Annotated in this window: 43 protein-coding genes and 1 pseudogene (2 of these 44 running past the window's edge); 23 read left to right on the top strand and 21 right to left on the bottom strand. The window is 63.4% G+C overall.

The features are described 5' to 3' along the window. Nucleotides 1-787 carry the 3' portion of a transglycosylase SLT domain-containing protein gene (locus I5R65_RS17180; RefSeq protein ID WP_180669050.1) on the top strand. Its footprint begins 746 nt before the window's first position, so 787 of the gene's 1,533 nt are visible here — the last part of the coding sequence; its start codon lies off the left edge, out of view; the stop codon is at nt 785-787. A gap of 158 nt (nt 788-945) precedes the next feature. Here I5R65_RS17180 and I5R65_RS17175 read toward each other — a convergent pair whose 3' ends face one another. The 4 genes from I5R65_RS17175 to I5R65_RS17160 are packed head-to-tail and all read right to left on the bottom strand — an operon-like array spanning nt 946 to nt 6,530. Further along, nucleotides 946-2,535, bottom strand: a complete 1,590-nt coding sequence (locus I5R65_RS17175; protein WP_180669049.1) for an ABC transporter ATP-binding protein — start codon at nt 2,533-2,535, stop codon at nt 946-948. Further along, nucleotides 2,532-3,578, bottom strand: coding sequence for an ABC transporter permease (locus I5R65_RS17170; RefSeq protein ID WP_180669048.1), 1,047 nt, complete (start codon nt 3,576-3,578; stop codon nt 2,532-2,534). The genes I5R65_RS17175 and I5R65_RS17170 overlap by 4 nt, the downstream gene beginning before the upstream one ends. Further along, nucleotides 3,575-4,645 carry a microcin C ABC transporter permease YejB gene (locus tag I5R65_RS17165; protein ID WP_180669047.1) on the bottom strand — a complete coding sequence of 357 codons (1,071 nt, stop codon included), beginning with the start codon at nt 4,643-4,645 and terminating at the stop codon, nt 3,575-3,577. Before I5R65_RS17165 ends, I5R65_RS17170 begins: the two co-directional genes overlap by 4 nt. A gap of 58 nt (nt 4,646-4,703) precedes the next feature. Beyond that, a complete protein-coding gene (locus I5R65_RS17160) occupies nt 4,704-6,530 on the bottom strand; it encodes an extracellular solute-binding protein (protein ID WP_180669046.1) in 1,827 nt (608 codons plus the stop codon). Nucleotides 6,531-6,854: 324 nt separating this feature from the next. Between I5R65_RS17160 and fabI the strand changes: the two genes are divergently transcribed. Further along, complete coding sequence (fabI, locus tag I5R65_RS17155) at nt 6,855-7,637, top strand: enoyl-ACP reductase FabI (RefSeq protein ID WP_180669045.1); 783 nt, start codon at nt 6,855-6,857, stop codon at nt 7,635-7,637. A 387-nt stretch (nt 7,638-8,024) separates the two neighbouring features. Then, on the top strand, nt 8,025-9,527 hold the full coding sequence (locus I5R65_RS17150; protein ID WP_180669044.1) for a DEAD/DEAH box helicase: 1,503 nt from the start codon (nt 8,025-8,027) through the stop codon (nt 9,525-9,527). A 91-nt stretch (nt 9,528-9,618) separates the two neighbouring features. Here I5R65_RS17150 and I5R65_RS17145 read toward each other — a convergent pair whose 3' ends face one another. The 4 genes from I5R65_RS17145 to I5R65_RS17130 are packed head-to-tail and all read right to left on the bottom strand — an operon-like array spanning nt 9,619 to nt 13,215. Beyond that, nucleotides 9,619-10,254 carry a membrane integrity-associated transporter subunit PqiC gene (locus I5R65_RS17145; RefSeq protein ID WP_370460964.1) on the bottom strand — a complete coding sequence of 212 codons (636 nt, stop codon included), beginning with the start codon at nt 10,252-10,254 and terminating at the stop codon, nt 9,619-9,621. Next, nucleotides 10,254-11,882 (bottom strand): intermembrane transport protein PqiB, encoded by a 1,629-nt coding sequence (locus I5R65_RS17140; protein ID WP_180669042.1) that lies wholly within the window; start codon nt 11,880-11,882, stop codon nt 10,254-10,256. The genes I5R65_RS17145 and I5R65_RS17140 overlap by 1 nt, the downstream gene beginning before the upstream one ends. Beyond that, entirely contained in the window at nt 11,879-12,577 is a 699-nt protein-coding gene (locus I5R65_RS17135) for a paraquat-inducible protein A (protein ID WP_180669041.1), read from the bottom strand. Before I5R65_RS17135 ends, I5R65_RS17140 begins: the two co-directional genes overlap by 4 nt. Then, a complete protein-coding gene (locus I5R65_RS17130) occupies nt 12,574-13,215 on the bottom strand; it encodes a paraquat-inducible protein A (RefSeq protein ID WP_180669040.1) in 642 nt (213 codons plus the stop codon). The genes I5R65_RS17135 and I5R65_RS17130 overlap by 4 nt, the downstream gene beginning before the upstream one ends. Before the next feature lie 721 nt (nt 13,216-13,936). On the opposite strand from I5R65_RS17130, the gene leuA reads away from it, so the two are divergent. The 3 genes from leuA (at nt 13,937) to I5R65_RS17115 (ending at nt 19,091) form a co-directional block, all read left to right on the top strand. Next, nucleotides 13,937-15,640: a 2-isopropylmalate synthase gene (gene leuA / locus I5R65_RS17125; protein ID WP_180669039.1), complete on the top strand. Its 1,704-nt coding sequence runs from the start codon at nt 13,937-13,939 to the stop codon at nt 15,638-15,640. A gap of 269 nt (nt 15,641-15,909) precedes the next feature. Then, the gene (locus I5R65_RS17120) at nt 15,910-17,118 is read left to right on the top strand and encodes an NnrS family protein (protein WP_180669038.1); all 1,209 of its coding nucleotides are present in this window, start codon (nt 15,910-15,912) and stop codon (nt 17,116-17,118) included. 224 nt (nt 17,119-17,342) lie between these two features. Continuing rightward, nucleotides 17,343-19,091: a methyl-accepting chemotaxis protein gene (locus I5R65_RS17115; RefSeq protein ID WP_180669037.1), complete on the top strand. Its 1,749-nt coding sequence runs from the start codon at nt 17,343-17,345 to the stop codon at nt 19,089-19,091. A 17-nt stretch (nt 19,092-19,108) separates the two neighbouring features. Here I5R65_RS17115 and egtB read toward each other — a convergent pair whose 3' ends face one another. Together egtB and egtD are read right to left on the bottom strand one after the other, a co-directional pair. Further along, nucleotides 19,109-20,434 (bottom strand): ergothioneine biosynthesis protein EgtB, encoded by a 1,326-nt coding sequence (gene egtB / locus I5R65_RS17110; RefSeq protein ID WP_180669104.1) that lies wholly within the window; start codon nt 20,432-20,434, stop codon nt 19,109-19,111. Between the two features lie 88 nt (nt 20,435-20,522). After that, the gene (gene egtD / locus I5R65_RS17105; protein ID WP_180669036.1) at nt 20,523-21,542 is read right to left on the bottom strand and encodes an L-histidine N(alpha)-methyltransferase; all 1,020 of its coding nucleotides are present in this window, start codon (nt 21,540-21,542) and stop codon (nt 20,523-20,525) included. A 335-nt stretch (nt 21,543-21,877) separates the two neighbouring features. Here egtD and I5R65_RS17100 point away from each other — a divergent pair, with 335 nt between their 5' ends. Beyond that, the gene (locus I5R65_RS17100; RefSeq protein ID WP_180669035.1) at nt 21,878-23,767 is read left to right on the top strand and encodes an ABC transporter transmembrane domain-containing protein; all 1,890 of its coding nucleotides are present in this window, start codon (nt 21,878-21,880) and stop codon (nt 23,765-23,767) included. A 79-nt stretch (nt 23,768-23,846) separates the two neighbouring features. After that, the gene (locus I5R65_RS17095; RefSeq protein WP_180669034.1) at nt 23,847-24,965 is read left to right on the top strand and encodes an NADH:flavin oxidoreductase/NADH oxidase; all 1,119 of its coding nucleotides are present in this window, start codon (nt 23,847-23,849) and stop codon (nt 24,963-24,965) included. A 96-nt stretch (nt 24,966-25,061) separates the two neighbouring features. On the opposite strand, the gene I5R65_RS17090 is transcribed toward I5R65_RS17095, so the two are convergent. Further along, on the bottom strand, nt 25,062-25,703 hold the full coding sequence (locus I5R65_RS17090; RefSeq protein ID WP_039876006.1) for a DedA family protein: 642 nt from the start codon (nt 25,701-25,703) through the stop codon (nt 25,062-25,064). Nucleotides 25,704-25,827: 124 nt separating this feature from the next. Then, nucleotides 25,828-26,532, bottom strand: a complete 705-nt coding sequence (locus I5R65_RS17085; RefSeq protein ID WP_180669033.1) for a GntR family transcriptional regulator — start codon at nt 26,530-26,532, stop codon at nt 25,828-25,830. Nucleotides 26,533-27,132: 600 nt separating this feature from the next. Here I5R65_RS17085 and I5R65_RS17080 point away from each other — a divergent pair. The 8 genes from I5R65_RS17080 (at nt 27,133) to I5R65_RS17045 (ending at nt 37,345) form a co-directional block, all read left to right on the top strand. Further along, nucleotides 27,133-28,434 (top strand): ABC transporter substrate-binding protein, encoded by a 1,302-nt coding sequence (locus I5R65_RS17080; protein WP_180669032.1) that lies wholly within the window; start codon nt 27,133-27,135, stop codon nt 28,432-28,434. A gap of 100 nt (nt 28,435-28,534) precedes the next feature. Next, a complete protein-coding gene (locus tag I5R65_RS17075; protein WP_180669031.1) occupies nt 28,535-29,410 on the top strand; it encodes a branched-chain amino acid ABC transporter permease in 876 nt (291 codons plus the stop codon). 28 nt (nt 29,411-29,438) lie between these two features. Then, a complete protein-coding gene (locus I5R65_RS17070; RefSeq protein ID WP_180669030.1) occupies nt 29,439-31,961 on the top strand; it encodes a branched-chain amino acid ABC transporter ATP-binding protein/permease in 2,523 nt (840 codons plus the stop codon). A 39-nt stretch (nt 31,962-32,000) separates the two neighbouring features. Continuing rightward, nucleotides 32,001-32,786, top strand: coding sequence for an SDR family oxidoreductase (locus I5R65_RS17065; RefSeq protein WP_180669029.1), 786 nt, complete (start codon nt 32,001-32,003; stop codon nt 32,784-32,786). Between the two features lie 9 nt (nt 32,787-32,795). Next, complete coding sequence (locus I5R65_RS17060) at nt 32,796-33,725, top strand: 3-hydroxyacyl-CoA dehydrogenase (protein ID WP_180669028.1); 930 nt, start codon at nt 32,796-32,798, stop codon at nt 33,723-33,725. A 454-nt stretch (nt 33,726-34,179) separates the two neighbouring features. Next, a complete protein-coding gene (locus tag I5R65_RS17055; protein WP_180669027.1) occupies nt 34,180-35,112 on the top strand; it encodes a 3-keto-5-aminohexanoate cleavage protein in 933 nt (310 codons plus the stop codon). A 139-nt stretch (nt 35,113-35,251) separates the two neighbouring features. Continuing rightward, complete coding sequence (locus I5R65_RS17050; RefSeq protein ID WP_180669026.1) at nt 35,252-36,223, top strand: thymidylate synthase; 972 nt, start codon at nt 35,252-35,254, stop codon at nt 36,221-36,223. 60 nt (nt 36,224-36,283) lie between these two features. Beyond that, the gene (locus I5R65_RS17045; protein WP_180669025.1) at nt 36,284-37,345 is read left to right on the top strand and encodes a nitronate monooxygenase family protein; all 1,062 of its coding nucleotides are present in this window, start codon (nt 36,284-36,286) and stop codon (nt 37,343-37,345) included. 10 nt (nt 37,346-37,355) lie between these two features. Here the strand turns inward: I5R65_RS17045 and I5R65_RS17040 are convergent, their stop codons facing one another. The 4 genes from I5R65_RS17040 to I5R65_RS17025 all read right to left on the bottom strand — a co-directional run bounded on the left by I5R65_RS17040 (nt 37,356) and on the right by I5R65_RS17025 (nt 44,434). Then, nucleotides 37,356-38,834 carry an efflux transporter outer membrane subunit gene (locus I5R65_RS17040; RefSeq protein ID WP_231395217.1) on the bottom strand — a complete coding sequence of 493 codons (1,479 nt, stop codon included), beginning with the start codon at nt 38,832-38,834 and terminating at the stop codon, nt 37,356-37,358. A 75-nt stretch (nt 38,835-38,909) separates the two neighbouring features. Beyond that, nucleotides 38,910-40,121, bottom strand: coding sequence for an efflux RND transporter periplasmic adaptor subunit (locus tag I5R65_RS17035; RefSeq protein WP_180669024.1), 1,212 nt, complete (start codon nt 40,119-40,121; stop codon nt 38,910-38,912). A gap of 84 nt (nt 40,122-40,205) precedes the next feature. Further along, nucleotides 40,206-42,836, bottom strand: a complete 2,631-nt coding sequence (gene mdoH, locus I5R65_RS17030; protein ID WP_180669023.1) for a glucans biosynthesis glucosyltransferase MdoH — start codon at nt 42,834-42,836, stop codon at nt 40,206-40,208. Next, on the bottom strand, nt 42,809-44,434 hold the full coding sequence (locus I5R65_RS17025) for a glucan biosynthesis protein G (protein WP_231395216.1): 1,626 nt from the start codon (nt 44,432-44,434) through the stop codon (nt 42,809-42,811). Before I5R65_RS17025 ends, mdoH begins: the two co-directional genes overlap by 28 nt. A 414-nt stretch (nt 44,435-44,848) precedes the next feature. Here I5R65_RS17025 and I5R65_RS17020 point away from each other — a divergent pair, with 414 nt between their 5' ends. Continuing rightward, complete coding sequence (locus I5R65_RS17020; RefSeq protein ID WP_180669022.1) at nt 44,849-45,343, top strand: dihydrofolate reductase; 495 nt, start codon at nt 44,849-44,851, stop codon at nt 45,341-45,343. 192 nt (nt 45,344-45,535) lie between these two features. Continuing rightward, nucleotides 45,536-47,788 (top strand): arginine/lysine/ornithine decarboxylase, encoded by a 2,253-nt coding sequence (locus I5R65_RS17015; protein ID WP_180669021.1) that lies wholly within the window; start codon nt 45,536-45,538, stop codon nt 47,786-47,788. Between the two features lie 147 nt (nt 47,789-47,935). On the opposite strand, the gene I5R65_RS17010 is transcribed toward I5R65_RS17015, so the two are convergent. Together I5R65_RS17010 and I5R65_RS17005 are read right to left on the bottom strand one after the other, a co-directional pair. Continuing rightward, nucleotides 47,936-48,466 (bottom strand): chromate transporter, encoded by a 531-nt coding sequence (locus I5R65_RS17010; protein ID WP_006464377.1) that lies wholly within the window; start codon nt 48,464-48,466, stop codon nt 47,936-47,938. Then, complete coding sequence (locus I5R65_RS17005) at nt 48,463-49,101, bottom strand: chromate transporter (protein ID WP_180669020.1); 639 nt, start codon at nt 49,099-49,101, stop codon at nt 48,463-48,465. The genes I5R65_RS17010 and I5R65_RS17005 overlap by 4 nt, the downstream gene beginning before the upstream one ends. 106 nt (nt 49,102-49,207) lie before the next feature. Here I5R65_RS17005 and I5R65_RS17000 point away from each other — a divergent pair, with 106 nt between their 5' ends. Next, nucleotides 49,208-50,134 (top strand): LysR family transcriptional regulator, encoded by a 927-nt coding sequence (locus tag I5R65_RS17000; protein WP_180669019.1) that lies wholly within the window; start codon nt 49,208-49,210, stop codon nt 50,132-50,134. A gap of 99 nt (nt 50,135-50,233) precedes the next feature. Here the strand turns inward: I5R65_RS17000 and dcd are convergent, their stop codons facing one another. Together dcd and I5R65_RS16990 are read right to left on the bottom strand one after the other, a co-directional pair. Continuing rightward, a complete protein-coding gene (dcd, locus tag I5R65_RS16995) occupies nt 50,234-50,803 on the bottom strand; it encodes a dCTP deaminase (RefSeq protein WP_180669018.1) in 570 nt (189 codons plus the stop codon). A 120-nt stretch (nt 50,804-50,923) separates the two neighbouring features. After that, nucleotides 50,924-51,544 (bottom strand): annotated as a pseudogene (locus tag I5R65_RS16990) (DUF3418 domain-containing protein); the annotation flags it as partial. Here I5R65_RS16990 and I5R65_RS16985 point away from each other — a divergent pair. The 4 genes from I5R65_RS16985 to I5R65_RS16970 are packed head-to-tail and all read left to right on the top strand — an operon-like array spanning nt 51,492 to nt 54,233. Beyond that, nucleotides 51,492-52,709 carry a hypothetical protein gene (locus tag I5R65_RS16985; protein WP_370546761.1) on the top strand — a complete coding sequence of 406 codons (1,218 nt, stop codon included), beginning with the start codon at nt 51,492-51,494 and terminating at the stop codon, nt 52,707-52,709. The pseudogene I5R65_RS16990 and the gene I5R65_RS16985 overlap by 53 nt on opposite strands. Before the next feature lie 48 nt (nt 52,710-52,757). Further along, nucleotides 52,758-53,201, top strand: a complete 444-nt coding sequence (locus I5R65_RS16980; RefSeq protein WP_180669016.1) for a hypothetical protein — start codon at nt 52,758-52,760, stop codon at nt 53,199-53,201. Nucleotides 53,202-53,254: 53 nt separating this feature from the next. Next, the gene (locus I5R65_RS16975; protein WP_180669015.1) at nt 53,255-53,509 is read left to right on the top strand and encodes a hypothetical protein; all 255 of its coding nucleotides are present in this window, start codon (nt 53,255-53,257) and stop codon (nt 53,507-53,509) included. After that, nucleotides 53,490-54,233, top strand: a complete 744-nt coding sequence (locus I5R65_RS16970) for a C39 family peptidase (protein WP_180669014.1) — start codon at nt 53,490-53,492, stop codon at nt 54,231-54,233. Before I5R65_RS16975 ends, I5R65_RS16970 begins: the two co-directional genes overlap by 20 nt. 36 nt (nt 54,234-54,269) lie before the next feature. Here the strand turns inward: I5R65_RS16970 and hrpA are convergent, their stop codons facing one another. Beyond that, nucleotides 54,270-57,671, bottom strand: the 3' portion of a protein-coding gene (gene hrpA, locus I5R65_RS16965; protein ID WP_180669013.1) for an ATP-dependent RNA helicase HrpA. The gene runs 714 nt beyond the window's last position; 3,402 of the gene's 4,116 nt are visible here — the last part of the coding sequence; its start codon lies beyond the right edge, outside the window; it ends in the stop codon at nt 54,270-54,272.

Genomic DNA, 57,671 nt, shown 5'->3' with positions numbered 1-57,671 from the left:
GGTCGACAACCAGCCCTACTTCGTCACCATCGGCAAGACCCGCAACATCGACGTCAAGGTTGCAGCGCAACTGGCCGAACTGTCGCTGGATGAATTCAAGGCGCTCAATCCGCAGTTCAACCGCCCGGTGATCATCGGCGGCGAAGACACCAAGATCCTGCTGCCCGAAAACAATGCCGAGAAGTTCAAGGCCAACATGTCCAAGTGGACACAGGCCTTCTCGACCTGGACCGCCCACACCGTCTCCAGCGCCCGCGAGCGTATCGAGACCATCGCCAGCAAGTTCGGCACGACCCCCGAAGTGATCCGCAGCGTCAACCAGATTCCGCCGCGCATGGTCCTGAAGGCTGGCTCCACCATCCTGGTGCCCAAGACCGAGGAAACCGCCGCGCTCGATACCGACCTGACCCCTGAAATCGCCGACAACGCCCGCCTGGCCATTGCCCCGGACGCGCCGGAAACCCGCCGCATCTACGTCAAGGCCGGCAAGCGCGACACCCTGGCCGGCATCGCCGGTCGCTATCGTGTGAGCGTGGCGCAGATCAAGGAATGGAATGGGCTGAAGCGCGATACGCTGGCCGCCGGCCAGAGCCTGCAGTTGCAGGTTCCCAATGCGGCCGCGCATGCTGCGCCTGCACGTGTGGCCGCCAATCATCGCGCCGCACCGGCGCGGCGTCAGGTGGCAGCCGCCAAGGCGCCAGTCCGTAAGGTAGCGCCAGCGCCGGCCCGCAAGGTGGCCGGCAAGCCACTGACCCTGGCCTCGGGCAACGGCGCACGCAAGCAATGATCCGGAAGATGCCGGAGGAGACCCGGGTGGCTTGACCACCCATTACAAAAAAATCGCGCCTCAAGCACGAGAAAAGAAAAACAACTGCAGTCTGCATGGACCCGAAGCCCCGGAGCTGATCCGGACTTCGGGTTTTCTTTTTTGGCGTTGCCGCCGCGTCAGCCCGCCGTTTCGGCGTAGGTGGCCGCCGCCACCAGGCGACGCGTGTATTCCTGTTGCGGTTGCTGCAGGACCTGCGCCGTGGCGCCGCTTTCGACGACTTTGCCGTCCTTCATCACAATCACCTGATGCGCCATCGCCTGCACCACCGCCAGGTCGTGGGTGATGAAGAGATAGGCCAGGCCATGCCGGCGCTGCAGGTCGGCAAGCAGCTGCAGTACCTGCTGCTGCACGGTCACGTCCAGCGCCGAGGTCGGCTCGTCCAGCAGCAGCAGTTCCGGCTGCAGCACCAGTGCGCGGGCAATGGCGATGCGCTGGCGCTGGCCACCGGAGAATTCGTGGGGATACCGTTCCAGCACGGCCGCCGTCAGCCCTACCTCTTCCAGCGCGGCGACGATCGCCTGGCGCTGCTGTTCGAGGCTCTGACCGGGATGGTGCAGGGCCAGGCCTTCGCCGACGATCTGCTCCACCGTACGACGTGGCGAGAGTGAAGCGAACGGGTCCTGGAACACCACCTGCATGCGCGCGCGCAGAGGCCGCAGGTCGCGACTGCTTCGCTCCGAAATCGGCACGCCGTCAAAGCGGATGCTGCCCGCCACGCTGGCCGACGACAGTCGCAGCAGGGCCATGCCCAGCGTGGACTTGCCGGAACCCGATTCGCCGACGATGCCGAGGGTCTCGCCGCGCCGCAATTGCAGGTCAATGCCATCGACCGCATGGAAGGCGCGCTTGGCGAACCAGCCCTGCTTGATCTGGTAGGTGCAGCGCAATTTCTCGGCCTGCAACACCACCGGCGCGTCCCCGGGGACATCGGCGGCATTGCGCTGCGGCCGGCTTTGCAGCAGCTTGCGCGTGTACGGTTGCTGGGGGTTGGCGAACAGTTCGGGCACGCTGGCACTTTCCACCAGCTTGCCTTTCTCCATCACGCCCACGCGGTCGGCGAAATGGCGTACCAGGTTCAGGTCGTGCGAGATGATGAGCACGGCCATGTTCTCCTCACGCTGCAACTGGTTCAGCAAGGCCAGGATCTGCACCTGGATGGTCACGTCCAGGGCCGTGGTCGGCTCATCGGCAATGAGCAGCTTGGGCTTGCAGGCCAGGGCCATGGCGATCATGGCGCGCTGACGCTGGCCACCTGACAGCTCATGCGGGTAGGACAGCGCCCGGCGCGCCGGCTCGGGGATGCCGGTCTTTTCCAGCAAGGCTACGGCACGCCGGGCGGCCTCGCGGGCGTCGATGGCTTCGTGATGCATCAACACCTCGGCGATCTGGTTGCCAATGGTGAAGAGCGGGTTCAGGGCCGTCATCGGCTCCTGGAAGATCATCGCCACGTCGTTGCCACGCACCTGCTGCATCTGGCGCTCGCTCTTCTGCAGCACGTCCTGGCCGTCGAGCAGGATGCTGCCCTCATAGCGCGCGTCCTGGTTCAGTTGCAGCACCGCCAGCGAGGAGACGGTCTTGCCCGACCCGGACTCCCCCACCAGCGCGAACTTCTCGCCAGGGGCAATGGAAAAACTGACGCGGTCCACCACCACGGTGTCGCCGAAGCGCACCGTCAGGTCCTTCACTTCCAGCAGGGGGCCGCTCATGCCTTCCTCCGCACATCCAGGGCATTGCGCAGGGCATTGCCGATATTGGTCAGCAGCAGCAGGGTCACGGTCAGCACCACGAAGGTGGACAGCGCGATCCACCACGCATCGAGATTGTTCTTGCCCTGCGCCAGCAGCTCGCCCAGGCTGGGTGTGGAGGGCGGCACGCCCAGGCCGAGGAAGTCCAGGCTGGTCAGCGCCAGGATGGCCGCACTCATGCGGAAGGGCAGGAAGGTCACCACCGTGGTCATGCTATTGGGCAGGACGTGCCGCCAGATGATCAAGCGGTCCGGCAAGCCCAGGGCGCGGGCAGCTTGCACGTATTCGAGATTGCGGTTGCGCAGGAAATCGGCGCGCACGTAATCCGACAGGCTCATCCAGCCAAACAGCGACAGCAACACCAGCAGCAGTCCCAGGCTGGGCTGGAAGATCGAGGAAAAGATGATCAGCAGGTAGAGCTCCGGCATGGAGCCCCAGATTTCCAGCAGGCGCTGGGTGACCAGGTCGGTGCGGCCGGCGAAGTAGCCCTGCACGGCACCTGCGGCCACGCCCAGCACCACGCCGATGAAGGTCAGTGCCATGCCGAACAATACCGAGACACGGAAGCCGTAGAGCAGTCGGGCAAACACATCGCGACCGCGATCATCGGTGCCCAGCCAGTTCTCGCCCGAAGGCTCGGCCGGGTTGGGCTGCTTTGCGAAGTAGTTCAGCGTGTTGTAGCTGTAGCGGTTGGGCGGGTAGATGACCCAATTGCCGTCCTTGTGGAATTGCTGCTCGATGAAGGGATCGAGATAGTCGGCCGGTGAATCGAAATCGCCCCCGAAGCTTTTGTCCGAATAATCCTGCAGCATCGGGAACATCAGCTTGCCCTGGTAGCTGGCTAGCAGCGGCTTGTCGTTGGAGATCAGCTCCGCGCCCAGGCTCAGCACGAACAGGATGGAAAACAGCACCAGGCTCCAGTAACCGGTACGGTCGGCGCAAAAGCGCAGCCAGATGCGACGGCTGGGCGAGATGGACGGGGCCAAGGATGGGGTCATGCTCATTTCGCCAGGCTTTCGAATTGGACGCGCGGGTCGGCCCACACATAGCAGAGGTCACCCAGCAACTTCACCACAAGACCGATGAGGGTGAAAAGATAGAGCGTGCCCATCACCACCGGATAGTCGCGCCGGATCGCCGATTCATAGGCCAGCAGACCCATGCCGTCCAGCGAGAACAGGGTCTCGATCAACAGGCTGCCGGCGAAGAAGGACGCAATGAAGGCCGAGGGAAAACCGGTCACCAGCGGGATCAGGGCATTGCGGAAGACGTGCTTGTAGAGCACCTTGCGCTCGGACAGCCCCTTGGCGCGCGCGGTCAGGACGTACTGCTTGCGGATTTCTTCGAGGAAGGTGTTGCGGGTCAGCATGGTGATGATCGCAAAGGCGCCGATCACCGAGGCCGCTACCGGCAGCGTGATATGCCAGAGATAGTCGGTGATCTTGCCCACCAGCGACAGGCTGGCCCAGTTGTCCGAGGTCAGCCCCCGCAGCGGGAACCATTGCACGAAGCTACCACCGGCGAACACCACCAGCAGGAACACCCCCAGCACGAAACCGGGGATGGAATAGCCGACCAGCACCAGGCCGGTGGTGGCGACATCGAACCGGCTACCCTCGCGCACCGCCTTGGCGATGCCCAGCGGCACCGAGATCAGGTAGCTCAGGAAGAAGGTCCACAGGCCGATGCTGATGGACACCGGCAGTTTGGATTTGACCAAGGTCCAGACATCGCCATGGTGGTAGAAGCTCTTGCCCAGGTCGAAGGTGAGGAAGCCCTTGAGCATGCTCCAGAAGCGCTCCACCGGGGGCTTGTCGAAGCCGTAGAGTTTCTTGATTTCCTCGATGCGTTGTTCGTCGATGCCCTGCCGGCCGCGATAGGCCGAGGCCCCGCTGGCGGCGCCACCGCCGGAGGCTTCACCGCCGCCGCCGCGCCCTTTCATCTCCAGCATGGCCTGTTCCACCGGGCCGCCCGGTACGAACTGGATCACGGCAAAGGTGATGGCGACCACGCCGAAGAGCGTAGGGATCATCAACAGCACCCGCTTCAAAATGTAGGACCAGATATTCATGACTGCAGGCATCCTCGTTCAAGACCGGCCTGGCCGGACATCGTTGCGTGCTTCATCTTCAACGCCCCTTCTCTTCCCACCAGGTGCTGATCACATAGGGATCGGCCTGGTAATACAGCGGTGCTACCTGCGGGATGCCGAAGCGGTTCTGGTAGGCGATACGGTGGGTGGACGAATACCAGTGCGGCACCACGATGTACTTGTGCAGCAGCACCCGGTCCAGCGCCCGCGCTGCAGCGGTCAGCCGGACCCGGGTATCGGCCGCCACCACGGCCTGCACCAGCTGGTCCACCACCGGGTCCTTCAGGCCCCAGGCGTTGTTGGAACCTTTTTCATCAGCGGCCTTGGAGCCGAACATGTCGAACAGTTCATTGCCCGGACTGCTGGTATCGGGAAAGCGAATGCTGGTCATGTCGAAGTCGAAATCTTCCATGCGCTTGGCCACCAGCGCGTAGTCGGCGCTGCGCTGGACCACATCGATGCCCAGCGTGCGCAGGTTGCGCGCAAACACGCTGATGACGCGCGACATGGAACTCTGGTCATCCAGGATCTCGAAGGACAGCGCCACGCCCTGGGCATTGCGTACCGCGCCATCGCGATAGACCCAGCCGGCCTGGGCCAGCAGTTCGCGGGCCTGGCGCAGGTTGGCGCGCAGCGAGGCGGGCGGATTGGTCGAGGGCGGGATGGGTGCCGGGCCGAACACCGCCGGATCGATCTTCAGGCCCTTGGCCTGCAGCGACCTCAGCAAGGCCAGCTCGTCGCCCTGCGGCTCGCCGGTCGCGGCCAGCTGGCTGTTGTTGAAGAAGGAGTAGATGCGGGTGTACTGGCCGTAGAACAGCTGGCGGTTCATCCATTCATAGTCCAGCGCCAGCCCGATGGCCTGGCGCACGCGCACATCCTTGAACTGGTCGCGCCGCAGGTTCATCACGAAACCCTGCATGCCGGCACCATTGGAATGCTTGAACTCCTTCTTGATGATGCGACCGTCGCGGAACTGCGGGCCGGTATAGCTGCGCGCCCAGTTCTTGGCGCTGTATTCCACCACCACGTCGAACTCGCCGGCCTTGAAGGCTTCCAGGCGTGCCAGGTCATCCTTGTAGAAACGGTAGACGATGCGCTCGAAGTTGAACATGCCGCGCCGGGCCGGCACCTCCTTGCCCCAGTAGTCGGGATTGCGGCGGTAGGTGATGCTGCGGCCGGTGTCGTAGCTCTCGATCACGTAAGGGCCGGTGCTGATGGGCGGGGTCAGCTGGATCTGGTCGAAGGGGGTGCCCTGCGCCCATTTTTTGGAGAACACCGGCACGCTGCCCACGATCAACGGCAATTCATGGTTGCTGCTGGCGAAGTCGAAGCGCACCGTCGCCGCATCGACCACTACACAATCCTTCACATCGGCAAAGACCGATTTGAATTGCGGCGCCCCCTTGGCCAGGATGGTGTCGTAGGAATACTTCACATCCTCGGCCGTGACCTTGTCGCCATTGTTGAAGCGCGCCTTGGGATTCAAGTGGAAGGTCATGGACATGCGGTCCGGCGCCAGCTTCATGTCGTCGGCCAGCAAGCCGTAGACGGTCGCGACCTCGTCGGCGGAGGACACGGCCAGGGTCTCGAACATCAGTTGGTCCAGCCCGGCGGCGGCCACACCCTTCAGGGACAAGGGATTGAACTTGTCGAAGCTGGTGCGGCGGTCGGGGTTGGCCAGATAGAGCGTGCCGCGGCGTGGCGCGTCTGCATTGACGTAGTCGAAATGGGTGAAGCCGGCCGGATACTTGGGCGTGTCGTACAGCGAAAAGGCATGCTCGGCGTGGGCTGGAGCGGCGTAAGCCAGCGTGGCGGCCAGCAGGGAGGAAAGGAAAATCCGGGATGTCTTCAGGGGCTTGACCATGCGGTTGTCTGTCTGCGCTGTCGCGGGCGTTGATATCTGGGGGCAGGCAAGTCCCGTGCCCACCGGCCTGGAAACGATTTTGTTCCGGGGCATTGTAAATAGAGGAACGATTACAGGGAAGCAATTAAAACGACTAAGCTCAGCAGACTCCTGCGCTCCTGGCCAGTGGGCAGAGGTTGCCGCGCCTGCCGCAAGCCCCTACAATCCGGGTCTGTTCCAGCGCGGTGGCCGCACGATGCGACCGTCGCCATCACCATCGGCCGCCCCGCGCGCCCGCCTGCCAGGCGGCCCTACGCAGGACGCGGCGGACCATACGGAGTCATCATGGCATTTCTGCAAGGCAAAAAAATTCTGATCACCGGCTTGCTGTCCAACCGTTCCATCGCCTACGGCATCGCCCAGGCGTGCAAGCGCGAAGGCGCCGAACTGGCCTTCACCTACGTCGGTGAGCGCTTCAAGGACCGCATCACCAAGTTCGCCGAAGAGTTCGACAGCAAGCTGATCTTCGATTGCGACGTCGGCAGCGATGAGCAGATCAATGCCTTGTTCGCCGACCTGGGCAAGTCCTGGAGCCAGCTCGACGGTTTGGTGCATGCCATCGGCTTCGCCCCGGCCGACGCCATTGCCGGCGACTTCCTGGAAGGCTTCTCGCGCGAAGGCTTCAAGATCGCCCACGACATTTCGGCGTACAGCTTCCCGGCCATGGCCAAGGCCGCCATGCCGCTGCTCTCGCCCAACGCCGCCCTGCTGACCCTGACCTACCTGGGTTCGGAGCGCGTGGTCCCCAACTACAACACCATGGGCCTGGCCAAGGCCTCGCTGGAAGCGTCGGTGCGCTACCTGGCCGAATCGCTCGGCCCCAAGGGCGTGCGCGTCAACGGCGTCTCGGCCGGCCCGATCAAGACCCTGGCCGCCAGCGGCATCAAGGGCTTCGGCAAGATCCTGGGCGCCGTCGCCGCCACGGCCCCGCTGCGCCGCAACGTGACCATCGAAGATGTCGGCAATGCCTCGGCCTTCCTGCTCTCCGACCTGGCCTCGGGCATTACCGGTGAAATCACCTACGTGGACGGCGGCTTTTCCCGCGTAGTTGGCGGAATGGCGGAATAAGCAAGCCACCTCCGCAAATAAAAGACAGTTATCGAAATCCTTTGGTGCTAATTTCGATGTTTTACTGTATGATTCGCTTGTGCATCGCAATAACCGATGTACAGGCGAATCGGACGTGAACCCTGGCCTCCAGGATTTCCAGCCAGATTCGCCCAAGCAGCTTCGCAAGCCTTACCTGTCATAACGACAAGTTCCCCGTAAAAGCCCCCCGCCCCTGGCATCCCTTGATGATGCCGTCCCGGCGCAAAGCTTTTGTGCCGAAATTTCTTTGTATTTTTCATAGTCATTTCGTCGGTTGGCGTTGCTTTTTTTCGTTCAGGCACTCGATGCCCGGCGCGCTTGCGTGCGCCCGTCTCGTGCTTGGCGTTCACTTTCACGAAAGAGATTATGACTTTTGAAGCACTCGGCCTGAACCCTTCGATCATCAAAGCCCTGACCGAAGCAGGCTACACCACCCCGACCCCGGTCCAGGAAAAAGCCATCCCCGCCGCCATCAGCGGCCAGGATCTGCTGGTGTCCTCGCAGACCGGTTCGGGCAAGACCGCCGCTTTCATGCTGCCTTCGCTGCACCAGCTGGCAGACCTGCCGCAGGCGCCGCAAGCCGCCCGTACCCCTAACCAGGACCGCCAGGCCACCCGTGCTCGTGGCGAGCGTCCGCGTTTCCAGCCGGCACAGCCGAAGATGCTGGTGCTGACCCCCACCCGCGAACTGGCCCTGCAAGTGACCACCGCCACCGACAAGTACGGCTCCTACATGCGCCGTGTGCGCGTGGTGTCGATCCTGGGTGGCATGCCCTACCCGAAGCAGATGCAACTGCTGTCGCGCAATCCTGAAATCCTGGTCGCCACCCCGGGTCGTCTGATCGACCACATGGAATCCGGCAAGATCGATTTCTCGCAACTGCAGATCCTGGTGCTGGACGAAGCCGACCGCATGCTGGACATGGGCTTCATCGACGACATCGAAAAGATCGTCGCCGCCACCCCGGCCACGCGCCAGACCATGCTGTTCTCGGCCACGCTGGACGGCGTCGTCGGCAACATGGCCAAGCGCATCACCAACAACCCGCTGACCATCCAGATCGCCAGCTCGTCGACCCGTCATGAAAACATCATGCAGCGCGTGCACTTCGTGGATGACCTGTCGCACAAGAATCGCCTGCTGGACCACCTGCTGCGTGACACCAGCATCGACCAGGCCGTGATCTTCACCGCCACCAAGCGTGACGCCGACACCATCGCCGACCGCCTGAACATCGCCGGTTTCGCTGCCGCCGCACTGCATGGCGACATGCACCAGGGCGCTCGCAACCGCACCCTGAACAGCCTGCGTCGCGGTCAGGTGCGCATGCTGGTGGCCACCGACGTGGCCGCCCGCGGCATCGACGTGCCGGCCATCACCCACGTCTTCAACTACGACCTGCCCAAGTTCGCCGAAGACTACGTGCACCGCATTGGCCGTACCGGCCGTGCCGGCCGCAACGGTGTGGCCATCTCGCTGGTGAACCATGCCGAAGGCATGCAGGTCAAGCGTATCGAGCGCTTCACCAAGCAGACCATTCCGGTCGACGTGGTCGAAGGTTTCGAACCGAAGAAGTCGGCTGCTCCGCGCAGCCCGCGCAAGCCGGGTGGCTGGCGTCCGGGCGATGGCCGCAGCAACAGCGGCCCGCGCTTCGGCGCTGGCAACCGTGAAGGCGGTGGCCAACGCGAAGGTGGTTTCGGCGGCAATCGTGAAGGCGGCTTCGGTGGCAATCGCGAAGGTCGCAGCTTCGGCGGCGCCAAGCCGGCCGGCGGTCCGCGTCGCGAAGGCGGTGCTGGCGGCGGCTACAAGGGCAACAACGGTGGCGGCTTCCGCGCCGACGGCCCGCGTCGCTCCTACGGTGATCGTTGATCGCTACTGATCGCTGACCGGTCTTGAGATGTTGAAAAGCCGCTTCCGAGGAAGCGGCTTTTTCTTGGGCGCTCGATTGATCCGGGCGATCTCACCCCGAACACTGCCCACCCTGCCCCGACTGCAAAGCGCGTACGCCATCGGCAATCGCCTGCGCTGCCTGCGCGACGGCCTTCTGGGTGGCGGCGACCACGTCGGCATTGGCGCCACCGCTGACCGGCTCCACGACCGTCAGCCGACAGGCGCTGCTGCGGCGGTCGTCGGAGCGGGTGATGGTCCAGCCGAAGGCGGCCTGGACGCGTCCACCGCGGGCGGCATCGAAGTCGCGTAGCTCGACATTGATCCGATAGCTGGCCTGGTCAGCCGGGCGACCGCCCCGCGAGACGTCGATGGCGCCCAGGCGCGCGGCCACGCCGGCGGCCAGGGCATCGCGCAACTCATTGTTGAAGGGCGAGGACCAGCGGTCCTGCTCCAGCACCTCCAGTCGGGTAGCATCGCTGCGCACCACCAGTTGCGGACGGGCCAGGCGGTCGGGTACCGCCACCGGCATCACCTCAATAAATGTCTGTGACCCCTGGCTGGCGGTGTGCGCCGCCGGCTCGGTATCGGCCGAGCTGGCCAGGGTGTAGAACGTCGTTGACGGCGAACTGCCGCAAGCGGCCAGCAATGACGCCGCCAGGGCGACGGCGGCCAGGGTCTTGGGAGAGAAGCTGTTCCTGTTGTGCATCATGGCTCCTGTTTGCCCCGGATCAGCGATTCCGGATGCTGTTGCAGGTAATCGGTCAATACGCGGATCGAAGCTGCGGCCTTGGACAGTTCCTGCATGGTCTGGCGGATGTCCTGCTGCAGGGGTGCATCGTCGGACAAGGTGCGCTCGGCCGCATTGAGGGTCTTGCGGGCATCCTTCATCGCCGCCTGCATCTCGGGCGCGATGTCGTTGTTGATGCGCGCAGCGGTCTGCTCGGCCGTGGACAAGGTCTTGTTCAAGGTCTTCAAGGTGGTCTGCAGATCGCGACCGATCTCGTCGAACGGTACCTTGGAAAGCTTGCCGGCGATATCCGAGAGCTGCTGCTGCAATGCGTCCAGGCTGCCCGGGATGGTCGGCAATTCCAGCGGCACCTTGTCCGGATCGATCTGCGCCGGCTTGGCCTTGGGGAAGAAGTCGATCGCCACGTACAGCTGGCCGGTCAGGAGGTTGCCGTTGCGCAGCTGGGCGCGCAGGCCACGCTTGACCAGCAGGCGCAGCAGTTGCGCATTGGAGCGACGCTCCTCGCCGGTCTCTTCGTGGAAGCGACGACCGAGGCGATCCGGATAGATCTGCACCAGCACCGGCATGCGGAATTCGCGGCGCTCACGGTCGTACTCGACCCCGATGCTCTTGACCTCGCCCAGCACCACGCCACGGAAGTCGACGGTCGCACCCGGCTGCAGGCCACGCAGGGACTGGTCGAAATACAGCAGCGCCGTCTGCGGCACGCCATCCGGCTCCTTCATGGCGGCGCTTTCGTCTTCCACCAGCGGATATTCGGAACCCTCCTTGGCCGGCGCGCTGACGTGATCTTCATCCCGGTCGCGGAAGGCAATTCCCCCCAGCACTACCGTCGACAGCGCCTGGGTATGCAGCTTGAAGCCGCTGGCATTGAGTTCCATGTTGAAACCGCTGGCATGCCAGAAGCGCGACGCCTGGGTGACGAACTTGTCGTAGGGAGCATTGACGAAGATGCGCAGGGTCACGCCACGTCCATCGGAATCGAGGTCATAGGCCACCACCTGGCCGACCTTGATGCGCCGGTAGAAGATGGGCGAACCGATATCGAGCGAGCCCAGGTCGTCCGTATGCAGGACGAACTGGCGGCCCGAGGCATCCCGCGTAACGATAGGCGGCTGCTCCAGCCCGACGAATTCCTTCTTGGTCTCTTCCGAGACGCCGGCATCGGCACCGATATAGGCGCCCGAGAGCAAGGTACCCAGGCCCGAGATGCCCGAGGCGGCGATGCGCGGGCGCACCACCCAGAAACGCGTGTCTTCGGCATTGAAGCCGGAGGCTTCCTGATTGAGCTGGATGCCCACCAGCACGTGCGAGCGGTCAGCAGCCAGCTTCAGGGTCTGCACCTGGCCGATTTCCACGTCCTTGTACTTGACCTTGGTCTTGCCGGCCTCGAGGCCCTCGGCCGAACGGAAGCTGACCGTGACCACCGGGCCACGTTCGACCAGGATCTTGGCTACCAGCGTGAGCCCGACGATGGCCGCGATGATGGGAATGAGCCAGACCAGCGAGGGCAGCCAGTTGCGCTGGCGCGTGCGCCGGGGTTGCAGCAGCGCCGGTTTGTCCTGGGGGGTGTCAGGTGGGGTCATGCGGGTTCCTGTTTCTTGTTGACAGTTGAAATCGGGGTGGCATCGTCCCAGATCAGGCGCGGATCGAAGGAGAGCGAGGCCAGCATGGTCAGCACCACCACCGCACCAAAGGCGGCAATGCCGATGCCGGCATGGACGTTGGCGAAACCGTGGATCTTGACCAGCCCGGTCAGCACCGAGACCACGAATACGTCCAGCATGGACCAGCGTCCGATGGCTTCGACCAGGCGATACAGCTTGGCCCGTTGCAGCCGCTGCCAGCGGCTGCGGCGGCGCGCCGAGATGACCAGGATGCCCAGCGCCACCAGCTTGAACAGCGGCACCAGGAAGCTGGCCACGAAGACCACCAGCGCCAGCCCCCATTCACCCGAGGTCCAGAAATAGATGACGCCGGAGAGGATGGTGTCGCGCTGTTCATCCAGCAGGGTGCTGGTGACCATCACCGGCATCAGGTTGGCCGGGATGTACATGATGCAGGCCGCGATCAGCAGCGCCCAGGTACGCGTGAGACTGTCGATCTTGCGCACGTGCAGCGGCGCGTGACACACGCCGCAAGACTCGTGCTCGGTAGCGCCTTGCCACACCGTGCCGCAGTGGTGGCAGCCGATCACGCCCTGCGAAGCGGCGTCCGCCACCTGCAGGTCTTCATCTTCCTCCAGGGCGGCGCTGGCTGGTTGATGGGCGACGCGGCTCATGCACCTGCTCCGTGGTCACCGAACTGCTCGGCCTGCTGCTGCTCCCACAGATGCCACAGATAGCGCGGATTGAACGACACCACCACCGTCAGTAAAACCGTCAGGCCACCGAAGGACCACAACGCCGGGCCGGGAATCACCTCGGCCATGTTGGACAGCTTGATCAGCGCCACCAGGATGCCCAGCATGAAGACCTCGATCATGCCCCAGGGCCGCGCCGCCTGCATCAACCGCAGCAGCAGCACGAAACCGGGCGGCCGGGTAGCACGCGCCGCCGGCAGCAACAGGTAAAGCAGCACCCCCAGCTGGATCAGTGGAAACAGCAGGGTCGTGGCCAGCACCAGCAGCGCCACCTCCGACATGCCATCGCGGGTGAGCGCAAGCACCGCGCCGATCAGGGTAGTCTGGCTGGACAACCCCTGCAGCTCGATGGTCACGATGGGAAAGACATTGGCGATCACGAACAGGATCAGCGCACCCAGCGTCAGCGGCAGCAGGTGCTGCAGGCGCTTGCCGGTATCGCGCTCAAGCTCGGCGCCGCAGCGCAGGCAACGGGCGATCTCGCCCTCATCCAGCGGCGTGCGCTGGTAGACGGCGTCGCATTCTTCGCAAACGATCAGGTCCGGGCGTTTCTGCATGGATGAGCAATATCCCGCGGGCGGGTGCTGTTGTTATGGTTTCTGCAAAGACAACTGAAGGACATAGTGGCGCCATTGCAGGGCTTGCGTTGGAGCGCAATCAGGCAGCGGCGTTCCATCCGCGCCACGGTTTGCGACCTCCGTGCGAAAAATAAATGACCCAAAAGTTATTTACCAGACGATTGTAGCAACAAACTTATTGCAGTCCGGCAGTGTTTTACTCGGCTTTTCTTCATCCCAGACAGATAGCGCTTGACAAGCCTGCGGCCAATCTTCTACATTGCTCGGATGACTTCCGCAGCAATCTTCTTCCTACGCCACAACAGCGCCAGCGCCCCGCTAGCGTTGCTACCGGTGTCGCTACTACTAGCCTCGCGCTAAAATCCGCAGTTCCTGCCGCTCCCGCTGATTCCACGCGATCCGGCAAACCAATCAAACCCAGCAACACCGGCAGTAAAACCAGGCAGTGACGCGCAAGCTGTACCGCGCCGACGTCACAGCCGCATCAGGCGAAGCGATCATGCATTCGAACACCAGGACCATCCACACTCCGCGCCGGCAAGCATGCCAGCCGACCTGCGCGCGGCGGGAGATGCCGCCTCTGGCTCTATGACGGGTTGCCTGGCCACGCGCCCGTGGCAGCCAGGCAACCCGATCCGCCACATCTGACGCATTGAAGCATTTCCGCATTCCACGCATTCTTCAGACTTAGAGGTCCATCATGATGTTGAACAACCCCGCCGCCAAATACCGCCCCTTCCCCGCCATCGACCTGCCGGATCGCACCTGGCCCAGCAAGGTGATCGACACCCCGCCGATCTGGATGAGCACCGACCTGCGCGATGGCAACCAGGCCCTGATCGAACCGATGAACGCCGAGCGCAAGCTGCGCTTCTTCGAACTGCTGTTGAAGACTGGCCTGAAGGAAATCGAAGTGGGCTTCCCCTCGGCCTCGCAGACCGATTTCGATTTCGTGCGCAAGCTGATCGAAGAAAACCGCATCCCCGACGACGTCACCATCATCGTGCTGACCCAGTCGCGTGAAGAACTGATCCGCCGCACCGTGGAATCGCTGGAAGGTGCCAAGAAGGCCATCGTCCACCTGTACAACTCGGTGGCACCGGCCTTCCGCAAGATCGTCTTCAACATGTCGCGTGACGAGATCAAGAACATCGCCGTCACCGGCACCAGGCTGGTCAAGGAACTGACCGATGCGCGTCCCGGTACCGAATGGCGCTTCGAGTATTCGCCGGAATCCTTCAGCACCACCGAACTGGACTTCTCCAAGGACATCTGCGACGCCGTCTGCGAAACCTGGGGCGCCACGCCCGAGCGCAAGATCATCCTGAACCTGCCCTCCACCGTCGAGTGCGCCACGCCCAACGTCTACGCCGACCAGATCGAATGGATGTGCCGCAACCTGAAGGATCGTGCCAGCACCATCATCTCGGTGCACCCGCACAATGATCGCGGCACCGCCGTGGCCTCGGCCGAGCTGGCCGTGATGGCCGGCGCCGATCGCGTCGAAGGCTGCCTGTTCGGCAACGGCGAGCGCACCGGCAACGTCGACCTGGTCACGTTGGCACTGAATCTGTATACGCAGGGCGTCAACCCGGGCCTGGACTTCTCCGACATCGACGTGGTGCGCCAGGTGGTAGAAGAATGCAACCAGATCCCGGTGCACCCGCGTCACCCGTATGTGGGCGACCTGGTCTTCACCGCTTTCTCCGGCTCGCACCAGGATGCGATCAAGAAGGGCTTCGCCAAGCAACAACCCGACGCCATCTGGGAAGTGCCCTACCTGCCGATCGACCCGGCCGACCTGGGTCGCAGCTACGACGCGGTCATCCGCGTCAACAGCCAGTCCGGCAAGGGTGGCATGGCCTACCTGCTGGAACAGGAATACGGCCTGGCCCTGCCGCGCCGCCTGCAGATCGAGTTCTCGCGCGCCATCCAGCGCGAGGCCGATGCCACCGGCAAGGAAATCAACGCCGCCGACATCCATGCCATCTTCCAGCGTGAATACCTGGAACGCGTCGAGCCCTATGTCTATCGTGCGCATCGCATGTCGGAAGATACTTCCCGGGCCGAGTCGATCAACATCGAAGTCGACATCGTGCGCAATGGCCAGCCGGTCACCGTACGTGGCAGCGGCAACGGTCCCATCGATGCCTTCGTGCATGCCCTGGGCCTGGACATCAAGCTGATGGACTTCCATGAACACGCCATCGGCGCCGGTGCCGACGCCAAGGCAGCCAGCTACATCGAGCTGCGCCTGAATGAAGCCCCGACCGGCTTCGGCGTTGGCATCGATGCCAACATCGTCACCGCTTCCTTCAAGGCCGTGCTGTCTGCCGTGAACCGCCAGATCGCCATCAGCGAGAGCGCCAACCAGGCCGGCTCCTCGCAAGCCAAGGCTGCCTGAAAACGGAACAGCGCCGGCGATCCCGGCCTGTTTCCGCGAGCGTAACGCTTCCAGCGCCGACCTACAGGTCGGCGTTGTTTCGTCTGGCCTCCCTGTTCAGGCATCTCTTTCTCCATCCCACCGCGAGTTCTCTCCGCATGCGGCACATTGCCGTGGCAAAGCATCCCGCCTTTGTTTCATCGCAAAGGCAAGTCTGACCTGCCGTCCTAGAATGTTCCGCTCATGCCGACGCACATCCACGCCGTCGGCCTCCACCCTTGGAACACTCCATGATCCAGATCAGCGTCCGCTCATCGACCTCCACATCGTCCAAGCCTGGTCCCGCAGACACGCCGCCCGCGCTGTTCTCACTGGGATTCCGGCCCTTCTTCCTGGCCGGCAGCCTGTGGGCGGCGCTGTGCATGGTGCTGTGGATCGGCATCCTGCACGGTCATCTGGTCCTGCCCACCCATTTCGACGCCCTGAACTGGCACATCCACGAGATGCTGTTCGGCTGGATCATGGCCGCCATTGCCGGCTTCCTGCTCACTGCCATCCCCAACTGGACCGGCCGCGCTCCGTTACGTGGCGGCGTGCTCGCGATACTGGCAGGCCTGTGGTTGCTGGGCCGGGTGGTGGGGACCGTTTCCGCGCTGCTGCCACTGTGGCTGGCAGCACTGGCCGAACTGCTGTTTCCGCTGGCCCTGTGCACCGTGGCCTGGCGCGACATCATCGCCGCCCGTAACCGTCGCAACCTGCCCATGCCGATGCCGGTGGCGCTACTGGCCGTGGCCGATCTGCTGATGTACCTGCGTGCCGGCGGCGTGGACCTGCCCCCAGGCCTGGACTGGCGCCTGGCACTGGTGGCGGTCTGCATCCTGATGTCGGTGATCGGCGCGCGTATCATTCCCGCCTTTACGCGCAACTGGCTGACGGCACGTCGCAGCCCGGTACAAGTGAACAGCGATCGCTGGCTCGACATTGCCGCCACCGCCAGCCTGCATGCAACCCTGCTGGCCTGGGCCTGCCTGCCGCGAGCTAGCGCCGTCGGTGGACTGCTGCTGGTGGCGGCGACGCTGAACCTGGCACGCCTCGCTCGCTGGCGCGGCGACGCCACCCTGGCCGAACCCTTGCTGGCCGTGCTGCATCTGGGCTATCTCTGGCTGATCGCTGGTGTATCCCTGCTGGGTCTGAGCCTGCTCGGCCTGCCGATGCTGGAAATCGGCGCCATCCATGCGCTCACCGCCGGTGCCATGGGCAGCATGGTGCTGGGGGTGATGACGCGGGTGTCGCTGGGTCACACCGGTCGCGCCCTGCGCGCCGACCGCAGCACAGTCGCCATCTATGCCAGCATCAGTGCAGCGGCCGGCTGTCGCATTGCGGCAACGTTCTTCTCCAGCAACTGGCTGCTGAGCCTGTCCGCCCTCTGCTGGACGCTGGCCTTCCTGCTGTTCGTGCTACGCTACGCGGCTGTCCTGAGTCAGCCCCGCGTTGCCTGAGGTCAGCAGCACCGACCCGCTGCAAGACCGCGTCCCCCCGCACGGACTTGCAGCATGACTGACCAGCGAGCCAATGTTGCCGCGAGGACAGATATTCCCTCATGAATTTACGTGATGGGAAGGTTCTCGTTTCACGTAACTGGCTTATTATCTTCCACTAGTCGTCACACCAGTTCTTTTGCATTAGCAAACAAGTCGCAATCACATTTTTCGGGGGGAAAATAATGCGCTTCAGCAACCTCAGCATTACCACACGCTTGGCCTTCGCCTTTTCAATCCTGATCCTGGTGATCGCCGCCATCGTCACCCTGGGTCTGATACGGCTGGGAGACATCAACAAGGCACTCGATCTGGTGGTCAACGACCGCTACAAGAAGATCGCCCTCATCAACACCATCTCCGGCAAGATCGACGACGTCGCCATCGCCGTGCGCAACCAGTTGCTGACCAGCAGTCCGGAGCAGGCAGCGCGGGAACAGAAGGTCGTGAACGATCTCTCGTTGCAGGTCACGGCACACCTGAAGGAACTCGACGGGGTGCTGATCAACCCCGCGGCCCGCGCACAGCTTGCCAATGTCATGAAGGCGCGTGACGAATATGCAGCCCAGCGCAGGGAAGTCGAAGCGCTGAACGCCAAGGGCCAGCGTGACGCCGCCATCGAACTGCTCATCACCAAGGTCGGCGCATTGCAGAAGGCCTACTTCGGCGAACTGGACAACCTGGCCGATACCCAGCAGAAGATGATGGACCAGTCAGTCATCGATGCCGAATCCGCCTACAACACCACACGGTTGATCATGCTGGTCTCCGGCCTGGTGTCGGCGCTGTTCGCCGCTTCCATCGCCTGGACCATTTCGCGCAGCATCACCCGACCGCTCAACCGTGCCGTCGAAGTGGCCGAGACCGTCGCCGCCGGCGACCTGACCGCCGTCATCGCCGCGCACTCCACCGACGAAACCGGCCGCCTGCTACAAGCGCTGGCGGCGATGAACCAGAAACTCAAGGCCATCGTGCTCGAAGTGCGACGCGGCACCGACTCCATGGTCACCGCCTCGACCCAGATCGCCACCGGCAACCTGGACCTCTCATCGCGCACCGAGGAGCAGGCCAGCGCCCTGGAAGAAACCGCCTCTTCGCTGGAACAACTGACCTCCAGCGTCAAGCAGAACGCCGATCACACCCGCAAATCCAGCGACCTCGCCAGCAACGCCACGCAAGTGGCCAACCAGGGCGGCCAGGCCGTCAAGCAGGTGGTGCAGACCATGGGCGCCATCAACGATTCCTCGCGCAAGATCGTCGACATCATCTCCGTCATCGACGGCATCGCCTTCCAGACCAACATCCTGGCGCTCAATGCCGCCGTGGAAGCGGCCCGTGCCGGCGAGCAGGGCCGTGGCTTCGCCGTGGTGGCCTCCGAAGTGCGCGGACTGGCCCAGCGCTCGGCCACCGCCGCCAAGGAAATCAAGGAACTGATCAACGATTCGGTCAGCCAGGTCACGTCGGGGACCGAACTGGTAGCGCAGGCTGGCAGCACCATGGATGAGGTGGTCCACAGCATCGAGCAGGTCAGCCACATCGTCGGGGAAATCTCGGCCGCCACACGCGAACAGAGCGACGGCATCGAACAGGTCAACCAGGCCATCATGCAGATGGACAACACCACCCAGCAGAATGCCGCCCTGGTGGAAGAGGCGGCCGCCGCCTCGCAGGCGCTGCAGGATCAGGCCCAGCGTCTGCTGGACCTGGTCAGCGTGTTCCGTCTTGATGAGAAGGGCGCAGCGCCGGAAATGCGCAGTGTCCAGGCAACTGCGATGCGCAAGACGCCGCCGATGGCCGTGGCACCCGCTGCAAGCCCCGCCAAGGCCCTGCCGGCCCGCCCTGCCACAGCAGCAGCACCTGCCGCCTCAGCCACCCGACCGGCCTTGCCCGCCAGCCGCAAGGAAGAAAAATCGGACGAGTGGGAGACCTTCTAAGCGCGTCTCCAGCGGCCTCAGGCCTGGCGCGCCAGCCTGATGCCGCTGACCTGCCAGCGTGCCGTGGCGGGGAAGAAATTGCGGTAGGTCAGCCGCGCATGATTGAGCGGCGTGGCCGATGACGACCCGCGCAACACGTACTGGTTGACCATGAACTTGCCGTTGTACTCGCCTACCGCGCCGGGTGCCGCCGCAAAGCCGGGATAGGGGGCATAGCTGCTGCTGGTCCACTGCCAGGCCACACCGAAGAACTCGCGCCCCTGGCCCTGCAGGCAGGCCGCCGCGTGCTCCCACTCGGCTTCCGTGAGCAGTCGCGCGCCGGCCCAGCGGGCATAGGCGTCGGCTTCGTAGTACGACAGGTGCACGGCCGCACGATGCGGTTGCAGCGGTTGCAGCCCATACTCGGTGAACTCACGCCATCGCCCGTCTCCGGCGGGACGCCAATAGAGCGGATGACTCAGGCCCTGCTGCTTCTTCCACTCCCATCCCTCGGACAACCACAAGCTCGCGTCCTCATAGCCGCCTGCCTCGACAAAGGCCAGGTACTCGGCGTTGTCGACCAAACGCGAAGCGCACTGGTAGGTCTCGACGAACTGGCGATGACGCGGCGTCTCGTTATCGAAGCAGAAGCCGCTGCCGACATGACCGATCTCCACCACGCCGGCATCGATCCGATGCCATTGCAATTCCAGCGCCACCGGGTCGCTCAACTGCATGCTGGCCGGCAGCGGCTGGTAGGCCGGCTGTAGCGGATTCATCGACAGCAGGACCTTGATGTCGGTCAGCATCAGCTCCTGGTGTTGCTGCTCATGCTGCATGCCCAGTTCCAGCAGGGTCAGGAAATCTTCCAGCTGCGCCTGCTGCATACAGGCCTCAGTGTCGCTGCCACCGGCCTCCAGCGCGTCGATCAGCAACAGCATGCGTTCGTCCACGTGGGCCCGATAGGCCATCACATCCTCCAGCGCCGGACGGGTCAGCAACCCACGCTGCGGACGCGGGAATTTTTCCCCCACGCCTTCATAGTAGGAATTGAAGAGCATGCGGAACTGCGGATGGAAAGGCGCAAACCCGCTCTGGAAGCGCTCCAGCAGGAAAGTCTCGAAGAACCAGGTGGTATGCGCCAGATGCCACTTGATCGGGCTGGCATCGGGCATGGCCTGCACGCAGCAATCCTCGGCCGACAAGGGTGCGGCGATCAGCTGGGACTGCCGCCGCACGCGCCGGTAACGATCGCCCAGCTTTTCGCGGGGACGATGATTGAGTTGCTGGACCGCCGCGTCGATCACGGCATCGATGGTGGCCGCCGTGGCGGGCGCCTCGGATTCCGGCGCGACCTGGCGCATGGTCTGGTCCGGGGTGATGAGCACTGTCGGCATCCACTCTCCTGCAAAAAATGAGCTTGAAATCGAGGGCATAAACTCGACGCGCCGTTCAACGCGCCTGTGCGTAACACACCGCAAACCAGCGGCGTGCGTCGAACCACATCCGGCAGCCACCGAAACCGGCCTGCTCCAGCAGGCCCAGGATGTCCTGCTTGCTGAACTTGTGGCTGTATTCGGTATGGATGCGCTCGCCCTGATGGAAGGTGCGGCGCGCACCGGGCCAGCGCACGATGAGGTCGCGCCTGGCCTCCAGGTGCATTTCGATGCGCTGGCAACGGCCATTGTAGAAGGCCACATGGCGCCAGTCGCGTGCGTTGAAATCGGCACCGATGAGCTCGTTGACATGCTTGAGCACGTTCAGGTTGAATGCCGCCGTCACGCCCAGAGCATCGTCATAGGCGGCCTCCAGCACATGCGTGTCCTTGACCAGATCCAGCCCGATCAGGAGGCCTCCATCCCCGCTCGGCAGCGCCGCCCGTACGCGACGCAGGAAGGCCAGCGCCTGCTGCGGATCGAAATTGCCCAGCGACGAACCAGGGTAGAAGAACAGCCGTCGTTGCGCATCCACTTCCGGCGGCAGCGTCAGCGTCGAGGAAAAATCCATCGCCAGCGGCTGCATCGGAATATCCGGGAAACGGCGCTGCAAACCCTGCACCGACTGGTGCAGGAAGTCGGTCGAAATATCCACCGGCACATACTGCCGCGGCTGCAGCGCCCCGAACAGCGACGCCGCCTTGGCGCAGTTGCCGGCGCCCAGATCGATCAGGGTGCAGCCGGTACCGACTGCCGCCGCCATGGCGTCCTGATGGGTGGCATAGATGGCCGCCTCGGTACGGGTCGGATAATACTCGGGGAGATCGCAGATGGCTTCGAACAGCTTGCTGCCCAAGGCATCGTAGAAATACTTGGGCGAGATATACGCTTCGCGGGCGCTGAGCCCGGCCACCAGTTCGGCGCCGGGCTCGCTACAGTGCCCGGTACTGGCTTCAGCACGGGGCTGCCGGTGGTCGGCACGAATATCAGAATCGGAGCTATCCCAGCAGGTGGGGATCAGTGCGGGTTGGGCCAAGCGTATCTCCTTGCCAATGACGGTGGGTGGATGCTGCTTCTCTGCGGATGGGCGCTACCGGCTTGGTTACTGTAACAGGCCGGGGCGGTCAGGCAATGGCTGACGGACAACTTTGCGATACACTTTATCAGGTCGTCCGGGGCTGCCGGGGCTATCCTCGGGGCTGTCCCGGGACTGTTTATACTGATGCCTGTTCCGACTAGGGCGCAGCGCGGTGGTTCAACGCGGCAATGAGATTTTCGCCCCGCCCACCGACGTAGCCCGATGGCAACAGGATCGTTGCCGACGGTCCCAACCGTTATCCTTCCAGCGTGCTGGCCCCTAACCCCTGATCCATGTCCATGTCTTCCACGCCGCCGCCTTCGCTCACCCATTCCGCACACCCGCCCCAGTCCGCTGACACCGACCCCGACACCAGCAATGCCAGCGCCACGGCGCGCAAGTCGGCGCTGGCGGCGCTGCGCGGCCTGCTGCCTTTTCTCGCTCCCTACAAGAAGCAGTTCCTGCTGGCCGGCCTGGCCTTGCTGGTGGCCGCTGCGGCGACCCTGGCGGTGCCCTACGCCTTCAAGCAGATGATCGATCTGGGTTTCGGAGCGGCCGGCCCAGGTGCGGCCGGCTCAGGTGCGGCCGGCAGCGCCGCTCACATCAATCTCTATTTCCTGGCCCTGTTCGGCGTGGCCTGCGTGCTGGGCGTGGCCACCGCCCTGCGCTTCTACATGGTGTCGTGGCTGGGTGAACGCGTTACGGCCGACCTGCGCAGCGCCGTCTATGCCCACGTGGTCACGCAAAGCCCGGAGTTCTTCGAGACCACCAAGACCGGTGAAGTGCTCTCGCGCCTGACCACCGACACCACCCTGATCCAGACCCTGGTCGGCACCAGCATCTCGATGGCCCTGCGCAACATCCTGCTGTTCCTGGGTGGCATGAGCATGCTCTTCATCACCAGCGCCCGGCTGACCTCGATCATCATCGTCATGCTGGCCGCCGTGGTCCTGCCCATCGTGTTCTACGGCCGCCGCGTGCGCAAGCTTTCCCGCGCCTCCCAGGATCGCGTGGCCGACGCCTCGGCCATGGCCGGCGAAATCCTCAATGCCATGCCCACGGTACAGGCCTTCACCCATGAGGAAATCGAAGCGCGCCGCTTCGGACAGTCGGTGGAGCGCGCCTTCGAAACCGCCATGGAGCGTATCCGCGCCCGCTCGCTGCTGACGGTGGTGGCCATCCTGCTGGTGTTCGGCGCCATCGTCTTCGTGCTGTGGCTGGGCGCGCATGCGGTCATGCGTGGCAGCATGAGCGGCGGCGAACTCGGCCAGTTCATCCTCTATGCCTCGCTGGTGGCGGGCTCCCTGGGCGCACTCTCGGAAGTGATGGGCGACACCCAGCGCGCCGCCGGCGCCACCGAGCGCCTGCTCGACCTGCTGGCTGCACACTCACCGGTGCAGTCGGTGCTGCTGCCGGAAAAACTGCCACCGCGCACCGCCAACGGCGCAGCCCTGCAGATCGCCGAGCTCGACTTCCACTATCCTTCGCGCCCGGAGCATGCCTCGCTCACGGGGTTTTCGCTCGATGTGCGGCCAGGTGAAACGGTCGCCGTGGTCGGCCCTTCCGGCGCGGGCAAGACCACGCTGTTCCAGCTACTGTTGCGCTTCTACGATCCCCAGCACGGCAGCATCCGCCTCGATGGCGTGGACATCCGCTACCTGACCCTGCAGGATCTGCGCAACGCCATCGGCATCGTGCCGCAGGACACCGTGATCTTCTCGGCCAATGCCATGGAAAACATCCGCTTCGGCCGGCCCGGCGCCAGCGATGCCGAAGTGATCGCCGCCGCCCAGATGGCCGCCGCCCACGAATTCATCGAACGCCTGCCGCAGGGCTATCAGTGCTTCCTGGGGGAACGCGGCGTGCGCCTGTCCGGTGGCCAGCGCCAGCGCATCGCCATCGCACGCGCACTGTTGAAGAACCCGCCGCTGCTGTTGCTGGACGAGGCCACCAGCGCCCTCGACGCCGAATCCGAACGTCTGGTGCAAAGCGCGCTGGAAGCCGCCATGGTGGGGCGCACCACCCTGGTCATCGCGCACCGCCTGGCCACGGTGCAGCGCGCCGACCGCATCATCGTGCTGGAGCACGGCCGTATCGTCGAAACCGGCACCCATGCCGAACTGGTGGCCCGCGACGGTCTCTACGCCAGCCTGGCGGCGCTGCAGTTCGAGACGGGGCAATAGCCAGGCGGTGGCCGACGCGAAATCCTGAAATCCCCTAGACTGCGCATTTCGTTCGCCATCGACATGACAGGAGTTCCGCATGAGTAGCCAATTGTTTTCGCCGCTGAGCCTGCGCGGCATCACCCTACCCAACCGCATCGCGGTCTCGCCGATGTGCCAGTATTCGGCCGAGGATGGCTTCGTCAACGACTGGCACCTGGTGCACCTGGGCAGCCGCGCCGTGGGTGGCGCCGGCTTGGTGATCATGGAAGCCACGGCGGTGGTCGCTGAAGGCCGCATCACCGCGGCCGACCTCGGTATCTGGAAGGACGAGCACATCGCCCCCCTGCGCCGCATCACCCGCTTCATCGAACAACAAGGCGCGGTGCCGGGCGTGCAACTGGCGCACGCCGGCCGCAAGGCCAGCTCCCTGCGACCCTGGGACGGCCCGGCCGGCAGTGTTGCCGTGGCCGAGGGCGGCTGGCTGCCGCGGGCACCGTCCGCGCTGGCCTTCGACACCAGCTACACCGAACCGCAGGCACTCGGCATCGAGGACATTGCCGCCCTGGTGCAGGCCTTCGCCGATGCAGCCCGACGCGCCCATGCGGCCGGCTTCAAGCTGATCGAACTGCACGGCGCCCATGGCTACCTGGGCCACCAGTTCCTGTCCCCGCTGAGCAATCGTCGCAGCGATCACTATGGCGGCTCCTTCGAGAACCGCATCCGCTTCCTGCTGGAAACCGTACGCGCCACCCGTGCCGTCTGGCCGGACGAGCTGCCGCTGCTGGTACGCCTGTCGGCCACCGACTGGGCCGAAGGCGGCTGGACGCCGGACGACACCGTGGCCCTGGCGGCCCGCCTGCGCGAACTGGGCGTGGACCTGGTGGACGTGTCCAGTGGCGGCAACCTGCCATCGGCACCGATCCCGGTCGGCCCCGGCTACCAGACCGGCTTTGCCGCCCGCGTCAAGGCAGAGGCCGGTATCGCCACCGGTACCGTGGGCATGATCACCGACGCCATCCAGGCCGAACACGTGCTGCGCACCGGCCAGGCCGACCTGGTGCTGCTGGCGCGCGAACTGCTGCGCGACCCCTACTGGCCCATGCACGCAGCACAGCAATTGCGTGAAGACATCGCCTGGCCGCCGCAATACGTGCGCGCCGCCTCCAGCAAGACACCGCTGCGACCGGATGTGCAGTACGGGCGCAGCGCCGACTGAAATTTCCTGTGGATAGAAAGAAAAATGCTGCCCGGTCGGATATCGACCGGGCAGCATTTTTTGTGAGACGCCGAAGCTGGGTCTGCGTACCGCAGATCAGCCCGGACGACGCTTGTGGCGGATGTATTCGATGATCCCCGGCAGGATGGACAGGATCACGATGACCACGATCAACAGGCTCAGGTTCTGCTTCACGATGGGCAGGTTGCCGAAGAAGTAGCCGGCATAGCCGAAGCTGGCCACCCAGGCGATGCCGCCGATGACGTTGTAGAGGAAGAAGCGCGGATAGGTCATCGCGCCCACGCCGGCCACGAAGGGGGCGAAGGTACGCACGATGGGCGCGAAGCGGGCAATGATGATGGCCTTGCCACCGTGCTTTTCGAAGAAGGCGTGGGTCTTGTCCAGGTACTCCTTCTTGAAGATGCGTGAATTGGGCTTGTCGAACACCTTGATGCCCAGCATCTTGCCGATCTGGTAGTTGGTGCTGTCCCCCAGGATGGCGGCCACGATCAGGGTCAGCAGCATCAGGTGGATATCGTAGGCACCGGTGGCGGCCAGCGCGCCGGTGACGAACAGCAGTGAATCGCCGGGCAGGATGGGGGTGACCACCAGGCCGGTTTCACAGAAGATGATCAGGAACAGGATCAGGAACAACCAGGGTCCGTAGGAAGCGGCCAGCTCGGCCAGGTGACGGTCGATGTGGACGATGAAATCGACCAGGAACAAGAGAATATCCATAAAGCCTGCAAGGGAAGTGGCGGAAAGTGGCATTGTACCAACAGCCCGGGCCACCTCCGCCAAATTTGATGCAGCGCCGCATGCGCCCCGGTTTCCTCCCGATCAACGCCCCCTGCGCGGCGCTTCAGTCCGGCAGGCCATCGCCGGCCAGGATCATCTCGGCCGCGCTCAACAGGTCACCCTGCAGCCCCTTGCGTGCCTTTTGCGGCGAGGCCTCGCGCAGGCCTTCCAGCAGGATCGCATGATGCTTTATGGCCGGCGCCTCGGCCAGGCGGCGCGAACCGGCGCGCAGGTCGAGGTTGATCACCGGGCCTACCTGCAGCCACAGTCCGGCAATCAGGTCCACCAGGGTCGGCATGCCCGAACCCTGATAGGCGGCGAAATGCAGTTCCTTGTTCAGGCGGATGATCACATCGACGTTGGGCTTCTTGCGCTGCATTTCCACCGACAGGGTTTCGTGCAGGCGGGCGACTTCATCGAGCCCCTCCGGACTGATGTGGCTGGCCGCGTGTTCCACCGCCAGGCCCTCCAGCGCCAGCCGTATCTTGAGCAGTTCGCTGAACTTGCCCTTGGTCATCAACGGCACGCGCATGGCGCGGTTGGGCAGGATTTCCAGCGCCCCTTCCGCGGCCAGTTGACGCACTGCCTCGCGCACCGGCATGGGGCTGGTCCCCAGCGCATCGGCCAGGCCCTTGAGCGTGAGCTTCTGGCCGGGCCGCACCTGGCCGGCCTGGATCAGTTCGCACAGGTCCTGGTAGACCCGCTCGGACAGCGTGGCGTGCTGGATCTTGCGCACGGTGGAGAGGTCGGCGATCAGGGTCGGGTCCATGGCGATAGATGAAAATTTTTTGCGGATTATAGCGGAGCACTCCGGCATTGCCTCAGGACGCGCCCCTCATTGCTGACGAATGCTGCCCGGGCCTGGCGCAAACAGCCATCAGGCAGCTGCCTGCAGGAGGGCGGCGGCCATCCTGCCCTCCCGTCAGCCGTTTCGCTGCCTGCGCGACCGGTTGACGCTACCGATTCTATCGAATACATTTGATCACATGTCAAATAAATGACATCGGCAGAACAAAAAATCGGATCAGCGCGGTGCCACCCCACAGCCAACAGTCTTGCGGCTGTGGCCGGCCCGCAGCGGTGACGGCCACCAGGAGACAGTTGCACCGGATGCACGCACAGCGCAGACAACAGCGCCTGCGTCATCTATCCCCTCGTGAGGACAGGCTTGCCTGCCCTGCCCGCTCGCCGCTGCACACCTCGCCCATCTCCGGTTCTCTGCGCTGGCCCACCCGGCCCATGCGCATGTTGCTGCGAAGACGACCGACGGCCGCCATCCCAGTCCACCGCCCCGGTCACCCTGCCCGACACAAAGAACGCAGTTCCCAGGAGACACCGGCACCCGCCGGATATTTAGGAGGATCGCACCATGGAGCAAGACCAGAGCACGTCCGGCAACACTGCAAGCAACAGCACCAACGCCAGCCCCGCCTCTCCTCGCCGCCGCCGCATCCTGCAGGCCGGCGTGGCCGCCATCGCGGGCAGCTCCACGCTCGGCTTCCCGGCCATCGTGCGCGCCCAGTCCGACAAGATCATCATCGGCCACCTGACGCCACGCACGGGCTTTCTCGGTCCCATGGGCGAATACGCGGTCATGAGCATCAACCTGGCCGTGGAAGAACAGAACAAGGCCGGCGGCCTGCTGGGGCGCCAGCTCACACTGCTCTCGGAAGACTCGGTCAATCCGCCCACCGCCTCCTCCAAGGCACAGCGCCTGCTGGAGCGCGATGGCGCGGTGCTGCTGATCGGCGAGATTTCCTCGGCCTCGGCGCTGGGCATCGCCCAGGTCGCCCAGCGCAACAAGAAGCTCTTCATGAACACCGGTTGCAACTCCGACGAACTGCGCGGCAAGAGCTGCAACAAGTTCATGTTCCACATCGAGGCGGCCAACTCCACCTACGTCAAGGCCTGTGGCCAGCAACTGCTGCAGAACGGCCTGATCAAGGGCAAGAAGCTGTATGCCCTGACCGCCGACTATGCCTTCGGCCATGACCTGCTGCGCACCGCCAAGGTATTCGTCGGCGCCAATGGCGGCACGATTGCCAACGATGAACTGGTGCCCACCGACGCCACCGACTTCAGCCCCTACCTGCTCAAGATCCGCCAGGCCAAGCCGGACCTGGTGATCTCCAACCTGGCCGGCAACCAGATCACCAACTTCATCAAGCAGTATTCCGAATTCGGCCTGCCCTTCCCCATCGCCGGTTTCGGCTTCGATACCGTGGCGGCCTGGGGTGCCGGCGCGGACAACTTCGCCGGCACCTGGCCCACCACCTGGCACCACGATGTCGACAGTCCTTCCTCCAAGGCCTTCGTGGCGGCCTTCATCAAGAAGTACGGCAAGCCGCCCGAGAACCAGGCCTGGGGCGAATACGTGGGCTTCCGCTCGGTCGCCCAGGCGATCGCCGAGACCAAGTCGCTGGACACCATGAAACTGATCGACTACTTCGAAAAGGGTGCGCAGATCGACATCCTCAAGGGCCGCAAGGGCGTCTATCGCGACTGGGACCACCAGCTGATGCAGGAGATGTACACCCTCTCGCCCAAACCCAAGGGCCGCGCCAAGGACCAGTGGGACTTCCTGCAACTGGGCGCGGCCGTGCCGGGACCGAACGCACCGCTGGATTCGATCGCCCCGACCATGCAGGAAAACGCCTGCAAGTTCGCCTGAGCGCCCTCGCTTCCACGCTGCGCTACCGAGCGGCCATGCCTGACACCCCGGCATGGCCGCCGGTCGCCCCACTTTCGCCAGACCTCGGGCCGGAGTTGCAATGCAAATCGTTTTCCTGCTGGAACAAATCCTCAACGGATTGCTGGTCGGCGGCTATTACCTGCTGATCGCGCTGGGGCTGTCGCTGATCTTCAGCCTGGGCGGCATCGTCAACCTGGCGCACGGCGCCTTCTATGCCATCGGCGCCTATCTCGCCGTGGAGATCACCAAGCACCTGGGATTCACCGGTGCGGTCTTCATCTCGCCACTGCTGGTGGCGCTGCTGGGCATCCTGTTCGAACGCTTCCTGCTACGCCGTTTCTATTCGGCCGATCCCATCCTGGGACTCTTGCTGACCTTCGGCCTGTCGATGGTGGCGGAACAGCTGATCCGTATCCTGTGGGGCGCTTCGCCGCTACCCGCCTCGATCCCGGCGGCCTTCAAGGGCCAGGTCATGGTGGGTGACTTCATGTACTCGCGCTACCGCCTGCTGATGCTGGCCATCGTGATCGTGGCGCTGACGCTGATCTGGCTGCTGCTCAACAAGACCTCCTTCGGCCGCGTGGTGCGTGCCGGTGTGCAGAAGCCCGACATGGTGGCGGTACTGGGCATCCGCCTGCAGCCCTACATGACGGCCATCGTCATGCTGGGCGTCGGCCTGGCCGCGCTGGCCGGGGTGCTGTTCGCGCCGATCTCGGGGGTGCAGCCGGCCATGGGCGCCGAGATCATGACGGCTGCCTTCGTGGTAGTGGTCATCGGCGGCCTGGGCAGCTTCTGGGGTGTGGTGCTGGCCGCCGTGCTGGTGGGCGTGGTACGCGGCATCACCATCCAGTTCTATGCCCCGGCCGGCGAGGCCTCGATGTACCTGCTGATGCTGCTGGTATTGATCTTCCGTCCGCGCGGCCTGTTGGGCGAGCGCATCGAACGCTTCGAATGAGACCGCGGCCATGAACCCTATGCTCTCCATGAATCCGAAACACCAATCCCTGTGGATCGGCGCTGCCGCGCTGGTCATCACGCCCCTGCTGCTGCCATTGCTGGGCCTGACCACCACCTCGGCCACCGACGTGGTCATCTATGCCATCGCCGCCATGGGCTTGAACCTGCTGGTGGGCTATACCGGCCTGACCTCGTTCGGTCACGGCGCCTGGTTCGGGGTGGGCGCCTATGCAGCCGCGCTGTCGCAGAAATACTGGTTCCCCGGCCAGATCGTGCTGCCGCTGCTGTTCACCGTCGCCTTCATCGCGGTTTGCGCGGCACTGGTGGGCTTTTTGATCCTGCGCCGGCGCGGCGTGTATTTCTCGCTGCTGACGTTGGCGCTGTCCGCGCTGACCTTCGCGGTAGCCTTCCGCTGGACCGACTTCACCGGCGGTGAATCCGGACTGGGCGGCATCGTGCGGCCGGTGGTTGCCGGCATCGACCTGGACCAGTCGCTGGCCTACCTGGTCTTCGTCAGCCTGATCGCCTTCGCCGTGCTCTACTGCCTGCACCGGCTGATCCGCTCGCCGTTCGGCCACACCATCGTCGCCATCCGCGAAAATGAGCAGCGGGCGCGCTTCCAGGGTTACGCCACCATCGTCTACAAACTGCAGATGTTCATCATCTCGGCCACCGTCACCGGCCTGGCCGGTGCTCTGCTGGCCTTCCACCATCGTTTCGCCTCGGCCGAACCGACCTCGGTGGCCTTCTCCGGCGAACTGCTGGCAATGGTGGTGATCGGTGGCATGCGCAGCTTCCTCGGGCCGGCGCTGGGCGCGTTGTTCTACATCCTGTTCCGCGAATGCCTGTCGATCTGGACCGAGAACTGGCTGCTCTGGTTTGGTCTGGCCTTCGTCGGTTTCATTCTGTTCTCGCCGACCGGGCTGGTCGGCATCTGGCGCCAGCTGCAGCGTCGCCTCAAGCCACCGGCCGAAGTGGGCGCTGCGATGAGCGCACGCCAGATCGTCGATGGCCTGCCACTGCCGGACTTCCTGCAACCGCCGCCCCGGCAGGGCGTGGTACTGGAAGCCCGCGACATCGAAATCCGCTTCGGCGGCATCCAGGCCGTCAAGAATGCGCAGATCGCGCTGCATGCAGGTGAAATCCACGCCCTGATCGGTCCCAACGGCGCCGGCAAGACCACCACCTTCAACCTGATCTCCGGCATGTTCGCCCCACATGGCGGCAGCGTGCTACTCAACGGCCAGCCCATCCACGGCCTGCCGCCCAGCGAGATTTGCCAGCGCGGTCTGGCGCGCTCATTCCAGATCACCAATCTCTTCAAGGGCCTGTCGATCTACGAAAACCTGCGGCTGTCGCTGCAGGCCCGGCATGCGGCACGCTACAACATGTGGCGCGATATCGACAGCTATCCCGAGATCCATGCCGAGACCGCCGAACTGATGCGCTTCCTCGGCCTCAAGGGCATCGACGAGATCGAAGGCGGCGCCCTCTCCTACGGCGGGCAACGGCTGGTGGACCTGGGCATCGCCCTGGGCTCCAAGCCCCAGGTGCTGCTGATGGACGAACCCCTGGCCGGCCTGGCCGCGGCCGAACGTGAACGGGTCTCGCGGCTGGTGCAGATCATCGCCGCCAACATCCCGGTGCTGATCGTGGAACACGACATCGACCGCGTGCTGGGTTTCTCGCACCAGGTCACCGTGATGAACCAGGGCAGCGTACTGATGGCCGGCACACCCGAACAGGCCCGCGCCGACCAGCGCGTGCAGGAAATCTACACCGGTCACGGCACCCCGCCGGTCACTGGTCGCAGCAGCGTCGATGCGCAGGAACGGGCGCAGTTGCTGGCCTTCGAAGGTGTCAATGCCTACTACGGCAAGAGCCACATCCTCAATGACGCCAGCCTGGAAGTCCGGCAGGGCGAGATCGTTGCCCTGCTGGGCCGCAACGGCGCCGGCAAGTCCACCCTGCTCAAGACCCTCACCGGCCTGCTGCGCCCGGCCTCCGGCACCATCCGCTATGACGGTCGCGACATCGCCGGACTGTCCGCCCCCGACATCGCCCGCCTGGGCATCGGCTACGTGCCGCAAGGGCGCGGCCTGTTCGCCGGCATGACGGTAGCCGAGAACCTGGCGCTGGGCCGACTGGCGCGCAAGAACGACAGCAGCAACGGCGTGGCCTGGAGTGAAGAAAAGATCTTGCAATACTTCCCGCGCCTGAAGGAACGTCTGCACACCCACGCCGATTTCCTCTCCGGTGGTGAACAACAGATGGTGGCGGTGGCCCGGGCGCTGTCGGGCAACGTCAAGCTGCTGTTGTTGGACGAGCCCTTCGAAGGCCTGGCCCCGGCCGTGGTGCAGGAACTGTTCACCGTCTTCGACCAGTTGCGACGCGAGGTCTCCATCGTCATCGTCGAACACAACCTGGATCTGGTGCTGGCCCTGGCCGACCGCGTCTTCGCCCTGGAGCGCGGCGCCGTCTTCCACACCGGACCGGCCGAACCGCTGCTGACCGACCTGGCCTATCGCAAGAAAATCCTCTGGCTCTGAGCCAGCACTCTCCCCTCCCCGCAACAAGGACACAGCACCATGGACCTGAATCTGAAAGACCAGAAAGTCATCGTCACCGCCGGCGCCCAGGGCATCGGCCTGGCCATCACCGCCGCCTTCGTCGAGGCCGGCGCCCACGTCCACATCTGTGACGTCAGCGAAGACTTCCTCGCCAGCGCCCGCAGCCAGTTCGCCGGCGCCCCCGTGAGCTACAGCCTGACCGACGTCACCAGCGAGAGCCAGGTCGATGCCATGTTCGCCGACCTCAGCCAGCGCTGGGGTGGCGTACTGGATGTACTGGTCAACAACGCCGGCATCGCCGGCCCCACCCTGCCGGTGGAAGACGTCGAATTGTCCGGCTGGGACCAGACCATCGCCGTCAACCTCACCGGCCCCTTCCTCTGCACCCGGCGCGCCGTGCCGATGCTGAAGAAGAACGGCGGCGGCTCCATCGTCAACATCTCCTCCGTCGCCGGCCGCCTGGGCTTTGCCCTGCGCACGCCGTACTCGGCCTCCAAGTACGGCGTCATCGGCCTGACCGAAACCTGGGCCATCGAACTGGGGCCGTCCAACATCCGCGTCAATGCCGTGCTGCCGGGCGTGGTCGAAGGTGCCCGCCAGGAGCGCATCGTCGCCGCCAAGGCAGAGGCCTATGGCATCGACCATGAAGAAATGCGCCAACGCCTGCTCTCCAAGGTCTCGCTGCGCAAGATGGTCACGGCGCAAGACATTGCCAACCAGATCCTCTTCATCTGCTCCCCGGCCGGCGCCTCCATCAGCGGACGCAGCCTGTCGGTATGCGGCAATGTCGAAGTATTGAGCTAAGGAGCCGTCATGAGTGAAAAGATCGCTGTCATCGGCGCCGGCCTGATCGGCCGCGCCTGGGCCATCGTCTTCGCCCGCGCCGGCTACCGGGTGGACCTGTGGGACGCCGTCCCGCAAGCCCTGCAGGGTTGCCGGCAACTGCTGCAGGACAACCTGGCCGACCTCGCCAGCCATGGCCTGATCGACGAAACACCGCAGACCGTGCTGGCCCGCATCCACACGGCAGACAGCCTCGCCGCCGCCCTGCAGGACGCCATCCTGGTCCAGGAAAACGTCAAGGAAACGGTAGACGTCAAACGCGCCATCTTCGCCGAGATGGACAGCCTGGCCGCCCCGCGGACCATCCTCACCAGCTCCACCTCGTGGATCCCCACCTCCGCCTTCTCGGAGCACCTGCCCGGACGCGACCGCATCCTGGTCGCCCACCCCGTCAACCCGCCCTACCTGGTCCCCCTGGTCGAACTCGCCCCGGCCCCCTGGACCTCTGCCGCCACGGTCGAACGCGCCCGCGACATCTACACCCGCGCCGGCCAATCCCCGGTGGTCCTGAACAAGGAAATCACCGGCTTCCTGCTCAACCGCATCCAGGGCGCGGTACTGAACGAAGCCCTCAACCTCTACGAAAACGGCTACGCCTCCGCCGCCGATCTCGACAAGGTCTTGAAGGACGGCCTAGGCCTGCGCTGGTCCTTCATGGGCCCATTCGAAACCATCGACCTGAACGCCCCCGAAGGCGTACTAGACTATGCCCGCCGCTACGGCCACACCTACCGCGACGTAGCGAAGACACAAGCTCCCAATGAATGGAACAGCGAGACCCTGGAACGCATTGAAGCAGAGCGACGCACCGCCCTACCCACAGACCAGCTAGGCGAGCGCGCCCGCTGGCGCGACAACAGACTGATGGGATTGATTGCGCACAAGCGCAAGCAAAAATAGCAAACAAAGAAGCGAACAAAGAAGCAAAGCCGAAGCAGGCAAGAGCACCACGAAGCCGAAGGCGAGCCCCCTGCGAGGCCGAAGGCGAGCCGGACACGCTTTCCCCCTTGGGAGCCAGCCGCCGGAGTGAAGCGGCAAGTGGATCAGAAAAATAGTGGGAGCGAAGCGACTCTATTTTTCCCACTTGCTGCTTCGCTCCGGCGGGCACCCTCCGCAGGAGGGCTGGCTCTTGGGGGCCGTTTTCTTTGCTTACTTTCTTTGGCGGGCCAAAGAAAGTGAGCGGCTGCCGGGCCGCCCCCGGCGCTCCCCTGCGACCGGAGAGAGAAAAGCATTAAGCTAGAGCGAAAATAGTCAGCAAGACAAGACTACCCAAGAAACAAAACAAAACACAACAACACAAAGCAAGACAGCAAAGCACCCCAAAAGCACAACCAACATCAAAGGAGCACACACCATGGCCAAGCCCAAGAAAGTCATCATCACCTGCGCAGTCACAGGCGCCATCCACACCCCCTCGATGTCCCCCCACCTGCCCATCACCCCCGAGCAGATCAGGGACGAAGCATTAGCCGCCGCCGAAGCCGGCGCCGCCATCGTCCACCTCCACGCCCGCGACCCACACAACGGCAAACCCACCCAGGACCCCGACGAATTCCGCAAATTCCTCCCCCAGATCAAAGCCCGCTCCAACGTCGTCATCAACCTCACCACCGGCGGCGCCCCCACCATGGGCGTAGAAGAACGCCTGCAACCCGCACTGCAGCTCAAACCCGAAGTCGCCTCCCTCAACATGGGCTCCATGAACTTCGGCCTGTACGAAATGCTGAACCGCTTCAAGGACTTCAAATACGACTGGGAACGCCCCTACCTCGAAGGCTCCGACGACCGCATCTTCCGCAACACCTTCAAGGACATCGCCTACATCCTCGAATCCTGCAGCGCCAACCAGACCCGCTTCGAAATCGAGTGCTACGACATCGGCCACCTCTACACCGCCGCCCACTTCATCGACCGTGGCCTGATCAAGCCCCCCTTCCTGATCCAGTCCGTCTTCGGCCTGCGCGGCGGCATCGGCAACGACGTCGAAGACGTGATGCACATGAAACGCACCGCCGACCGCCTCTTCGGCGAGGACTACTACTGGTCCGTACTGGGCGCCGGCCGCGGACAGATCCCGATCGCCACCATGTCGGCGGCCATGGGCGGCCACACCCGCGTGGGTCTCGAAGACTCGCTCTGGGACGGCCCCGGCAACCTGGCCAAGAGCAATGCCGACCAGGTCCGCCGCATCCGCACGGTCATCGAAGCGCTTTCGCTGGAAGTGGCCAGCCCCGACGACGCCCGCGCCATGCTGAAACTCAAGGGCGGCCAGAACGTCGGCTTCTGAGCGCCACCACCCGCAGCGGGCAGGCCTTGGCGTTTCGTCATTGACGCCATGCCAAGGCCCCCGCCGGTCGAGTGCTTGCCCTGTCGATGCGCTACAATCCCGCATCCCTCGGCCAGTGGCCAGCACTCGAAATATTGCAATGAAACAATACCAAGACCTCATCCAGGACGTGCTCGAGAACGGCTCCTGGCAAGACAACCGCACCGGCATCCGCACCCTCAGCATCCCCGGCGCAATGATGCGCTTCGACCTGCAGAAGGGCTTCCCGGCGGTGACCACCAAGCGCCTGGCCTTCAAGTCGGTAGTGGGCGAACTGTGCGGCTTCCTGCGCGCCACGCGCAGCGCCGCCGACTTCCGCGCCCTGGGCTGCAAGGTCTGGGACCAGAACGCCAATGAAAACGCCGATTGGCTGGCCAATCCCTTCCGTACCGGCACCGACGACCTGGGACCGGTGTATGGCGTGCAATGGCGCCAGTGGCCGGCCTACAAGTTGATCGACGCCGCGCACAGTGCGCAGATCGACGCCGCCCGCGGCAAGGGCTTCAGCATCGTCTCCACCCTGCAGGATGACGGCGTGGACAAGGTGCTGCTGTACAAGGCGGTGGACCAGTTGCGCGACTGCCTGGACACCATCGTCAAGAATCCCGGCAGCCGCCGCATCCTGTTCCATGGCTGGAATTGCGCGGTGCTCGACGAGATCGCCCTGCCCGCCTGCCACCTGCTGTACCAGTTCCTGCCCAACCAGAACACCGGGGAAATCTCGCTCTGCCTGTACGTGCGCAGCAACGACATCGGCCTGGGCACGCCCTTCAACCTGGCCGAAGCGGCGGCACTGCTGCATCTGGTAGCGCGCCTGACCGGCTACAAGCCGCGCTGGTTCAGCTACTTCGTGGGCGATGCCCACATCTACGAAAACCATATCGAGATGGTCAAGGAACAGTTGACCCGCGAGCCCTACCCGCTGCCGCAACTGCTCATTTCCGACCGCGTACCGGACTTCGCCAAGACTGGCGAGTACGCACCGCAATGGCTGGAGCAGATCGAGCCCTCCGACTTCTCGCTGGAAAACTACCAGCACCACGCCCCCCTGACCGCCCCCATGGCGGTCTGAACCACCTGCGCATGCCGCCACCGGCAGTGCGCCGGTCGGTGCGCGCTTCGGGAGAGACGCATGCCTACCCCCCTGCTGCAACGACTGGGCCTGGCCCATCCCATCATCCAGGCGCCGATGGCCGGCAGCTCCACCGTGACCATGGCCGCCGCCGCCTCCAATGCCGGTGCCCTGGGTTCGCTGGCGCTGGGCGCCTCCAGCGTGGCACAGGCCCGCGAGGCGCTGGCACAGTTGCAGGCGCTCACGGCCAAGCCCTTCAACGTCAATGTCTTTTGCCATCAACCGGCGCACCTAGATGCGACCCGGGATGCGGCCTGGCTGCAGCACCTGCAAGGCCATCTGGATGAATTCGGCGGCAGCATCACGCTGCCCTTGAAGGAGATCTACCAGAGTTTCAAGGTCGATACCGGGATGCAGCAACTGATGCTGGAACAGCCGCCCAAGGTGGTCAGTTTCCACTTCGGCCTGCCATCGGCTGCGGTGATCCAGTCCCTCAAGCAGGCCGGCGTATTCCTGATGGCCAGCGCCACCTGCCTGGACGAGGCACGCCAGATCGAAGCCGCCGGGATCGATGCCATCGTGGCACAAGGCATCGAGGCCGGTGGCCATCGCGGCATCTTCGACCAGGACAAGGATGAGGAGATCGGGACCTTCGCCCTGGTGCGTCTGCTGGCGCAGCAAAGCCGCCTGCCGGTGATTGCGGCCGGCGGCATCATGGATGGCAAGGGCATCGCCGCCGCCCTGCAACTGGGCGCGCAGGCGGTGCAGATGGGAACCGCCTTCCTGCTCACCCGCGAGTCCGGTGCCAATGCCGCCTATCGGGCCCTGCTCAAGAGCGAGCGCGCCCGGCACACGCGCGTGACAGCCGCCATTTCAGGCCGCCGTGCACGCGGCATCGTCAATCGCTTCATGCAGGAAATCGATACCCCCACCGCGCCGCCGATTCCGGCCTATCCGGCCGCCTATGACGCCGGCAAGCAGCTCAATGCGATGGCGGTGGCCAGGGATGTCCACGAATTCGGGGCCCACTGGGCCGGGCAAGGTGCGGCACTGATCCGCGACGGGCTGACCGTGGCCGAACTGGTGCAGGTGCTGGTGAAGGAGTGGCAGGCCACGGCCTGACCACCGCCGTTCAGGATACGGTGGCGGTGGCAGTGCCGGTATCCCCCGGTACCTGCTTGTCCTGCCAGCCGCCGCCCAGGGCCTTGTACAGCGAGACAGTCGCCTGCAGCCGCTGCAGCTTGATCTGACCCAACTGGTTCTGGGCTTCGGAGAGGGTGCGCTGGGTGTCGAGCACCACCAGCAGGTCTTCGGCACCGGCACGATAACGAATCTCGGCCAGCTCGAAGGCGAAGCGCGCCTGCTCCACTTCTCCCACCTTCAGGCGGTACCGTTCTTCCAGGCTGCGGATCGCGCCCAGGGCCTTCTCCACCTCGGACAGCGAGGTGATCACCCGCTGCCGATAGACCTGCACCAGCTCTTCCTTCTGGGCCTCAGCCAGGGCACGCTGGTTGCGCAGATTGCCGCCATCGAAGATGGGCGCGATCAGGCCGGCGCCGAGGTTGGCGAACAGGTTGGGACCATCGAACAAGGACAGCAACGCATTGCTCTGCGCGCCGGTGGAGCCGGTCAGCGTGATACTGGGGAACAGCGAGGCCCGGGCCACGGCGACGTTGGCATTGGCGGCAGCCAGATTGGCTTCGGCACGGCGGATGTCGGGCCGGCGGGTCAGCAGTTCGGAGGGCAGGCCGGCCGAGATGCGCGGCATCTGGATCGCGCCCAGGCCTTTTTCCTCGACCTTGAAATTCTGCGGCGGGCGACCCAGCAGGATGGCCAACGCCGTCTGCGCGTCCTGCTCCTGCTGCTGCAGGTCGGGGATCAGCTGGCGCTGGTTGGCCAGGGCCGAACGCTGGCGCGCCAGGTCCAGCGGCGAGGCCGAGCCGGCGCGGCTTTGCGCCTCCACCAGGCGCAGCACGCGTTCGGCATTGTTGACGTTCTGGCGTGCGATCCCCAGGCGGTCGCGCAGTGACAGCACCTGCAGATAGGTGGAGACAATGCCGCTGGTGACGGTCAGGGCCACCGTTTCGCGGTCGTAGCGATTGGCGCGCAGGGTGGCTTCGGCGGCTTCGACCCCGGCGCGGTTCTTGCCCCAGAAATCGATTTCGTAGCTGATCTGCAGGCTGGCATTGGCGGCGTTGGAGGGAGTACCCCCGGAGATCGGCATTTCGCGGCTGGCGCCAGCATTCAGGCCCACATTGGGCAACAGCGGTGCCCCGGCAATGCGGGCCTGGGCCTCGGCCTGCTTGATGCGGGAGAAGGCCGCGGCGATTTCGTAGTTGTTGCGCTGGCCCTCCTGCACCAGCTCGGACAACTCACCGCTGCCGAACTGCTTCCACCAGTCGGTATCGGGCCACAACTGTTCGGCATGGGCCACGTCGGCGGAGGCGCCGCCGCCCCACTTGTCGGGCACCTGCATTTCGAGAATGGGATCGGTCTGCACCTGGGGCGTAACGCAGGCGCCCAGGGAGAGTGCCAGCGAGACGGCCAGCGCCAGCCGCACCAGGCGGGGCAGCAGATCGGAAACAGGCGGAGTCGGGCTAGGCAATCTCATGGGTCGTGTGCATCGAAACAGGAAAACAAGGCCGCCCTCCCCGGCGCGACCTCCACGGTACAACATGCCTGGCGGCTAGCGTGCCGCTGCGGTCGCGGCAGCCGCAGGGGCCGGCGGATTGGCCGGCAACAGCACCTGCTCGCCTTCCTTCAGGCCCGACAGCACCTGGGCGCGCTCGCCATCGCGGATGCCGATCTTGATCTTGCGGCTTTCCAGCTTGCCATCCTGCAGCACCACTTTCACCGTCTGGGTGCCATCCATGCCGGGCTTGGTCACCAGCGTACGCGGGATGGTGGGCACATGTTCAGCCCGGGCCAGCACGAAATAGACATCGGCACTCATGCCGCTCATCAGCTCGCGACTGGGATTGGCCACATCGAAGAGTACCGTATAGAAAGCCTTCTTGCCCTGCCGCCCGGAGTCGTCGGTGGGCAGCAGCATGATCTGGCGCAGCTTGCCGCTCCAGCGCTTGCCGGGATAGCCGGGTGTGGTGAAGTAGGCGGTCATGCCCTTTTGCAGGCGGGTGACGTCTTCTTCCGACACCGGTACCTGAACCGTCATGCGCGACAGGTCGGCAATGCGCATCAGGGCTTCCTGGTTGGCACCTACCATCTGGCCGGCGCGTGCATTGAGCGTCACGATGGTGCCGCTGACGGGTGCTTCGATGCGGGTCTGCTTCTGCACCGCTTCATCCTCCCGGATGGAAGCCTCGGTCTGCTGGATCTGGGCGTTGGTGGCATCCACCCGTGCCGCCGCCGCATACATGTTCATGCGGCTGGACTCATAGGATTCCTCGCGGGTGGCGTTCTCGGCCTTGAGCTGGGTCTGGCGCTGGAACTGCAATTGGGCGAAGTCGAGCTGGGCATTCTGTCCGGCCAGCTCGGCCTTGAGTCGCGCCAGCGTGGCGCGGTTGTTCTCGATGCGGCTGCTCTGCACGGCGGGAGCCACCGTGGCCAGCAGGCGACCGGCCTTGACGGCTTCACCAATGACCACGTCGACGTCCGACAGCTGGCCAGCCACCTTGGAGCCTACATCCACGTAATCCTGCGCCACCACATTGCCGGTGGCATTGACCACCTGTTCCAGGTCGGCCCGTTCAACGGTGACCGTCTCCAGCTTGACCGGGATCGGCTTGGGCGGCGCCGGTGGCGGCTGCTGCCGCGAATACAGCCAGTAACCGCCACCCAGCAGCAGCACCAGCGCGACCCCGCTCCACCACGCCTTCTGTCGGGCAGGGATGTGGGAAGTCGGGATGGCGTGCGGAAGTTGGTCTTGCGGCTCGGTCATGGTCGCTCGTGGCAAACGCTGAAGATGATCTCAGAAAATGATGACGGCCGAATTTCATCGGCCGTCCCGGTGCTGCCCGCCCCCTCAGGCGGCCAGCGCCATCGGTACCTGCTGCGCCATAGCGCGGCGCCAGTCCGAATGGACTTCCGGCACGCCGCTCCAGACCGCCTGGTGCAGTTGCGACAGCAGGCCTGGTTCTTCCAGGATGCTGTTCTTCTGCTTGTCGTTCAGTGCGTCCGGTCCGTCCTTCAGGGCACTGCGCACCAGCTTCTCGCGCAGATGTTGCGTGAGTTGCGGCACCTGCGGATGGGCATGCGCGGTGGCGCAGACCAGGGCATTGAAGGACGGGTCGACCACGGCCTCGACGAAGCCCGGTAGCGCAGGTGTTTCCTGGTGATGACGGACGGTCTCGCGCAATTCGAACGGCGGCGAGGTCTCTTCCGGAATCTTGAACAAACCGGCGCGACGGAAACCACGGCCAAAGGTGACCCGCGAGGACAGCACCGACACCGGCACCGAAACCGCCAGCGAGCCCGCAATCGGGATCAGCCACCAGATGAAGGAGGGGTTGAGCCAGTACACCAGTGCGCCCCAGGCCACGCCCAGCAGCGAATGCCAGCCATGGCGACGCAGCGCCTCGCCCCAACCGGTTTCATTGTCGGCTCGCGGGGGCGACTTCCAGCCCGCGTTCCAGCCCAGGAAAGCGCCCATGACGAAGCGGGTGTGGAACAGCATGCGCACCGGCGCCAGCGCCATCGAGAACAGTAGTTCGATCACCATGCTCAGGAACAGGGCCAGCGCGCCGCCGAAGCCACGCGCGCCCTTCACCGCGAACAGCAATACCGCCAGGATCTTGGGCAGGAACAGGATGGTGGCGGTGGCCGAGACCAGCGCCAGGGCCTTTTCCGGATGCCATTCGGGCCAGATCGGGAACAGCTGGCGCGGCGCCGTGAAGTATTGCGGATCGATCAGCGTGTGCGCGGCCAGCAATACCGTGGACAGGATCAGGAACAGCCCCCACAGCGGCGCCGAAACATAGGCCATCACGCCGGTGACGAACACGGCACGGTGTACCACATGCATGCCACGCGCCAGGAACAGGCGGAAGTTCATCAGGTTGCCCTGGCACCAGCGACGGTCACGGCTCAGTTCGTCGAGCAGGTTGGGCGGCATTTCCTCGTAGCTGCCGTCGAGGTCGTAGGCGATCCACACCGACCAGCCGGCGCGCCGCATCAGTGAGGCCTCGACGAAGTCGTGCGACATGATCGGCCCGGACAGGTTACCCTTGCCCGGCAGCGGCGCCAGCGCGCAGTACTTCATGAAGGGCTGCAGACGGATGATGGCGTTGTGGCCCCAGAAGTGCGATTCGCCCAGTTGCCAGTAATGCAGGCCGGCAGTGAACAGCGGACCATAGACGCGGGTCGAGAACTGCTGGATGCGGGCATACAGGGTGTCGCGTCCGGCCGCGCGCGGCGCGGTCTGGATGATGCCGGCGCCAGGATGGGCTTCCATCAGGCGGGTCAGCTTGGTCAGGCATTCGCCGGTCATGACGCTGTCGGCGTCCAGCACCACCATGTAGCGGTAATCGGCGCCCCAGCGACGGCAGAAGTCATCCAGGTTGCCGCTCTTGCGCTTGACGCGGCGGCGCCGGTGGCGATAGAAGATGCGCCCGAAACCACCGGTCTCGCGGCACAGGCGATTCCACGCAGCGGTTTCGGCCGCGCAGATGTCGGCTTCGCCGCTGTCGGAGAGGATGAAGAAATCGAAATGCGCGATCTGGCCAGTGCGCTCCAGCGACTCGTAGGTCGCCCGCAGGCCGGCAAAGACGCGTGCCACATCCTCGTTGCAGATGGGCATGACGATGGCGGTGCGCGCTTCTTTCGCAATCTCGGTGTTGCCGGCCTTCTCGTGCGAGATCAGGTATTTGTCGTCTCCGCGCATGAGCACCAGGAAGCCGGTCATGGCCGTCCAGAAGCCGGCCGATACCCACAGGAACAACAGACCGAACAGGAACAGCACCACCATCTCCAGCGGCTTGGTACCGTGGTAGGGCAGCACGTCGCTCATGAAATAGGTGGCCATCGAGGTCTGCAGCACCATCAGCACCAGCAGCGTGATGCGGCGTACGTTGCCGGTGTGCTGCCAGTGGCCCTTGGGATCGGGTGCCTCGGATTGGTCCAGATGATCTTCGATGTAACGCGGTTCGTCATCCACCGCTGCCGGCACCGGCTCGGCCACCTTGGCGCGGCCCTTGCGGGCGCGACGCCAGCGGCTGGGGCGACGCTCCAGCCGGCGGTTTTCTTCCTCCACCCAGCGCGAAAACGGATTGAGCTCACCCCAGGGACGCGGCACCATGGACCTGCGGTGCATGGGCGGTCCGACCGGAATGCGCGGCTGGCCGCGCGCCTCGTCGATGGGCGGCACAGCGCCGCCGACGTGGGTATCGTCAGTGGTATCGGTCTGCGGATACATCAGGCGCAAGCGTGCATCCACCGATGCCTGTGCAGCGGCTGCAACAAGTTGCACATCGCGCCCGGAAGCCTCGGCCAGCACGCGGTGCAGGTCAGCCACCGGATCACCGGAGCCGATCGCACCCGCCCGCGCCGCCAGGTCGTGGCGTTGTTCAGGCGACAGCGGCAGGCGCGCGAGGTAATCCTCGAGCGCCTGCGAGGCTGCCGAAGTCTGCCTTAGTTGGGGGGTAATATGTAGCTCCACGTTTCAGACAAGGTTGTGCCGCCATTGGCATTGCGCAGGAAACCGCGCAGCTCGACGGGCTTGTTTTCTTCCAGCCGGCGCAGCTTGACTTCCACGCGCCAGCCGCCGGTCATTTCATTCTTGCGGGTCGTCACGCTGGCCAGCTTGCCGTTGGCATCGGCCTCGATCACGCCTTCCACGCGGGCATTGGCCGGCAGCTTCTTGAGACTGCCACCATCGAAATCGATGGCCAGTTGCTGTACCTCGTCGGCCTTGGCTTCCTGCTTGGGCCGATAACCGTGACCGAACAGGGTCTGCGTGACATAGGCCAGCGGCGGACGCTTTTCATTGTCCTTCTGCCAGGACAGGCGGTATTCCACATTGAACGGCTGGCCCGGCTTGGGCAGCGTGTTGGGAATCCAATAGGCCACGATGTTGTCGTTGGTCTCGTCAGGCGTGGGAATCTGCACCAGTTCCACCCGGCCCGAACCCCACTTGCCCTTGGGCTCGACCCAGGCGCTGGGGCGGGCCTGGTAGTTGTAGTCCAGGTCTTCGTAGTGCGAGAAGCTGCGATCACGCTGCATCAGACCAAAGCCCAGCGGATTGTCGAAGGAGAAGGACGTCACCAGCAGCCGCTTGGGGTTCACCAGCGGACGCCACAACCATTCACCGGTGCCGGACTGCATCGACAGGCCGTCCGAGTCATGCACTTCCGGACGGAAGTCGTCGGACGGGCCAGGCTGGTTCTCGCCGAACAGGAACATGCTGGTCAGCGGGGCAATGCCCAGCTTGGTGACGTTGCTGCGCAGGTAGAGCTGGGCCTTGACGTCCATCACGGTATCGACGCCCGGCTTGAGCACGAAGCGGTAGGCACCGGTGGCGCGGGGCGAATCGAGCAACGCATAGATCACCAGTTCCTTGGCGTCGCCCGAGGGACGTTCCAGCCAGAACTCGGTGAAGCGCGGGAATTCCTCCCCCGAATAGAGTGCCGTATCGATCGCCAGGCCACGCGCCGACAGGCCATAGCTCTGGCCGCGGCCCATGGCGCGGAAGTAGCTGGCGCCGTGGAAGGTCAGCACGTCATCCTTGACCTTGGGCGAATTCAGCGGGAAGCGGATGCGGAAACCGGCAAAGCCGATATTGCGCAGGGTACGTGGATCGACGCCGCGGCTGGCGTTGTAGTCGAACAAGGCCGGATTGAAATGGATCTCGCGCACGGCGTCGCCGACCACTTCATTGACCTTGACCGGTTCGGTATAGCTGGCGCCGAGGTGGATGAAGGACAGCTCGAAAGGCAGCTTCTGGGCACGCCACCATGACTTGTCGTCGCGGAAGTAGATCTGGCTGGCCTGCTCGTAGCTCAGGTCCTTGAGCGACTTGGGCAGGTCATCGGCGGGTTTCTTGTAGGACTTGCCGGCCAGCGCCTTGGCGCGTGCGGCAACGGTATTGAAATCGAAGGCCAGGGCGGCTTGCGGCAAGGCCAGCGCCAGCAGACCGGCGAGGGTTGCGGGCGCGGCCAGACGGCGCCACCAGGTCGATCGTGCGGTGCTGGTCGGGGACGATGGTCCCGCGCCAGGCCCGGAGGTGGTGTGAAGCAGCATTATTGTTTTGTCTGACATGCAATTTTCTGGTTAAGAGCCCCGGCTGACGCTCTGGGCTGCGCCGAACTGGAAAGCAGGCGCTAGTTTACCCAAATGTGGCGGGGATTGTTCGCAAGTTCGCAGGGCGATGGCATGGTTCCGGCATTTCCGGGCAATGCCAGCGATGTTGCCGGAATGAAATACCGCTACTGGCAGACAGGCCGCTGACGAGGCCTTGCGGCTGCCGGTGTCAGGTATAAGGGCAGGTGCAGGTGCAGAAAGTTCCGTGCCGCAGCATGGCTGCTGTAACATTATGCGTCTGAAGAAATCGTCACCGGCCCATGGCCCGCCCGCTGCGACCGATTCAGGGCCACCCAGGCCAATCAGACCAGTCCAGACTGATTTGAGCGGCCCCGACCACCTTCCACTCCATTCAGGCAAGAACGCATCCGCATGACCACACCTTCCGGCCAGCTCACCATCGTCGTCGCCACCGACCTCAACAACGGCATCGGCATCAACAACACCCTGCCCTGGCGCCTGCCGGAAGACCTGGCCCACTTCAAGCGCACCACCTCGGGGCATGCCATCCTGATGGGCCGCAAGACCTTCGAATCGATCGGTCGGCCGCTGCCCAATCGTCGCAACATCGTCATCACCCGCAATGCCGACTGGCAACACGCCGGGGTGGAAACGGCGGCCTCGCTGCAGGAGGCTGCCGCCCTGGCCGGGGACGCACCGGCCTTCATCATCGGTGGTGCCCAGGTCTATGCCGAAGCATTGCCGCTGGTGGACCGCCTCATCATCACCCGCATCGCCGCCAGCTTCGACTGCGACGCCTTCTTCCCGGCCATCGACGAGCAGCGCTGGCAGGAGACGGCGCGGGAGGAACACCACTCCGAAACTTCCGGATTGGACTACGCTTTTGTGACGTACCAAAGACGTTGAAACGGGTCTGGACAGCGGCTGTTGTTTTTTCCCGTTTTTGCTTAAACTGCGCACCTCTTTAGCGCATATCTGCGACAATCCCGCTTTCATTTTTTCCGGCGCGCAAGCACTGCCAGCCCAGGCGCTCTTCTTTTCACCCCTGCGCGCGTCCGCCGACACGGCGCCCCACGCGCGCGAAGCCTGGAGAATTCCATGAAATTCCGATTCCCCATCGTCATCATTGACGAAGACTTCCGCTCCGAAAACACGTCCGGCCTGGGCATCCGCGCCCTGGCCGACGCCATCCAGGAAGAAGGCATGGAAGTGCTGGGCGTGACCAGCTACGGCGACCTGGCCCAGTTCGCACAGCAGCAGTCGCGCGCCTCGGCCTTCATCCTGTCCATCGACGACGAGGAAATGGGTGCCGGCTCCGACGAGGAAACCGACCACGCCCTGAAGGCCCTGCGCGCCTTCGTCAGGGAAATCCGCCACAAGAACGCCGACATCCCCATCTACCTCTACGGTGAGACCCGCACCTCGCGCCACATCCCCAACGATGTGCTGCGCGAACTGCATGGCTTCATCCACATGTTCGAGGACACCCCGGAATTCGTGGCCCGCCACATCATCCGCGAAGCCAAGTCCTACCTCGATGGCCTGGCGCCGCCGTTCTTCCGCGCGCTGGTGGAATACGCCAACGATGGTTCCTACTCCTGGCACTGCCCCGGCCACTCGGGCGGCGTGGCCTTCCTGAAGTCGCCGGTGGGCCAGATGTTCCACCAGTTCTTCGGCGAGAACATGCTGCGCGCCGATGTCTGCAACGCCGTGGAAGAACTGGGCCAGCTGCTGGACCACACCGGCCCGGTCGCCAATTCGGAACGCAATGCCGCGCGCATCTTCAACGCCGACCACTGCTACTTCGTCACCAACGGTACCTCGACCTCCAACAAGATGGTCTGGCACTCGACCGTGGCGCCGGGCGACATCGTGGTGGTGGACCGCAACTGCCACAAGTCCATCCTGCACTCGATCATCATGACCGGCGCGATCCCCGTGTTCCTGATGCCTACCCGCAACCACCTCGGCATCATCGGCCCGATCCCGCTGGAAGAGTTCACCCTGGAAAGCATCCAGCGCAAGATCGAAGCCAACCCCTTTGCCCGCGAAGCCAAGAACAAGAAGCCGCGCATCCTGACCATCACGCAATCGACCTACGACGGCGTGGTCTACAACGTCGAAACCCTGCGCGAAATGCTCGACGGGGAAATCGACACCCTGCACTTCGACGAAGCCTGGCTGCCGCACGCCACCTTCCACGACTTCTACAAGGACATGCACGCCATCGGCAAGGATCGTCCGCGCGCCAAGAAGTCGATGATCTTCGCCACCCAGTCGACGCACAAGTTGCTGGCCGGCCTGTCGCAAGCCTCGCAGGTGCTGGTGCGCGAATCGGAAACCGTGAAGCTGGACGAGGATGCCTTCAACGAAGCCTTCCTGATGCATACCTCGACCTCGCCGCAGTACTCGATCATCGCCTCCTGCGACGTCGCCGCGGCCATGATGGAAGCCCCCGGCGGTACCTCCCTGGTGGAAGAAAGCATCCTCGAGGCGCTGGACTTCCGCCGCGCCATGAAGAAGATCGACCAGGAATTCGACAATGACTGGTGGTTCCAGGTCTGGGGTCCGGACAAGTTTGCCGAGGACGGCATCGGCGAGCGCGAAGACTGGGTCATCAAGGCAGAAGACACCTGGCACGGCTTCGGCAACCTGGCGCCGGGCTTCAACATGCTCGACCCGATCAAGGCCACCATCGTCAACCCGGGCCTGGCGCTGGACGGCCAGTTCGGCGAAACCGGCATCCCGGCCTCGATCGTGACCAAGTACCTGGCCGAGCACGGCGTGATCGTGGAAAAGTGCGGCCTGTACTCCTTCTTCATCATGTTCACCATCGGCATCACCAAGGGCCGCTGGAACACGCTGGTGACCGCCCTGCAGCAGTTCAAGGACGACTACGACAAGAACGCCCCGATCTGGCGCATCCTGCCCGAGTTTGCCCAGCGCAATCCGCGCTACGAGCGTCTGGGCCTGCGCGACTTGTGCCAGCAGATCCACGAGACCTACCGTGCCTACGACGTGGCCCGCCTGACCACCGAGATGTATCTCTCGGACATGCAACCGGCCATGAAGCCCTCGGACGCTTTCTCCAAGATGGCACACCGCGAGATCGAGCGCGTTCCCCTGGACGAACTGGAAGGCCGCGTCACCTCCATCCTGCTGACCCCGTATCCTCCGGGCATTCCGCTGCTGATCCCGGGCGAAATCTTCAACAAGACCATCGTCGATTACCTGAAGTTCGCCCGCGATTTCAACGAGAAATTCCCCGGCTTCGAAACCGACGTGCACGGTCTAGTCAAGCGCGAAGTCAACGGCCGCCGCGATTACTTCGTGGATTGCGTCAAGCAATAAGCCTCAGCGCTGAACGTAAAAAAACAGCCGATGCCTGCGAAGGCATCGGCTGTTTTCTTTTCGGGATCGACATACCCACTCCCGTTCGGACTGAGTAGCGGCTCTGCCGCGTATCGAAGGCGCAGGGACTCCGCGCCAGCCGCGCCGTCAGAAAGTGCCGAGATAGAAGAACCCCGCCAGCGCCCCGCCAAACAATAACCACAACGGATGGATCTTGGTCTTGAGCGCGATGATGGCGGTGGCCGCCGTGATCGCCGCCAGGAAGCCGTGGGTGATCGAAGCCTGGGCGATCAGCAACGCCGACGCCGCCACCAATCCACCGGTTACCGGGAGCAGCCCGGCCTGCACGTGACGTCGCCAGGGCTTGTCCTTGAACCTTTCCCACACGTGAAGCATGATGATGGTGATGATGGACGACGGCCCGAACTTGGCCAGGCTGGTCACCAGCATCCCCCAGAAGCCGGCCACATGCCAGCCCACCAGGGTCACCACCATCAGATTGGGACCGGGTGCGGCCTGGCCCAGGGCAAACAGGGCACTGAAATCCTCGGCCGTCATCCAGTGATGCACCTCCACCACCTGACGCTGCATTTCCGGCAGGATGGTATTGCCGCCACCGAAGGCCAGCACCGACAACTGCGTGAAGATGATGGCCAATGCGATCAGGGTCTGGCTCATTGCGCGCCCTCCTTCTTGACGGTGTCCTTGCCGCTATCCTTGGCAGCAGCGACCTGCGGCCTGGCGGCAAAACGCTCGCCGTAGCGGGTGGTCAGGATCACGCTGATCGGCGTCATCACCAGCATCACCCACAGCAGCGGAATGCGCAGCAAGGCGATGGCCACGAAGCAGACGATCGCCACCCCGGCCAGCACCAGGTTCTTGCGCAGCGGCAGCGCGATCTTCACCGCCATCTGGATCAGCAGCCCGGCGGCGGCTGCCGCCAGCCCTGCGAACAGGTGCTTGACGTTGGGATCATGCTGGAAGTGCTGGTAGATCATGCCCAGCAGGATCACCACCATGGAGGGCACCGCGATGAGCCCCGTGATCCCCGCCAACGCCCCCTTCCAGCCGCGGAACTTCATGCCCAGCGCCACCGACAGGTTGATGATGTTGCCCCCCGGCAGGAACTGGCACAGCCCCAGCAGTTCCACGAATTCAGGCTCGGTCAGCCAGCGCCGCCGTTCCACGATCATGCGATGCGCCAGCGGCAGCGCCCCGCCGAAGGCGGTCATGCCCAGGCCGAGGAAGCCCAGGAACAGTTCTCTGGTGGTGGGGACAGGCCGCGCTTGGGCCAGGGGGTCGGGAGTGCTCATCGTCGTCTCATGCTGGCGCGGCGTGATTGCCGCATGAGTGAAAGGCTACTCTTGGGGAGGGTTTTTGTCTAATATATGTCAGATAGCCTATCCATATTAATACGATATGTCACCCTCCATCGACCTGCGCCTGCTGCGCTACTTCATCGCCGTTGCCGAAGAGGGCCACCTGACCAAGGCGGCCGAACGCATCGGCATCCAGCAACCCCCGCTATCGCAACAGATCCGCGTGCTGGAGCGCGAGCTGGGTGTGACCCTGTTCAATCGCCTGCCACGCGGCATGGAGCTGACCGACAGCGGCGCCGCCCTGCTCGTCGACGCCCGCGCCCTGCTGGCGCAGCTGGATACCACGGTGGCCAGCGTACGCCGCATCGCCCAGGGCAAGATGGGGCGCATCGCCGTCGGCTTCACCGAATCGGCCTCGCTCCATCCCTTCGTGCATTCGGTGATCCGCGCCTTCCGCGCCGATGCGCCGGACGTGATCATGACGGTAGAGGAGAGCAACACCAACGAACTGATCGAATCGCTGCGCGGCAAGCGGCTCGACCTGGCCTTCGTGCGCTCGCCGGTGGGCGACGCCAGCGGACTGACGATAGAGACCATGCTGGTGGAAGACATGGTCGCCGCACTGCCCATCGATCATCCGCTGGCCGACAGCGGCAAGCGCAAGAGCATCGCCCTGCACGCCCTGGCCGAGGAATCCTTCATCATGACGCGCCGGCCAAACGGCCCGGGCCTCTATGACACCATCATCGCCGCCTGCCATGCGGCCGGATTCTCGCCACAGGTAATCCAGGAGGCGCGCAAGAATCTCTCCACGCTCTCGCTGGTCGCGGCAGGCGTCGGCGTGGCGGTGATCCCGGCGTCGATGACACGGGTCAATGCAGAGGGGGTGGTGTATCTCAAGCTGACCGGTGCCACCGACCTGAAAGCCCCGCTGCACCTGGCCTACCGAACCGGCAGCATCAGCGGCGCGGCGCGCCTGATGCGGGAAGAAGCGCTGAAACTGAGCGCGGGACGCAAGCGCCGTTGAAGAGGCGCGATATATGGCAGAAGCGCAATCCATACAAAGAAGGCTTCCCGCGGGAAGCCTTCTTTGTAAATCGTTTACAAGCTTTACGACGCGATGCGCTCAGGTCTTGGGCAAAGTCACGCCATGCTGGCCCTGGTACTTGCCGCCGCGATCCTTGTAGGAAGTTTCGCAGATTTCATCGCTCTCGAAGAACAGCACCTGGGCGCAACCTTCGCCGGCATAGATCTTGGCCGGCAGCGGCGTGGTGTTGGAAAACTCCAGGGTCACGTAGCCTTCCCATTCCGGCTCGAAGGGAGTGACGTTGACGATGATGCCGCAGCGCGCGTAGGTGGACTTGCCCAGGCAGATGGTCAGCACACTGCGCGGGATACGGAAGTATTCGACGGTACGGGCCAGCGCGAAGGAGTTGGGCGGGATGATGCAGACATCGCCCTTGAAATCCACGAAGGACTTCTCGTCGAAATTCTTGGGATCGACGATGGTGGAATTGATGTTGGTGAAGATCTTGAATTCGTTGGCGCAACGGATATCGTAGCCATAGGACGAGGTGCCGTAGGAAACGATCTTGGTACCGTCCGCCGACTGCCGCACCTGCCCCGGCTCGAAGGGTTCGATCATTCCTTCCTGCTCCGCCATGCGGCGGATCCATTTGTCTGACTTGATGGCCATGGTGTTCGACGTACTCGACTGATTCAAAGAATCACGCATTTTACGCGAAAATCGGTGGAAATTGGCTGAATCGCAGCGTGGAAGCGGTTTTCGGGCCGCGCCACGCTGCCAATCACATACCTAGCGCTGCATACTCTCCCACACCTTCTGCAAGCGCTTCACCGACACCGGCATGGGCGTCTTCAGCTCCTGCGCATACAGCGATACACGCAATTCCTCCAGCATCCAGCGGAACTCGGCCATCTTGGGATCGGCCCGGCCGGCGCGGTCCTTCAGGGCACGCTGGTAAGGCAGCGCCACCGAGTTCCACTCGCCCAGCAGACGGGTATCACGGGCCGGGTCGGCGCGCAGCTTGTCCAGGCGCACGTTGATGGCCTTGAGGTAGCGCGGATAGTGGCTGAGGTTGCCATAGTCGGTCTCGGCCACGAAGCGCTTGCCCACCAGTTGCGACAACTGCGCCTGTATGTCCGACGCCGCAACGGCATAGGCCTTGATACCTCGCAGCCTATGGGCAGGACGTGCTATGCGTCCAGGATCTGACCACACTAGCAGGTAAGAATCCAGGACCATGAATTACATGCCCATTTGCTGCGGACCCAGGAAGTTCTTTTCCAAGTACTTGAGCTGCTTCTGGTCTGCTGCGACCAAAGGCGTTGCGCTCCTCCATGCGCTCGCAGAAGCGGGCGCCGTGATGTTCAAGGTCTCGATCGCGCACCAACTCTGGTTGTGCGCGAAGAACGGCGTGCGGGTCAGGAAACTATCCTCTCAAATTATCAGCGATCCGAAATATCAGATCAGATCAGGTCATCTCAAATACTCGGCCCCTCTCTGCTGCTTCGGGACATCAATTTTTGGCTCCGTCAAAAAAATAAAACGCACCCAAAAACTCGAATGCTTTCTATGGGAATCAGGGGCGAGCGATAGTCCAATGTCACCACTCATTTCAAGACAAACGCAGCAAGTTGGAGAAAGGCTTTATATGCAAAATGGAAAACCCTGCCACATCTTTCCATCACCACTGACAATTGAAAATAACAAGTATGCCCTCCTGCTAGCAGCGTTGTTGGCGTACAGCCAATCTGCCTATGCTGATCTCTCTCTATCGTTCGACGACCTCATCACCGAAAGGGGTAAGGTCAAGATTGATGTATCACTCGCCTACGCCAATAGTGATCGTCAAGGCGTGTCTACTAGAGAGCCCATCATAGTACAGACGGGAGCAACGTCATTCGTCATCTTGCCGACACTTATCGGTGAAAGCCACCGCAACAGCGATTCCCTAATAAGCACCTTGGGATTGCGCTATGGCCTAACAGAAAAGGCCGAAATTTTCTTCCGTGCCTCCTATTTCTGTAGCAGCACCAGAAATAGAGAGCTGTCAACCATAACTAACGACAGTAAAAGTGGATTTTCTGACGCGTGGGCGGGCGTTAATTATAAGTTCAAAACAGACGATGAGACCCCAGCGCTACTAGGATTTGCAGAGATCGCTTTAAGGGAAAAACATACAACAAGCGACAGTTCCTTCCATTCGGCAATGCTTGGCTTTACTGCCCATACAGCGATTGATCCGATTGTGTTCTCTCTCACAACTGCGTATCGCGTCAACCAAACACGCAAGGATGGAGAAGTGGACTACAAACCCGGTAATTTTTTGCTAGTCAATCCTGGTGTCGCGTTTGCGGCCAATGATCGTGTCACCTTGACCACTGGCATGCAGTGGATCAACCGTCAAACGGATAAACAGGGCGGAAAAACACAAGGATTCCGGCGCACCAGCAGCTCCTTGTTGCTTGGTGTTGGATATGGCATTTCAAACGTAAACGCCCTCAATATCACCCTCAAATCAAATGTCTCAGGTTTAAACGAGGCAGACCTGAGACTCAATTGGCTGCACACCTTTTGATGTCTGCCTATTGAAATATTGCCTTGACCTTTCCCCTGTGAGGATAATATGAAATTAGTATCAACTATCATGATTAGCATCTTGGCAGTCAGTATGACCGCGCCTGTCTATGCAAAGGAAATAGCATTAGAGCAATCGCCGCAATTCACGATAACGGACGCTGAAGCTCTATTTGAAAACGATGCCAGATCAATGCAATTGGCAGCGCTTTCACAGCAAGAAATGAAAGAGACTGAGGGAGCGTGGGTGAATTTCGCCATTGGCGGTGCTGTCGGCTTCGGATCGTATGCCTTAACCAATTACTACACCGATCGACCAATTACTTGGCAAGGTTCACTGTATTCAATCGGTACGGGGGCACTTGCCGGTGGAATTGGTGGCGCACTAATAAGTGCATCTGGCGGGGGCCTTGCCGGACAGATAGCCTGGAGGCCCAATATCCTGGCGTCAAACTTTGGCGCCTCACAATACAGTCAATATCATGGTTGGTAACTAAGCAAAAGGATGAGATGAGGCGCGGCTCATCTCATCCTTTGGGAGATTTTATGAGCTTGATAATTGAATTGGCAGGGATGCTAGGCGGCATGCTGGCAGAATATTCCACTCAAAAGAAATGGAGCAAGATCAAAGTATTTTTTGTGACGAGCGCCATTTTCTTCACTGTTTCTTTGGTCAACCTTCTTGTTTTTGAAAGTGGACGGGGAGCATTTTTGGCCGTCGCAGGATCAGCCATCTTAGGGGTAAGTCTAGGCGTTTTTTTTGTACTAGCCATCTATGTACATGAAAAAACCAAGAAGTAAGATATTCTCGACTTTGCGAACCAACGCGCTCGCAAACATCTTTTCTCTGGCTAATTTCTTCGCCTGCTCCTCTGCAGTCTCTGTAGAGTCGCCTGCTTATTCAGGAAAACAAAATTCCCCTGGCAGCATTCTTCCCCTAAGCACGCACACTGCCCAACTCGGCATCTCCATCCAGAGTTGGAAAAGGCTACGCGATGCAGAGGTCGTCAAGCAAGACTTCGACTACTCTTGTAGCGCAGCGTCCTTGGCAACTCTGCTCAATGGATTTTATGGACAGTCCCTCACGGAGGAGTCTTTACTCAAGGCAATGGACAAGGGAAACTTAAAGGCTTCCTTCGAAGACATGCAAATGGTGCTGCCGAAATTTGGATTTAAGGCGCAAGGATTTGCGGCCAGTTATGAGCAGTTATCCAAACTCAAGGCACCGGTTGTGGTGTATCTCAAGCACCGCAAGGATGATCATTTTTCGGTTCTGCGTGGCATCAATGAAGACACCGTCTGGCTAGCCGATCCAAGTCTGGGAAACAGAACCTATAGCAAGGCTCAATTTCTTGAAATGTGGCAAACCAGGAGCGATAAGGAAAACGCCGATTTATCTGGAAAAATTCTGGCCATTCTGCCGCTCAGCGGTGAGTTATCAACGGATGCAGATTTCTTCTCAAGGACTGCACGTCGGCAGACTATGCAAGCAGTTGAACAGTTGAAATTCCGCGTATTTCCATAAGGACCGCTGAGAGAAACCACCGGTAGGACGTAGAAATCACCTCTGCATGCTCTCCCACACCTTCTGCAAGCGCTTCACCGACACCGGCATGGGCGTCTTCAGCTCCTGCGCATACAGCGACACACGCAATTCCTCCAGCATCCAGCGGAACTCGGTCATCTTGGGATCGGCCCGGCCGGCGCGGTCCTTCAGGGCACGCTGGTAAGGCAGCGCCACCGAGTTCCACTCGCCCAACAGGCGCGTATCACGGGCCGGGTCGGCGCGCAGCTTGTCCAGGCGCACGTTGACGGCCTTGAGGTAGCGCGGATAGTGGCTGAGGTTGCCATAGTCGGTCTCGGCCACGAAGCGCTTGCCCACCAGTTGCGAAAGCTGCGCCTGCATGTCGGCCGCGGCCTGGGCGTGGGCCTTGATGCCCTGCAGCTTCTTGGGCAGCGCGTGATACTCGGCCAGGATCTGGCCACACAGGCGGGCGATCTCGTTGACCAGCAAACCCAGGCGGGCCTTGCCTTCGTCGCGCCGACGATTGAATTCGTCCGCATTGCGCGGCAGCGGGTCCTGCAGGAAGGCGCGTTCCAGGCCGGCATTCAGGATCTGCTCGCGCAATTCCTCTTGCGACCCCAGGGCCATGAATTGCATGCCCATCTGCTGCAGGCCGGGGATGTTCTTTTCCAGATACTTCAGCTGCTCCTTCATCTGCAGTGCGAACAGGCGACGCAGGCCGGCGTAATGGAAGCGCGCAGCCTCGGCCGGGTCGTCGAAGACTTCCAGGTCGCAATGGGTCTTGCGGTCCACCAGCGCCGGGAAGCCAATCAGCGTCTGTGCCTGCTTGCCGCTGCCTCGGGTGATTTCCAGCAGTTCGGGCAACTCGCCAAAGCTCCAGCCGGTGAGATTGCTGTATTCGCCTGAAGAAGCGGGGGCAGCGGAGGCCGAAGAGGCCGGCGAGGTGGAGTTGGAGGTAGAGGTCGCCGCGCCCTTGGGCGCCGTCTTCTGGGCCGCCGGCACGGCACCCTCGTCCTCGCCATCGTCACGCGGTGCAATGGCGACCTGCTCGGCCAGCTTCTGGAACTGCTGGCGCGCCTGGCCGCCGAACTCGGCCTGCAGTGCAGCGAGGTTACGGCCCATTTCCAGTTGCCGTCCATGCTCGTCGACGATCTTGAAGTTCATCGCATGGTGGGCTGACAGCGTCTCCTGCTTGAAGTCGCTGGGCTTGACCAGCAGGGTGATCTGTTCGCGGATGTCGGCAATGATGGCATCGATCAGGTTGCCGCGAGCGAAGGTCTTGCGCTCTTCCATGCGCTCGCAGAAACGAGCGGCGTAGTCGGGCAGCGGCACACAGTGGCGGCGCAGCTTCTGCGGCAACGATTTGAGCAGCAGATGCACCTTTTCCTTGAGCATGCCCGGCACCAGCCATTCACAGCGGTCCGCCGAGACCTGGTTCAGGGCATACAGCGGCACGGTCAGGGTGACGCCGTCACGCGGGGCGCCCGGTTCGAAGTGGTAGGACAGCGCCATGGCGATGCCGGCCACGTTCATGGTCTTGGGGAAAAGCTCGGTGGTGACGCCGGCCGCCTCGTGGCGCATCAGGTCGTCGCGGTTCAGGTGGAGCAGCTTGGGATCGGCGGCAGTGGCCTGCTTGTGCCATTTCTCGAAATCCACGCCATTGCAGATGTCGTGCGGGATCAGCTTGTCGTAGAACCCGATGATGAGCGCATCGTCCACCAGCACGTCGAGGCGGCGCGACTTGTGTTCCAGGTTCTCGATCTCGCGAACCAGCTTCTGGTTGTGCGCGAAGAAGGGAGCGCGGGTGTCGAAGTCGCCACCGACCAACCCATCGCGAATGAAGATCTCGCGGGCCTCGACCGGATGGATGTTGCCGTAGTTGATACGGCGCTGGCTATACACCACCAGTCCGTACAGCGTAGCGCGTTCGGAAGCGGTGACTTGTGCGGCGCGCTTTTCCCAGCGTGGCTCGCCCCAGGATTTTTTCAACAGGTGGCCACCCAGCTTTTCCAGCCATTCGGGCTGGATGTTGGCCACGCAACGGGCATACAGCCGGGCGGTATCGATCAGCTCGGCAGCCATCACCCAGCGACCAGGCTTTTTGGTGAGGTGCGCACCGGGCCAGATGTTGAACTTGATGCCGCGCGCACCCAGGTACTGGGCATCGTCCTCGCTCTTGAAGCCGACGTTGCCCAGCAGACCTGTCAACAGGGCCAGGTGCAGCTGGTCATAGGTGGCCGGGGCTTCGTTGAGACGCCAGCCCTGCTCCTTGACGATGGTCAGCAATTGCGAATGGACGTCGCGCCACTCGCGCAAGCGCAGCTGCGAGAGGAAGTTCTCGCGGCAGTGTTCCTGCAACTGGCGGTTGGACTTCTTGTGGGCGATGGCGTCTTCGAACCACTTCCATATCTTCAGGTAGCTGGCGAACTCGGATTTTTCATCGGCGAATTTCTTGTGGGCGTTGTCGGCCGCGTTCTGGGCATCCATCGGCCGGTCACGCGGGTCCTGCACCGAGACGGCGGCGGCGATGATCAGCAATTCTGTCAGGCAGGCATTGTCGCGACCGGCCAGGATCATGCGGCCCACACGCGGGTCCAGCGGCAGGCGCGCCAGCTGCTTGCCCAGGGGCGTGAGGCGGTTCACGCCGTCCTGCTCTTCCACTGCGCCCAGTTCCTGCAGGAGCTGGTAGCCATCGGCGATGGCGCGGCCAAGGGGCGGCTCGATGAAGGGGAAGCTCTCGACGTCGGTCAGGTGCAGCGACTTCATGCGCAGGATGACCGAGGCCAGCGAGGAGCGCAGGATTTCCGGGTCGGTGAACTTGGGGCGTTGCAGGAAATCCTGCTCGTCATACAGACGGATGCACACGCCTGCCGCCACCCGGCCGCAACGGCCGGCGCGCTGGTTGGCGGCCGACTGCGCCACCGGTTCGATCTGCAATTGCTCGACCTTGTTGCGGTAGCTGTAGCGCTTGACGCGCGCCAGGCCGGCATCGACCACGTAGCGGATGCCCGGCACCGTCAGCGAGGTCTCGGCCACGTTGGTGGCCAGCACGATGCGTCGGGCATTGCTGGTCTTGAAGACGCGCTCCTGATCCTGCGCCGACAGGCGGGCAAACAGCGGCAGGATTTCCACATGCGGCGGATGGTGCTTGCGCAGCGCCTCGGCGGCGTCGCGAATCTCGCGCTCGCCCGGGAGGAATACCAGCACGTCGCCCGAGCCGATGCGGGCCAGTTCATCGACGGCATCGACCACGGCATCCATCAGGTCGCGTTGTTCGCGGTCTTTCTGGGCCTGACTGGCACGGCCTTCGGCACGGGCGCGGGCCTGCGCCACCTCGGTGGAGACACCGCTGCGGTCGGCGTTGTCGATGGGGCGATAACGGATTTCCACCGGATACAGGCGACCCGAGACCTCGATCACCGGCGCCGGCACGATCTC

The sequence above is a fragment of the Herbaspirillum sp. AP02 genome (genome assembly GCF_015767275.1).
GTDB lineage: Bacteria > Pseudomonadota > Gammaproteobacteria > Burkholderiales > Burkholderiaceae_D > Herbaspirillum.
The sequence above is the reverse complement of the archived record's forward strand: the minus strand, read 5'-3'. Positions and strand labels throughout refer to the sequence as shown.

Bases quoted from the DNA above. Each gene is read 5' to 3' on its own strand.
- I5R65_RS17140 (WP_180669042.1), bottom strand. From the start codon at position 11,882: ATGACCCCACCTGACACCCCCCAGGACAAACCGGCGCTGCTGCAACCC.
- egtB (WP_180669104.1), bottom strand. From the start codon at position 20,434: ATGCGCCAGGTCGCGCCGGAATCCGAGGCGCCCGCCACGGCGGCCACC.
- leuA (WP_180669039.1), top strand. From the start codon at position 13,937: ATGATGTTGAACAACCCCGCCGCCAAATACCGCCCCTTCCCCGCCATC.
- dcd (WP_180669018.1), bottom strand. From the start codon at position 50,803: ATGGCCATCAAGTCAGACAAATGGATCCGCCGCATGGCGGAGCAGGAA.
- I5R65_RS17165 (WP_180669047.1), bottom strand. From the start codon at position 4,645: ATGAATATCTGGTCCTACATTTTGAAGCGGGTGCTGTTGATGATCCCT.
- I5R65_RS17040 (WP_231395217.1), bottom strand. From the start codon at position 38,834: ATGAGATTGCCTAGCCCGACTCCGCCTGTTTCCGATCTGCTGCCCCGC.
- I5R65_RS17000 (WP_180669019.1), top strand. From the start codon at position 49,208: ATGTCACCCTCCATCGACCTGCGCCTGCTGCGCTACTTCATCGCCGTT.
- I5R65_RS17120 (WP_180669038.1), top strand. From the start codon at position 15,910: ATGATCCAGATCAGCGTCCGCTCATCGACCTCCACATCGTCCAAGCCT.
- I5R65_RS17115 (WP_180669037.1), top strand. From the start codon at position 17,343: ATGCGCTTCAGCAACCTCAGCATTACCACACGCTTGGCCTTCGCCTTT.
- I5R65_RS17150 (WP_180669044.1), top strand. From the start codon at position 8,025: ATGACTTTTGAAGCACTCGGCCTGAACCCTTCGATCATCAAAGCCCTG.
- I5R65_RS17020 (WP_180669022.1), top strand. From the start codon at position 44,849: ATGACCACACCTTCCGGCCAGCTCACCATCGTCGTCGCCACCGACCTC.
- I5R65_RS17045 (WP_180669025.1), top strand. From the start codon at position 36,284: ATGCCTACCCCCCTGCTGCAACGACTGGGCCTGGCCCATCCCATCATC.
- I5R65_RS17070 (WP_180669030.1), top strand. From the start codon at position 29,439: ATGAATCCGAAACACCAATCCCTGTGGATCGGCGCTGCCGCGCTGGTC.
- I5R65_RS17135 (WP_180669041.1), bottom strand. From the start codon at position 12,577: ATGAGCCGCGTCGCCCATCAACCAGCCAGCGCCGCCCTGGAGGAAGAT.
- I5R65_RS17085 (WP_180669033.1), bottom strand. From the start codon at position 26,532: ATGGACCCGACCCTGATCGCCGACCTCTCCACCGTGCGCAAGATCCAG.
- I5R65_RS17175 (WP_180669049.1), bottom strand. From the start codon at position 2,535: ATGAGCGGCCCCCTGCTGGAAGTGAAGGACCTGACGGTGCGCTTCGGC.
- I5R65_RS17160 (WP_180669046.1), bottom strand. From the start codon at position 6,530: ATGGTCAAGCCCCTGAAGACATCCCGGATTTTCCTTTCCTCCCTGCTG.
- I5R65_RS17005 (WP_180669020.1), bottom strand. From the start codon at position 49,101: ATGAGCACTCCCGACCCCCTGGCCCAAGCGCGGCCTGTCCCCACCACC.
- I5R65_RS17100 (WP_180669035.1), top strand. From the start codon at position 21,878: ATGTCCATGTCTTCCACGCCGCCGCCTTCGCTCACCCATTCCGCACAC.
- I5R65_RS17060 (WP_180669028.1), top strand. From the start codon at position 32,796: ATGAGTGAAAAGATCGCTGTCATCGGCGCCGGCCTGATCGGCCGCGCC.
- I5R65_RS16975 (WP_180669015.1), top strand. From the start codon at position 53,255: ATGAGCTTGATAATTGAATTGGCAGGGATGCTAGGCGGCATGCTGGCA.
- I5R65_RS17035 (WP_180669024.1), bottom strand. From the start codon at position 40,121: ATGACCGAGCCGCAAGACCAACTTCCGCACGCCATCCCGACTTCCCAC.
- I5R65_RS17015 (WP_180669021.1), top strand. From the start codon at position 45,536: ATGAAATTCCGATTCCCCATCGTCATCATTGACGAAGACTTCCGCTCC.
- I5R65_RS16980 (WP_180669016.1), top strand. From the start codon at position 52,758: ATGAAATTAGTATCAACTATCATGATTAGCATCTTGGCAGTCAGTATG.
- I5R65_RS17050 (WP_180669026.1), top strand. From the start codon at position 35,252: ATGAAACAATACCAAGACCTCATCCAGGACGTGCTCGAGAACGGCTCC.
- I5R65_RS16970 (WP_180669014.1), top strand. From the start codon at position 53,490: ATGAAAAAACCAAGAAGTAAGATATTCTCGACTTTGCGAACCAACGCG.
- I5R65_RS17055 (WP_180669027.1), top strand. From the start codon at position 34,180: ATGGCCAAGCCCAAGAAAGTCATCATCACCTGCGCAGTCACAGGCGCC.
- I5R65_RS17010 (WP_006464377.1), bottom strand. From the start codon at position 48,466: ATGAGCCAGACCCTGATCGCATTGGCCATCATCTTCACGCAGTTGTCG.
- fabI (WP_180669045.1), top strand. From the start codon at position 6,855: ATGGCATTTCTGCAAGGCAAAAAAATTCTGATCACCGGCTTGCTGTCC.
- I5R65_RS17170 (WP_180669048.1), bottom strand. From the start codon at position 3,578: ATGAGCATGACCCCATCCTTGGCCCCGTCCATCTCGCCCAGCCGTCGC.
- I5R65_RS17075 (WP_180669031.1), top strand. From the start codon at position 28,535: ATGCAAATCGTTTTCCTGCTGGAACAAATCCTCAACGGATTGCTGGTC.
- I5R65_RS17145 (WP_370460964.1), bottom strand. From the start codon at position 10,254: ATGCACAACAGGAACAGCTTCTCTCCCAAGACCCTGGCCGCCGTCGCC.
- I5R65_RS17065 (WP_180669029.1), top strand. From the start codon at position 32,001: ATGGACCTGAATCTGAAAGACCAGAAAGTCATCGTCACCGCCGGCGCC.
- I5R65_RS17025 (WP_231395216.1), bottom strand. From the start codon at position 44,434: ATGTCAGACAAAACAATAATGCTGCTTCACACCACCTCCGGGCCTGGC.
- I5R65_RS17080 (WP_180669032.1), top strand. From the start codon at position 27,133: ATGGAGCAAGACCAGAGCACGTCCGGCAACACTGCAAGCAACAGCACC.
- I5R65_RS17090 (WP_039876006.1), bottom strand. From the start codon at position 25,703: ATGGATATTCTCTTGTTCCTGGTCGATTTCATCGTCCACATCGACCGT.
- I5R65_RS17130 (WP_180669040.1), bottom strand. From the start codon at position 13,215: ATGCAGAAACGCCCGGACCTGATCGTTTGCGAAGAATGCGACGCCGTC.
- I5R65_RS17095 (WP_180669034.1), top strand. From the start codon at position 23,847: ATGAGTAGCCAATTGTTTTCGCCGCTGAGCCTGCGCGGCATCACCCTA.